Genomic DNA, 42,125 nt, shown 5'->3' on the forward strand with positions numbered 1-42,125 from the left:
GTATAATGTTCGTGGGGGCAACCCTGAGGGAATCTGATTCCCTCAGGGTTCCCCTCACGTACGGCGATCCCGCCGGTCGCGTCAGGGGCGGTAAAGCTCCTTGGCGACGTCGATGTTGTCGTTCTTGTCGACGTGGATCTCGGCGAGCGGCGGGGTCGGGCCGGTCAGGGCCTCCATCAGCGCCTGCTCGGTGCACGGGTTCGTGCCGCGGCCCTGCTGGTCGATGGCCACGTCGCCGCCGGGGCACAGCTCGGCCGCGCCGAACACCTGCGCGGTCTTGCTCACCGGGAGGCGGTAGGTCTTGCCGTCGCCGGGAACGGGCACGTAGTGGCCGTTGTCCGCACCGCCCTTCTTCCAGGTGATCAGCTGGAACTGGGCCATGTTGACCGAACGGTCGAACCCGGTGAACTGCACGGTCTGCGTGGTGTTCGGGAAGCGGCGGGTCGGGGCCGCGGGCTGCTGGCCGGAGCCCTTGCCCGCGGTCGGCGCGGTCTTGATCATGAACTCGGTGCCGCCGTCCTTGCCGCAGTTCACGACGCCCTGGGCGAATTCCTCTTCCGCGCCCAATGCGCAGTCCCAGTGCCCTTCGATTCCGAGAACGCGGTGGCCAGGTCCTTCGCCCTGCGACGGCGCCAATTCGTAGTACTTGGTCATCACATTGAATGCTTCGGTGCAGCCGGGAATGCTGCCATTGGTGCTTTGCACCGCGATCAAGTCCATTTGCTTGCCGTCGGCCGGGCCGACCTGTCCGCCGAGCTTGCTGCAGTTGACGTCACCGTTCGACGTGGCCGCGGTGCCCGCCGCACCGGCCGAACCGCCCTGCTTGACCGCCGCCGCGTCGGAAATGCTCTTCGCCGCGGAACCATTTCCGTCGACGTTGTTTCCGCTGCACGCGGAAAGCAACGCGGTCGCGGCGACAGCCCCGCCGACCATGACCAGCTTCATCGACTTCATCGCGGTGAATCCCATTTCGTGCTCCCCGTGTCTTTTGGCGAATCTCTGCACCCAAAGACGTGAAGCACCGAATGACGTTGCCCCGAAGTTCCGCGGAGAGCCATAGTTGCCCCAATGTCGCCCGCGCCCGGTCCGCGCGGGCAGGACCCCGGCGGGCCGCGCAACCCCGCCTGGAACTCCAGAAGAACGGCTAGGTCGCGAGGCCGAGCGCCGCCAGCCACACCCGGGTCAGCGTCGCGGCGGCGTCGTCCAGCGAACTGTCGGCGACAAACGCCTGGTAGAAGACGCGTTCAGTCATCCAGACCAGCGCGGCGGCGACCTCGGCCGCGGTTCCGGAGACCAGTCCGGCGCGCTCGGCGACCCCGCGCATGGTGTCGGCGAGCGCGACCACCGCGGAACGCCACGCCTGGTCGATCGCCGGAACCGACGGCGACAGTTCGACCGCCGTGCGCATCACCGTGCCGTGCTCGCGCCACATCCGCGCGGTCTGCCCGATCCCCTGCCGGACCGCGTCGCCGGGAGCCGCGGCGGCCGCGTCCACTGCGTCGACCTCGGTGCGCAGCTTGGCCACCGTCCGTTCGACGAGCGCGGCGAGCACCTCGTTCTTGGACCCGAAGTAGAAGTAGAGCGCGCCTCGGGTGATCCCGGCTTCCTGCGCGATCGTCGCGACGGTCATGCACGCCCCGCCCGTCGAGTTCAACTGCTGCTCCGCCGCGTCGAGAATCGCGCGCTCGCGCAGGTCTCCCTTGGTCGGAGCCGTCCGGCGGCGGGCCCGGGTGCCTTGCTCTTCCACCTGCCCGTTCTATCACGCTGACTATTTCTGACGCAGTGCAGATTTTTCTCAACGCGGTGTAGAGTTCGGGGCATGACCAAGATCTTCCTGATCACCGGTGCCAGCTCCGGTCTCGGCCGCGCGTTCGCCGAGGCCGCGCTTCAGGCCGGCCACACCGTCGTCGGCACCGTCCGCAAGCAGGCCCGACGCCGAGGCGTTCGAGCAGCTCCAGCCGGGGAAATCCCTCGCACGCATCCTCGATGTCACCGACGACGACGCGGTGTTCCGGACCGTCGACGAGATCGAAGCCGAGGTGGGCCCGATCGACGTCGCCATCGCCAACGCCGGGTACGGGCACGAGGGCGTCTTCGAAGAGTCGACGATGGCCGAGCTGCGCGCGCAGTTCGAGGTGAACGTGTTCGGCGTCGTCGCGACAGTGAAGGCAGTGCTGCCGTATATGCGGCAGCGGCGGCGCGGGCACATCCTCGGCGTCACCTCGATGGCCGGGCTGATCACCGTGCCGGGCACGTCCTTCTATCAAGGCAGCAAGTACGCCGTGGAAGGCATTCTCGAAACGGTCGGCAAGGAGGTCGCCCCGTTCGGCGTGCACGTCACCGCGGTCGCGCCGGGCTCGTTCCGCACCGACTGGGCGGGCCGGTCGATGGTCCGCACCGACCGTTCCGTGCCGGACTACGACCAGGTGATGAACCCAGTCCGCGAGCATCGTCTTGCCGCCAGCGGCAAGCAGCTCGGCAATCCGCGGAAGGCCGCCGAGGCGGTGCTGCGCATTCTCGACGTCCCGAATCCGCCCGCGCACCTGGTGCTCGGCTCGGACGCGCTGCGTCTCGTCGCGAACGGCCGCGCCGCTGTCGACAAGGAGATCGAGGAATGGGCCGAGCTGAGCCGGTCCACCGACTTCCCGGACGGTGCCCAGCTGCCGGGCTGAGCTCGCGAGAGTACGTGGCCGCGCGCCGGCGGGGACGAGCGGAGTCAGCCGACGTATGCGGTGAAGGAATGCTTTGCCTGGTACCAGATCGAGATGCCGATCGCGCCGGCCGCGGCCGCGCTGCGCAGGTCCAGCGGGCCCGGCCGGTCGGAAAGGAACGTGAAGTTCCGGATCTGCGCGCCGGGCACGAAGTCGCCCTGGGTGCCTTCCTTGGTCGAGCGCACGAAGTCCATCTGCTTGATCTCGATCGTGTCGCCGTATCCGGCGAACAGGTACAGGTACGGCGGACGGCCCGCGAGCGGGATGTAGAAGTGGTCGCCGTTCGGCGCAGCGGGAATCAGCATCAGAGTCTCCTCGTCATTGCCGGGGCCGGCGCCGGGCCCGGGGCCGCCGCCGGGAAGCGGGATGTATTGCTCGTTGATGTCGCACGGGATCCGGTCGACCCTGACCGTGCCGTCGTTGCGCTGCCACAGATGCGTCCAGGTCCGCTCGGCGGCCGTGGGTTGCGAACCGCAGCGCCAGTACCACGACACGACCCCGGCGTCGTGCACCGCGCGCAGCGTCTCGGAGAACCCGTAGAACCCGGCCCGGTTCCGGCCGACGACGCTGGCGAACCCGTTCGCGAACCGCACGACGTCGTCGAGTTGGTAGGCCGCGGCATGGGCGTCGGCGGCGCAGGCCATCAGCGCCGAGTCCGCGATGCCCATGCCGCGCGCGTCGGCAAGGCCCGCCCGGCCGAACGCGGCGCCGCGGGCGAAGTCGTCGTCGTTGCCGCTGCCCCACGCGTCGTCGGTGCCCAGCTCGATGACCAGCGCGACGGTCATCCCTCCGCCGACGAGAGTCCGGTATTCGCCGCCGGTGAGCCGTTTCGTGCCACGGCCCAGCCCGGCGTAACGGATCACTCCGTCGAAACCGGCCGACTTGAGCGACCCCGGGCTGGGCGTACCCGCGGAATAGTCAGCCCAGCGCATGGTGATCCGACCCGGTTTCGGCGTAGCTCGGCGGCCGGTTGGACCCGAGCAGGACTCGCGTCAGCCACGGCGGCATCTGCGGTTCGAGCTGCCGCAGCAACGCGTACACGATGGCCAGCACGACCGGGACGATCACCTGGTTGCCGAGCCCGGACACCGCGTCGGTCACCGAAGCGGGCAGGCCCAGCGAGACGAGCCACGCGACGAGCGCCGACCACAGGCCGGGGACGACGGTGCGCAGCCAGGACGTGAAGTGGTCGCCGAGTTGCGAAGTCTGTTGCGTGGACTGTTGCGTCATGGCTGGTTTCTCCGGCTCGGTGGCGGGTGTCGTCTCGGGTGCGGACGGCTCGGTGGTGGTCGGTGAAGCGACCGCGGTGTTCGGCGAAGCGACAGTGGGGTCGGGGGGATCCGGTTCGGTGGCGAGGTCAGGCACGGGGACGACGGATGCGGTCGAACCGTTGCCGCCCGCGCCCGCGGTGCCCGTCGCGTGAGTCGGGCTCGACGCCGGGGAAACGGCTTTCGCACCGGTGGACGCACCGGCTGATTTCTCCGCCGCGAACACCACCGAATCCGTCGGATGCGCGACCGGCTGCGGCGCATCGATCTCAGTCGCCTTCTTCGGGGTCTCCGCGGGAGGCGCGGGCGCGACGGGATTCGGCCCCGGCCGGAAGAGCGGGTCGAAGCTGTCCGGCGAATGGCTCACCTTGCCGTCCGCGTCGAGCACGCCCAGCACGGCGTAGCGGTACTCGACCCCGTGCGGCGGCACCGGAACCGGGCCGTCGTCGTCGCGGGGCCATTCGACGTCTCCGGTCACCGTGCGGGCCGGGATCTGCCAGTAGTCGCCGCGCCGGTAGGTGCCCGGCTGGCCCGCCGGGTCCTCCGCCGACGATCTCGGCGGGGCCTCGAACCGGACCTGGACGCCGTCCTCCAGGTCGATCCAGGTGTTCTCGACCAGCGGCACCGCGCCGTCCGCGCTGTCGTCCGGGGCGAGGTGGTCCCAGCGGCGCAGGAATGGACGCAGGTCCGCGTCGGAACCGGGACCGCAGCGTTCGTCGAGTTCGTCGTCGAGAGTGACCAGCCGGTCCGCCGGGTCGACCGCGATGACCTTACGCAATGCGGGCGCGGCTTTGGGCCGGTCCTCCGCCGGGAGGTCGTCCGCGACGCGGGTGGCGGCCGCGTCGTCGAGCAGTTCGACCCAGTCGCCGACGTCCAGGTCCAATTTGCTGTCCCGGCCCAGCGTGCCGAGCGTCACCGTCGCGCCGGACACCGACACGATCGGGAACACCACCGACGCGTTCTCCCGCGACCACTTGAAGGTCGCGCCGTGCAGCCGCCGGTGGAAACCCTTGTTGGGCACCGAATCCGTCCACCCGCGACCGCCGGTGTGCACCTCGACGCGGTACAGCTGGTTCTCCTGCCCACGGAACCGCGCCTCGGGCGGCAGGTGGCAGGCATCGGTGTCACCCGGGTGTTTCGCCTGGGCGGCAAGCAAACCGGGCTCTGGGTTCAGCGAATTCCGGAATTTCTCGAAATCGTCGACGGTCTGCCCCGCGCACCAGGCCACCTGCCAGACGACCTTGGCCCGCGCGGCGGTGTCCGGGCCGGGGTCGCCGAGCGCGATCTCGCGGATCGCCGGATCCTGCAACGCGGTGATCAGCCGTTCCCACACCCGCAGGTACACCACGAACGGCCCGGCCTCGGGGAGTTCGTCCTTCTCCTGGTCGAGGTAGCCCTCGGGCTGGGTCCAGTAGCTCGTGGCCTCGTCGTTCTCGACCAGCAGCCCGCCGACGTACAGCCGGCCGGCCGAGATGCTCAGATCGTCGATTTTCGCGTGGTCCTGGTGCGGTTCGATCCGGAATCCGTGCGCCCCGGCGGGCGCGGCGGACTGGCCGAGCAGGTCGGCCACCGTGGTCCGCAGCTGGTACAGCAGGATCGCGGCCTGCTCGTTCGCGTCCGCGTCGAGCTGGACCCGGCCCTGCTGCGCGAGCACCGCGGAGAAGTGCTTCAGCGAGTCGAAGGTGCGGCGCGAGAAGTCGGCTTGCATGGCGGTCTCCTAAGTGGCGAACAGGATGCCGGCGTCCGTGCCGGCCGGGGTGTACTCGGCGAGCCGCAGCCGGAGACTGTCCTCGCGTTGCGGGTGGAACAGGTCGTGGAAGACCCCCATTTCCGAACCGTCCTCCGCGCCGCGGCTGATTTCTTCCGGCCCGGACCGCGCGAGCTGCGCGTAACCCGGGGTGCCGTAGCGGGTCGAGGTGAACTGGGGGACGACGCGGACCGGATCACCGGAATGCTCGGGCTCGCAATGGAATCGGGGCGGGGTGCGCGAACTTTCCGGCAGCCAGCAGAACCGTACGCAGCCGTCCTGCCGACGAGCGATTCGCACCCGACCGTCCATAATGGAGTTTTCGAGCAGCCCGGCGCCGTGGGCGAATACGGAGCCGAACACCGTGCACCGGCGGAAGTCGACCACCGCGTGCGCGCAGCCGTCATCCGGACCGCACAGCGCGGCGAGGCCGGGCCCGGCGGCGTCGAGAATGCTGTCGGTGAGCCGGATCTGGTTGGGTTCGCGGTGCACTTCGTCGGCGGTGACGAGGATCGTGCCGAGGATGCTGTGTTCCACGCACAGACATGCTGGCGTGTCCGTGAGCTCGACGCTCGCCTCTTCCTCGTGCTCCGGACAGCACTTCGCGTCGAGCGACCATCCGGGCACCAAAGTGCAGTGCCGCAACGCGAACTGCCCGACCGGACCGTGCACCTGGACGCTGCGCCCGGTGATCAGCAGCCCGTCGAAGACAACCTTCGGCAGCGGATCGTCCTTCGCGCCGCGGTCGGTCCCGATGATCCGCAGCGCGTCCGGCCGGTTGCTGTTCCAGTCGAGCAGCCGCAGCACCGGACGTTGCCCGTTGGCTGCCCGCAGCGTCAGGCAATCGCCGCGGTCGAGCACCAGCTTGATTTGTTCCTGGTACGCCCCGCTGTCGGTGAATTCGATGACCGCCTTGCGCGCTTTCGGATCGGTTTCCTTGTCCCGCTGCCATTCCTCGACGGCTTCCATGACGAGTTCGTGGCATCCGGGACCGACCCGATAGACGTGCTGCGCCGCTTCCGTCGCGCGCGGATATTCACCGGCGCCGAGGTCGTCGGAGAACCCGTAGTGATAGTCGACCCACACTCCGGATTCCGGTGCCTGCCGGGCAGGGAAGGCGATCCGGCCGAGCACCGGGTCGAGCGCGACCTTCCCGTGCGCGGGCCGGTAGCGCCACCCGGACAGATCCGCCGGAATGATGTCGGCCAGCGGGATCGGCTTCCCGTCGCTGAGGTAGACGCACAGGCTCTTCTCGGGTCCATAGTAGACCGCCGGTCGCTCGGCAAAGGCTTGCCGCCGAATAAAAACCGGCACGTTCGTCTCGTCCGCGATGTGGGTCGGCGACGGCTCCCGCACCGGGGAGACGATCAGCGGCGTGTCGTTGCCGAGGATGCTGAACGTGAACCGGGTCCGCGCCCGGTCCTCGCAATACGCGGGCCCGCACGTGATCGAATACGGCTTCAGCCGCCACACGTACAGGCCGATCTCCGGGATGCCGTACCGGCCGGTCCCCCGGTGCGAGGTGATCCGCCGGACGTCGATCGAATGTGCCAGCTCGTCGAACGGCCCGTCGAGCCGGTCGAGCGCGTCAGTCCCGCGCAGGTCGGCCAGCTGTCCCCGGGTCAGCCTGCGCCGGTCCGCGCGCGGGTCTCGTCCGTGCAGCCGGACGGCTTGCGAAACCGTCAGCAGCTGCCGGAATTCGACCGCCCGCGCGGGCCATTCCGCGACATCCGCGGCGAGTTGTTCCAGCAACGCCAACGTGCCCTTGCGTCGCCGATTGCCGACGGTGTGCGCGACATCGCGACGAGGCGCGAGAGCGGACAACAACCGCCGGGCCGCCGCCGATCCCGTCGCGAGCGTTTCGTCGGCGCCCGGCAGGAGCTGGTACCCGACGAGATCGCCGAGGTACGGCGCGACCCAATCCTGGCAGGTCTCGATGAACCAGTCCGCGTACTGCGCGTCCAGGTCGGCGCCGATCAGGTCGGCCTGTTCGGTGATCACGCCGAGCAACGCCTTGAGCGGCCCCGCGTTTTCTTCGTCGCGCCGCCGGTAGACCGACGGCATCAGGTCGTAGAGCCGGTCCGGATTGCGGGTCATGGGATCCTCACCAACATCAACGCCTCCGGCACTCCCGCCGGGAGCACGGCGAGCCGCGCGGGCCGGATTCCGCGGTACACAGTCAACTTCTGTCCCCACTTGAGCATCGTCGACTCCACCCCCGGGTTCAGCCGGACCAATTCGTCCACCGTCAGCCCGTGCCGGAGCGCGATCGTCGTCAATGTGTCCTCGCCGAACGAGTCCACGTAGCCCACCTCGTCGACAACCTCCTCGAACCGCGCCCCGGACGCGCCGACGCACGGCTTAGCCTCGGTGAGCCGGTCCGCGACCGTGGCCAACTCGACCGGTGTGACGTCGCCGCCGATGCCGTCGAACACCTTGATGGCGGCATAGTCGACGCCCGGCACCGCCTGGATCGCGGCGAACGCTTCGCTGAGGAACGCGGGTTCGCCGAGTTCCCTGCGGGCAAAGGAAAACTTGTCCAGCAACGCGGCGCGGACGGCCGGTTCCACCAGCTCCCACGAGTAGTCCGGCAGCACCTTGATCCCGGCGTGCAGCACGAGCAGCACCCGTTCCCGCACCGCGACCCGCACCTCGACGCCGCGATCGCCGAAGCTCGCCAACGCCGCTTCCAGCGCGACCACCGAACCGGAGGACGAATCGATCCGCGCGTCCCCGGTCGCCGCGACCGTCACGTGCACGACCCGCCGTCCGCCGTCGGAAAGCTTGGCGGCCTTGGCTTTCCCAATCCCAGCCCGCGCACGGGTGAAGTCCTCGTAGTCGCGGATCGACACCAGCCGGTCGAGCGCGAGCATCCGCAGCGGGATCGACGCCCGGGCGTCCGCCGGTCCGTCGCCGTCCGCTCCCCCGCCGGACGCCAGCGGGTTGGTCACCGCGCGCACGCCCGGCGGTCGTCCGGTGGCCTGGCTGATCTGTCCGGCCGCGACATTCCCGTCGTGGCCCGCGCCGATCCGGTAAACCGCCGTCACGTTCTCCACCCCGGCAGGAATGCGCGCGCCGTGGACGCCGTCGCCGAACCGGAGCGAGCGGGTGCCGCCCGCGCCGACGGAGACCTCGTAGTCGTGACTCGTCGGCCCGGACCAGACCAGCCCGTCGGTTTCGTGCCACCGCACGCCGGCCACGCGAGCGGTGAGCGTGCTCTCCGCGCCGGAAGCGTTGGCGGACGGCCGGAACGTGAGCGGGTTGTCCGCATTGGCCTGGCGCAGCTGGAAAACCTGGTTCGCGACGCCTGGATCGCCGCTGCCGAGCACCTCGGTGCGGGTCTCGCCCTGATCCGCCTCGACGACGTTGCCGAAGAGGGTCACGGTGTCCCGGCGGTACCGGTAAGACAACTCCGTGGCCAGCGACAGGAACGTGCGGACCCGGCTGCCGTGGCGGGTCGGCTCGACCCGCTGCCGGATCCCGGCGACCATCGTCACCTCGGCGGCCTGGACCCCGCTGGTGTGCGGCACGTCGGTGCGTTCGCCGGACACCACCAGCCATCGGCCCGGCCGCAGCCCGTCGTAGACCCGCGACAGTTCGATCTCGGCGCCCGCGACGTCCTTGGTGATCGGGTCGCCGACCGCGGTGAGCGTTTCGCCGCGCGCCCAGACGACCGTGCCCGCCCCGGGAACCGGCGAAACGACCTGGTTCACCGTGATCGTGGTGACCTGCTTTTTCCCGACCGGCTCGGACTTGCCCGGAACGGTGACGTCGACGCTGTCCAGCTCCGCCGACGTCACTTGCGCGGCGGACCGCTGGCCATCCGGCGATTCGAGCACGACCCAGCTGCCGCCGGCGATGCCGTCGTACACCGCGTCCAGCCACACCTTCGTGGTGCCCGCCGAGTCCGCTTCCTTACCGGCCGGGCGTGCAATCGCGACCGCCCTGGTCCGCAGCACCTGGAGACCGGACAGCGCGGGCGGATTCGCGATCTGCTCGTTCGCCCACGCGTGGTGCAGATTCGGCCCCAGCCGGGGGTCGGCCGCGATGAGCAGCTTCGGGTGCACGTCGGAACCGGCATGGAACAATTGGTCCACTGTGGACGGAAGATCGACCGCCTTGCGCGGCGGCCGGGACGGCTCGCGACGCAGCCACGGCAGCACCGGGGTGAGCCCGGCCAATGCCGCCGCGCGGTCGCAGTCGGTGCCGTAGCTGCAACCGCATCCGCAGCCGTCGCTGCTGCCGTCGAAGCGGTATCCCGGCGAGGAGCAGAACAATGCTCTGGCGAAGTTGCTCAGATAGCGCAGTTCCGGATCGCTTTCGCTCAACGCCGCGGTACAGAGCTTCAGCAGCACGTCCGTCGCGTCCGAAACGGGTCCGACGAAATCGCGGAACCAGTCCTGGATCGCGCAGCTCGCGTGCGCCCGGGCGAGCGCGGCCTCCTCTGCCAGCTCGGTGCTCACATGGTAGGCCGTGCGAGCGAGGACCCAGGTCACCGTGGCCGAAGTGCCGAGGCTGGCCAGGTAGGTCTGGGTGTTCTTCAACGCGGTTACCGTGTTGTTGATCCAGTCCGACGGCGCGGGCTTTCGCTCCACCGCGGTGCCGATCGCCTCGAGGAGCCGGGCGATCGCCTGGTTCAGCTCGTCGGCACCCGTGGTGACCAGCTTCGCGGTCGTCCGGTTGGCCTGGAAGTCCGCCGCCGCTTCGGCGACCACGCGGATCACCGGCGGGAACATGCCGAACAGCAGCAGCAACCGGTCCCCCGGCTTGAGCGCCGCGGTGGTGCCTTGGATCCCGATCTGTTCGATCTCGCGGGCGCTCTTGGCGGTGATGTCCACCGGGTCGGCAGTGGCGACTTGGAGCGCGTTCCACTCCTCGCGCGCCTGCAGTTCCGCCGTGGTCTCGAAGGTCTGCGGCAGCTGGTTCTGCCCGGGCACGCTCTTCGCGGCAGTGCCCGCCGGAATCACCGTCCGCGCGCCGGGATCCAGCGTGTACGCGAGGAAGGTGGTCGCCGCCAGCGCGGGCCGCGGCGTGTAGCCGACGAGAGTGCCGAGGTGGGTGAGCGATTCGGGTTCGGTGGCGGTCCGCAGGTAGCCCTCGTTGGCGATCCGCTCCTGGTAGAAGGTCAGCACGTCGCCGACGACGGCCCAGCAGTCCAGCAGCGCGATCGCCGGGTCGTCCGGGTCCCGCGTGGTGAGCGGGGCCAGCGCCGCCCGGCTGGAGAGCCGGGCCAGCATCGACTGGCGGAACCGCGCGTAGGTGCCGATCCGCCGGGACAGCGCGGGCAAGCCGGGGCGCTGGTAGGTCGTGGCCGGAGTCGTCGGGCCGGTGCGCGCGCAGTTCATCGTCCGCCTGCCAGGTCGAGGGTGAGCTGCCCGTTCTCGGGCCGGCTCGGGTCGTCGTCCAATTGCGCCACTTCGAGCGGCCCGATCGGGAGGACGCCGGTGGCGAGCGCGGTGCCAGGCGGGCCGAACAGCCGCTCCAGCCGGGTCACCTCGGCGTGCCGGACCCCGGGTACCGCGGCCGCGGTCGCGACGATCTGGCCGACCCGGATCGGGGTGCCGAAGGTGAGGTGATCGGGTTGGAAGAACGCGCCGAGCGCCCGTCGCAACGCTGTCCGCACGTGTCCGGCGATGTGGTCCGGCAGCACCTCGACGTGCACCGTGAGGTCGAGCGGGACGAGGGTCGCGGTGAAGACGGAAAGGTCGTGGCCGATCCGCCGGTACCGGTACAGCCCGGCGCGGGTTTCGTCGAGCAGCCAGGTCGGCGCGACCTCCATGCCGAGCGGATCGATCGCGACCTGCGCCTCGTACCAGCTTCCCGTCCACCGCAAGTCGCCCGCGGCTCGTTGGATACTCGGCGAGGCGCCAGCCAGCGTCGCGTAGTCGTCCGCTGTGATGGCGCGCAGCAAACGACGGCGGACCTCCTGCGGAGCGCGCAGCCGTACCTCGGACACCGGCTCGGGATCGACTCCGCCGATCGCAGGCAACGGATTCCGCACGCTGCGGATGCCGGGCACGTCGGTGCGCTCGAAGATGATGCTGCTGATCGCTTCGCGGCCGACATTCCCGGCCAGACCGGTCCCTACCCGCAGCGCCGCGGTGAGCTCGCCGCTCAACGGAAACTTCGCGCCATTGCGACCGTCGCCGAACCGCAGGACGGTCGCGCCGGTGTCGGTGACCTCGCCTACGAAATGCCGGTCCGTCGGTCCGCTCTCGAGCAGATCCCGTTGTGGCAGCCAAACACCATGATTTCGATCCGTGACGGTCACCGCGGGCAGTGCCGCGCGCGGGTCCGGTCGGGTGGCGAGAGTTGCCGGACCACGGAATGCCGCACGGTGCTCGTCGAGCTTCCTGCCTTCGTCCGCGCCCCAGCTCTGACCGATCTCCCAGCCCTCGTTCTTCGCGGTGAGCACGTACCCCGCGCGAGCTTGGCGGATGAGGTCTTTCAGCCGTTCCAGTTTCGTTTCCAGGAGGTCGTCGAAACACGCCAGCAGGTACCGGATGGCGCGTCGTGGATGCTCACGAAGGTGCAGCTTCTTGACGAGCTTGGCCCCGAAAAGCACGGTGACGAACTCGATGTCCTCTTCGGACAGTTCACTCCGCCACAGCTTGGTCAGCCGCGCGCGGATCCGGCCAGGGAGACCCACCAGCCAGCGCGCCTGCGCCGCCGCGATGTCGGCGGGATCCGGGAACGGAACGCTTTGCGTGACCGGCTGGTGGCGCAACTGCGGCTGAACGACCACCGGCAGCGGCGGGTAAGCCGGTTGGGGTTCGGCCTCGCCGCCGCAACCACAGCCGCAGTCGCGCGGGCACTGCGGCTCGTCCGGCGCGGGGTCGGGAACGCAGTGGCACTCCGGGTCGATCCGCCGACCGTGCTCGACCAGCACCACGTTCCCCCTCGCGACACCGACCTCAAGCTCGACACATTCGGGCCCGCCGCGAGCGTTGACACATAACGGAAAGGTAAGCGCGTCTTCGCGGGCCCAGGTCACTTCCAGGAGCTTTTGCTGGTACAGCTTGCCTTCGGTCTCGGTCACCGACGTCAGCCGGACGGCCTGCCGGTGCGTGTGGTCAGCGTCGGCCGGAAGACCGGACGGCACGCCGATCAGTTCCTCGAAGAGCAGCACGTCGCCCGCGGAGAGACCCAACGCCCGGTCACTGTCCACAAGGGTCGCTGAAGTCGCCCCGATGGGCAGGCAGCAGTCGTGGTCGCCCCACGTCCACAGGCTGATCCGGTTGCGCGCAGGAATCAGCCGAACCTCTTCGTCGTGGACCGGCTCGAAAACCTCCGCCGCACCGCGAAGATCGCTTTCCTTCAACGAGGTACCGGGCAGGGTGCTGAACCGGAACTTTCCCTTCGGGAGCGGGACCTCTTCGCCCGCCTCGATGCACACCCAAGCCCGCGCGGAGCATCCGTCGTGCATCGCGTAGTCGACCAGCCGGGCGTGCCGCCGTACGGAAACCCGCAGCCGCGCGGTGTCCAGATACGCCTCGGTCGCCACCGCGTCTTGCTGGTAGCTGAGCCGGTCGCCCTCGTAGGCGAGCAGTTCCGTGAGCATGATGCCGATGTCCGGGACGTGCCGTTCGGTCCAGGACGGCATCGTCAGCTTCAACCGGTCCAGCAGCAGTTGCCGGAAGCTGGCGTAATCCTTGCTGAGATAATCGATCTCGACCGTTGCTTCCACCGGTGGCGCGCTTTCCTCGACCGGCGCGCAGTCGACGTCACCGCAACTGCCGAAGGTGAAGTCCACCTGGGAGTACCGCGGATCGAAGCCCGGATACGGCCTCGTCCCCGGTTTTCCGATCGGACCGGATTCCACAATGGACAACCGGTAGGCCGACAGATCTCCGGACCGGTCGACCGTCAGCCGCACCGCGTCGGCGAGGTCCGGATCGTCGCTCGCCCACAGTTCGACCGCGACGACCGCGATCCCGGTAACCCGCCGTCCGCCTTCGATCCGGAAGTTGGCCGGTACCAGGTCTTCCGGCACCTTGCCGAAGAATCCCACCGTGAGCGAACGACCGTCGTCGCTCACGCCCACCGAATCGATCCCGTTGCCGCCCGCGACGCGCACGTCCGCCCGGCGGCGTTCGTCCGCACAACCGATCACGGCGCCCTCCCGGTGATGACGTCCTCGCGCCGTTCGCCGGTCGCGAGGAGGATGTAGCCGATCTCGATCCGCAAAGTGCTTTCCTCGGCGGTGACTTCCAGGTGCTGCACGGTGATCAGGTCGCCGAGCCAGCGGTGCAACGCGCCTTCCGCCGACGCCTGCACTGCCGCCGCCAGCTCCGGACTGTTCGGCTCGAACACCAGGTCCAGCAGTCCGCAGCCGAAGTCCGGGCGCATCACGCGCTCCCCCGGCGTGGTGAAAAGCAGCTGCTCGATCAGGTCGAGCACGTGGTTCGCGTAGCCGGTTTCCGCGACCCGGCCGCGTTGGTCGAAATGGAACGGGAAGTCGATGTCCACAGTGGTCACCTCCCCGTGACGAACTGTTGCATGACAAGCACGATCGGCGGGCCGGGCGAAAGCGAGCCGAGGCAAGTACCGCCGCCCTGGCCAGCCGGAGGCAGCTGCGTGAGCATCGGCGTCCCGCCACCCAGCAGGGACGAGAGGTTCGTCCACTGCACCGTCGCGCACGGCGGAGTCAACGTGCATCCGGCGACGATCAGCTGGTCTTTCGTGGTGAGCACCGGCATCCCGTTCACCAGCGCCGCGGGCGGCCCGGCCGGGATCGCGGTCACCGCGCCGCCGTGCGGACAGGTCATCGTCATTCCACTGTGGAGCAAAAAGCCCGGCATCCCCGCACCTCCTAGTTCGGAACGACGAAGGTGCCGTTGTTGACGATGACCGAGGTCCCGGCCAGCCGGATCGACGCGAGACCGGGACCGCAGGACAGTTCGATCCCGGTCTCGTTGAGCTTGATGTACGGCCCGGACGGTCCCAGGATCTGCAGCTGGATGCCGCCGGTCGGGCCGGGTTGCTGGGTGATGAGAAGGTAGTTCTGCGGCGGAACGCCGAACGGAGTGAGCGGCGTCCCGATGACGACCTGCGGCACGCCGGGCAGGATGCTCGACGCGATCGGCGGTCCTTCCTCGGCCACGTCGCGCCGGAACCCGGTCCACACCGCGCGGCCGATGTCGCCGCCCTGGAACTCGATCCACACCCCGGACCCGATCAGCGGCACCACGTTCATGCCCGGCGTCGCGGTGCTCGCCCGCGCCCAGATGGCGTTGTCGCCCAACACCTCGCCGACCCGCACGAGCAGCCGGTCCAGTCCGAGCGGGTCCACATTGGACACCACCTCGCCCTGGTAGGTGCCGTCGAAACGCGTTTCTTCGGTCATGCGCTCACCTGCTGGGAGAAGGGGACGAAACCGTCCCTGGCCAGTCCGAAACTCTGCTTGTACTCGCCGCGTTTGATCTCGTGGGTGACCCGGTTGACGTAATAGAGGCCGTCGTACGCGAGCCCCGCGCCGCGCACGCCGACCAGCGCGCGGGACTTGAGCACGTGGCCGTACCGGAGCACGTCGAGCTTTCCCTGTCCGGTCACCGCGTCGGCGGCCTTCGCGGTTTTGCTGAGGCCGCGCAGCAAAATCTCCGTCGTGGACCGGCCGGCCAGGTCCGGCAACGGCTGCTCCTGCAGGGTCACCGCGGGACGAGCGGCCAGCGGCGGCCGCAGCAACGCGAGGTCCGGCACCGGAATGGAAAACCCGATCTTGGTGTGCGGCTCGGTGATCCGGATCGTGTACTGCTTCCGGGACATTCCGTCGAAACTGAACGACAGGGATTCCACATTGGTCGCGGTCCCGGAATCGACAGTGAGCGCGGGCTGCACGACCCCGGCCCGGATTTCCGGCCCCCAGTACCCGATGCTCGCACCCGGCACCGGACCCGGGATCAAGTAGAACGCGTAGCCCGCCTGCCGCGCCAGTTCCCGGAGATAGCTGAGATCGCTGCCGGACTGGCCGTCGATTTTCGACTGCGGCGGCTCCGGTTCCCACAGCAGCACCGGCGCCGGCGCGGGCACGATTCCGTACATCGCGTACTTCGCGAGGATCTTCAGCACCCGCACCTGCAGCGACATCCCGGGAAAGATCTCTTCCTCGTACCGCAGGTCCATCAGCGCGGTGAGGTCCTCGCCGGTCACCGTGAGCCGCGATTCGCCGGGACCTGCGCCCGGGCTCATCTCGTGCCGGGTGATCACGCCGTCCATCAGCACGTCCGCCGAACCGCCGACGATCACCGAGAGCACGACCCGCGCGGGCGGATCGAGCAGCCCGGACGGCAGCAACGTCCGGGTGAGCACCGATTTCCGGCTCACCGCGAAGGTCAGCTGGAACCCGCTGCGCTCGCCCGCGGACGAGGTGACCTGCACGGACTGCAACGCGTCGATCAGATCACGGGGCACCGGCGCGGCGAGCACGCGGCCGATCATCAACTGCAGCTGAAAGCTCTTACCCACCGGTCCCTCCCGCCGGAATCCCGGGCGGCAGCGTGATCCGCAGCCGGCGGCCCGGCTCCGCGGTCAGCGCGTCCGGATCCATCGCCCGGTTCGCGTCGGCGATCCGCCAGCACTGCTCGGCGTCGCCGAACACCTCGCCCGCGATGCGATCGAGCCGGTCGCGAGGCTTGACCACGCGCTCGCCGATCTGCGCGAGCTGCTCCGGCTGCGGCAGCAACCGCCGCTGGACGAAGCGGACCGAACGACCGTCGGGAAGGTCGCAGACCGCGGTGGGCAGGCTGTAGTAACGACTGGTCGCGGAGAACATCAAGCACCTCCTAGACGGTCGGCACGCCGACGTCGGTCACTGGGTTGTTGACCCCATCGGCGAAGCGTTCTTTCTGCTGGAGATACGTCAGGTACAGCGTTCCGCCCTTGGCGCGCGCCCCCGGATCGCCGGGATGCGGGTAGCCGAGATCGTCCACAGTGAGCACTCGGACGGTGATGCTGACCTTGGCCCGGATCGGATTGAGCGCGGCGTCGAACGCTTCCTCGGCGACGCTGAAGTCGGTGATCCGCACCGGCAGTACACGTTTAGGGCCGAGCACAAGCACCGTCAGCGGTGCCTCTACCGGCACGATTTCCAGCTGTCCTTGCCCGGCCAGCAGATCTTCGTTGTACAACTGGGTGTACGTCGGCGAAAGGCTCTTTTCGAGCGCGCACAGCACCGGAAACAATCCGTCGGGAAACCTGTCGGGCGCCGCGGTGGCGTCGAACTCGGCCTCGAACCGGTACGACTCGTGCGAAGGCCCCTTGAGCCGCAACGCTTCCAGCCGGTCGCCCGGTTCGCCGCCGAGGCCCTGCACCTGCAGGGTCCGGGTGAGCGTGTCCGGGTTGTACTGGAACGGAATCGTCTTCGACGCCCGCCCGCTGTCCGGATCCACCAGCACGAACCCGCCCCGGACGGGATTCAGGCTCTGCGGAAAGGTGGTCATCGTCGTAGTCCTCCCCAGCGAACGGCGGAACGCCTTGCCGCCAAGCGTGCCGGGACCCCGTCACCGAGGCGTCACCGCTCAGCCGGCCACCTGGCGGATGCCGTGGTGAATCGACCGTGCGATCGCCTCCGCGAGCGTGCCTTCCGCGAGCTGGGCCAGCACGACCCGCCGCCGTGCTTCCCGCCAACCCCGGCGCGGCGCGGCAGCCGCCATCTGGCGCGCCAACTCGGCTTGCACGGCGTCGCGAAGCTGACCGGGATCCTCGGACAACGCGGTCAGCACCAGCCGATCGATCCGGACCTCGATCACCGCCGGAAATCCCGTTCCGGCACGGGAAGTTCAAGCTTCCGGAACTCAGTACGCGCGGCAGCCAGCACGGTCTCCATCGTGATCGACGATCCAGCAGCCGCCGCGAGGAAAGCCGCGTTGAGCGCGATGTTGCGGATCATCGCGCCGCTCGTCTGCAGCTGCGCCAGCCGACCGAAGTCGAGGCCTTCGCACGGCGCGCGGGTCGGGAATGCCTTCTGCCACATGATCTTCCGCTCAACTGGGCCGGGAAAGGCGAACTCGACCACGAACCGCAGGCGGCGCATGAAGGCGGTGTCCAGCGCCGAACGCATGTTGGTCGCCAGGATCGCCAGGCCGCGGTGGGCTTCCATCCGCTGCAGCAGGTAGTCGACCTCGATGGTGGCGTATCGGTCGTGCGCGTCGCGGACCTCGCCGCGTTTGCCGAACAGCGATTCCGCCTCGTCGAAGAACAGGATCGCGCCCTCGGCCGCGTCGAAGAGCTTCCGCAGGTTCTTCTCGGTCTCCCCGATGTACTTGCTGACCACTGTGGACAGATCGATCCGGTAGAGGTCCAGCGCCAGCCGGTTCGCGAGCACCTCGGCCGCCATCGTCTTGCCGGTTCCGGTCGGTCCGGCGAACAGGACGCTCAAGCCAAGCCCGCGCTCGCCGAAACCCCACGTCTCGTGCACCCTCGTGCGTTGGCCCACCTGATCGGCGACCTCGCCGAGCAACAGGCGGGACTGCTCCGGCAGCACGAGATCGTCCCAGCTCGCCGTCGACTCGAGCCGCTGCGCGCGTCCGTCCAGCCGCGGCCGGGTGCGGACGCGGCATTCCTGCCACACCTTCTCCGGATCGGCCCCCGCGACCGCGGCCGCCGCCGCGATGCCGGGCAGGTCGAGCGCGAACTGCGCGGCCAGCGCGTCGATCACCGGCTGATCGCTCCCGAGCGCTTCCTGCCACGCCACCGCCCGTTCCGCCGGCGTCGGCGGGCTGGCCTCGATCGATCGGAGACCCGGCCCGCCTTCCCGCACGGCGAGCACCGCCGGTCCGGTGATCCGGTCGAGAAACCGGGCTCCGCCCTCGTCTTCGAGGTACAACGCCAGCGGCAGCAACGCGGCCTCGCGCTGCCAGCTCCGGGCAAGGAGGTCCAACTCCACCGGCTGCGCGGGCAACGCGGACGCATCAAGTCGATACGCCGCCAGGCCGGAGATCTCCGCCGCATGCGCGGTGATCTGTCGTTTCGCGGCCTCGTCGGCACCGGTGAGCTGAACCGGACCGGCGAGCGCCCACTGACTGGCGACTTCCTCGGCAACCCTTTGCTGCGAGGCCGACAACTCCGTGCGGGCCAGAGGCGTGACCAGCGGACTCAGCCGGTCGTCAAGACTGTTGAGCCCCTTCAGATAGCTGACCGCACGCTCGGCGGCCCGCAGCGGCGCGGACACCACGCCCTGCCCGGAAACACCCTCGATGAGCTGCCAGTACCGCAGACCGCCTTGCGGCGATACGGCTTCCCACGCCGGATCGGGCAACACGTGAAGAGCCAGCCCGAACGTCGGATACGCCATGTGCGGATTGCCGTGCGCCTCGGCGCAAAGCCCGGCGATCGACGGATCCAGCTCGACCGCCGCGCACAGCAGCAAGGTGTCCCGCTCGAACCGGGACAGCCCGAGCCGCGCCGCCAGCACAGTCAGCGCGGGCGGCGGGCCGATCGTCTCGGCTTCGTCGACAGCGGCGGTCGAGACCGCTTCGCCAGGGTGCCGCAGCACCTCCCGCAACCACTCCAGCGACGCGGCGAGGAAGCGTCCGTTCGCCGCTTCCCAGGTCATAAGATCGTCACCGTCTGCGTGGCGTCGAACACCGGCTTCGGCCCGGTGCGGTCGACCAGCAGACTGTCCACGCCGCCGATCCGGAGGCGGGCGAGATGGGTGCCCACCGGCGCGTCCGGGACGTCGAAGGTCAGGTCCGCGCCCGTCACCTGATCCTCTGGCTGAGCCGCGACCGCACGCCGCTCCAGCACCGACCGCGACCCGAGGACCAGCAGCACCGGCTGCCCGGTCCGCACCGGAGGACGGCAGACCAGCTGGACCACCGCGTCAGTCCCGTCGCGCTGCACAGTCATCGGCATCCCGCTGGTGATCTCGGGCGCGACCGCGAGCGAAACCTCGTTCGTCGCCGTCGTGCCGGACACCACCGCCACCGACCACAGCCCGGCCGGAAACGCCTGCGGCGGCCCGGTCAGCTCGAACCGGACCTCGGCCGCGCTTCCCGGCACGACCGGAATCGACACCGGCCCGGCCAGCAGCGGATGCGACAACCGGACCTCGTTCGCCTGGTCGAGATTCGCACCCCGCAGCACGACGCGTCCGCCGAGCTTGACCGAAGCCTGCTCGTGCTCAAGACCGTCCGGACCGACCGCGACCGGCACCGCGGCGGTGAGCTGCGGGTACGGCGATTCGACGCTGGCCGCCGCTTCCGGCCCCCGGTCCAGCGCGCCCCGACGCAGCACCGGCACCGCCGTACGCGGCGGGCGGCGGCTGTCGATGAGCACCGGCCCGGCCTCGAACGCGACGGTGAGCCGATAGCTGGTCTGGAACGCCGACCACAGCGAGTAGATGTCCTTCTCCACGAAGGACTGCCAGGTGAGCCGGATCAGCTCGGACTGTTCCGACACGTTGCTGGGCGACTGCACCTGCCGGAGTCGCGCGCGGCTGAGGTGCGGATGCTCGTGCAGCGTCCGCAGCGCACCGCCGAGCATCCGGTGCGCGATAGTGTCCGCACCGCCCGGCACATACGCGGTGAGCAGGTAGTGCAGGACGAGCGGCAGCTGCGGATCGCCGTGCTCCCCGGGCCGCAGCCCTACGGGATCCTCGTTGCGCAGCGACTCGTCGATGCCGATTTGGTAGAGGAACAGGTTGAGCTGCGGATCGCCGCTCGGCCCCGGCGTCTCGTGCGGCGGCCGCGCTTCGACCTTCGCTCCGCTCTCGACCTCGCGCGCGCCTTCGAGCACCAGCTGGACCAGCGCCTCGGTCACGGCCTCGATCGCGTTGGCGTCACTCATCCCCGCTCCCGGAGGTAGTCGTCGAGGCTCAGCAACGGTTTCCGTTCCTGCCGCGGTTTCGGTGCCGCAGCCGCTGCCGGTTCCGGACGAGCCGTGACCTCGACCCGGCTGATGCTGATGTGCACATCCGGTTGAGCCGGTGCCTGCTGCCGCCGGATCACCAAAGGTTGCTGCTGCCGCGGGGACGGCGGTGCCGGTTCGGGCTGGGGACGCACGACTGGATGCGCGCGGACCGGTTCGACCGCCTGTACCGGTGCGGCCCGCACGGGTTCTGGTGCTGCTGGAGCGGTTTGTGGCTCCGCCGCGACGGCTGACTGCAGTACCGTCTCTCGCTGCCGGTGTTCTGTCCGCACTTCGCGTTCCAGCAGCGATTCGGTGACCTTCGCCGAGTGGGAAACGGTCGCGCGCTCGGTGTGTGTCCGAGATTCGACGACGCTTTCCCGAACCACCGCGCCCGGTTGGCCCGGCACCGGAACCTCGCGGACGCGTTCGACCACCTTTGGGGACGGCACCGGCGATTCGAGAACGCGTTCGGACGGTTTCGGTTGCGGCACCTGGGTTTCATGGACGCTTTCGACCCGCTCCGTGTGTGACACTTCGCTCTCGCGGACGCGCTCGACCGGCCCCGGAAGCGTCGCCAAGGTTTCCCGGATAACCCGCTCCAGCCCCGGCGTCTCACGAACACGTTCGGTTTCCCTTATGACCACAGGCTTCTGTGCCGATTCAGTGAACGTGCCCATCGGCAACTCAGGCTCCGCCCCGACCGGACTCGCGGGTTCGAACAACGTCGGCACGAGCGGCCGGATCGGCGGTGCGTCGATCCGGCCGAGCAGCCGGTCCACGAAATCGTTCATGCCATCGTCCCCGCGAGTTCCAGATACCGGCGGCGCCGCCCAGGACTCACCGCGAGCACCTCCGCCTCCGACCAGCCGTAGGCGAGCGCCAGCGCGTGCACGTCGTACAACAGCCGCCGCGCGCAAGCTTCCAGTTCCGTCCACAGATAAACCGCGATGTCGAACGGAGACGCCCACCGGTGACCGCACACCGCGCAGTCCAGGTCGATCCGGACGTCCGCCTGCGGATCTCCCGCGGCCAACGCGTCCGGGAGCGCGCCGAGCACCGCGTCCGACAACTCGGACCGCTCCACCTCCTGCTCGCCTAGCCGCGCGGTCACCACACACCGTTCGAGCAACGTCCGTCTACTGTGGACTTCCAGCAGATCCCGGCTCGTCACCGGGCGGAACTCGATCTCGTACCCGTCGACAGCCACGACCCCGGAAGCGTCCACTTGCGACGGACGCAGATCCCGGCTCGAAAGTTCCAGCTCAAGTTCCTCACCGCACGAAGGACAGCTCACCAGACACGGAAACGCAGTCCCGAAGCACCGCTCCCGCAGGGCCAGCAGGAACTCGTCCCGCTGGCCCACCGCGAGATCGCCGACCTCGCCCGGTTCCGCGCCGCCCGCGACAGCCAGCGCGAGCGCCCGCCGTACCGCACCCAACCCGTGCGCCGCCTCCCACACATCGAGAAGGCTCGCTTCGGTGAGCATCACGCCGGATCTTCGAAGAACGTCTCCTGCGGCTCCGGAACCTCCTCGGCGACCCACCCCTCGTTCTCGACCTTGATGTGCTGCACGGCGACCGCGTTGGCGTTGGCGTCCAAATCGGATACTGGCTGCCATTCCGAGACCCAGCAGTTGAAGACCTGATAGGACAGTACTTTCTGGCCGCCCTCGTCGAACACGTCGACGATGAGGTCGCGGCGGAAGTCCTTGAGCGAGGTCTCCAGCCCCTGCCCGGAGTTGGCGAAACTCCACACCCGGTTCGCCCACTGCGCGAACACCTTGTCCGCGGTGACGCCGCGTTCGAGGGTGATCGCGTCGTATTCGGTGCGGCCGGGCAGCTTCGCACTGGTCGCCGGATCGCCGCCGGACCGGTGCTTGATCACCTCGGTGCTCCGCTTGAACCCGGTGATCTTGCTGACCCCGAGCAGATAGTCGCCGCCGGCGAACTTCACCCGGAACCGGAAGTTCTTGTACGGATCGCGCCGCTTCGTCTTGCTGTCGGACATGACGTCTGCCTCCTGCTACACCTGGATCTGACCGGCGAGCTGCTGAATGTGGATGAGCACGAACTCGGCGGGCTTCAGCGGGGCGAACCCGACCAGGATGTTGACGATGCCGCGGTCGATGTCGTTCTGCGGATTGTTCGTCGCGTCGCATTTCACGAGATAGGCGTCCTTCGGCGTACGCCCCTGGAAAGCGCCCTGCCGGAACAGGTTGTTCATGAACGCGCCGACGTTGAGCCGGATCGACGACCACAACGGTTCGTCGTTCGGTTCGAACACCACCCACTGCGTGCCGCGGAACAGGCTTTCCTCGATGAAGAGCGCCAATCGCCGCACCGGCAGGTATTTCCACTGGTTCGCGAGCACGTCCGCGCCGCGTTGAGTGCGCGCGCCCCAGATCACGTTCCCCACCGACGGCATGCCGCGCAGGCAGTTGACGCCGAGCGGGTTGAGCACACCGTTCTGCGGATCGGACAGTTGGACCGTGAGGCCGCTGATGCCGCTCAACGTCGCCTCGGTGCCCGCTGGAGCCTTCCAGACGCCCCGCTGGACATCCGTGCGCGCCCACGTTCCCGCGATCATCCCGCACGGAGGGAATTCGCGAACCCTGTTCTCCTGCTTGGGATCCGGCTGTTTGACGCGCGGGAAGTACAGCGCCGCGTTGCGGGCGTTGTCGTCGTTGAGGACGAAGGTGGAGTCCTTCACCGCGCCGGAGACCGCGTTCGTCGTCTTCCAATTCGGATCCGGGTCCACGATCAGCATCGCCCTGCGGTCGACGCACAGCTTCAACGCCTTGGCCAGGATCTGCGCGGAGCCGCCGATCAGCCCCGGAGCTCCCGGCAGGCAGAGCATGTTGAAGATGTCGGTCTTGAGCAAGGCGTAGATGCCGGACTGCTGTCCGGGGTCGCCGAGGAAGTCCTCGGTCCTCGGCGTCGGCCCGTCGACGCCCTGGCTCGCTGCGGTGTACCAGATGCCGTCCTTCGTGGTGTCCTGGAACGGATCCTGCCCGACTTCCAGCTTGTCGGAACTGTGCGCGTCCGGCCGCTTGTCGATGTTCTCCACCGACCCGATCAATCCCGACGACGCGATGACGTTCGTCAACGAGCGCGGGGAGTTCTTGTCGATGCTGACGTTGAGGTACTGCTCGGTGACCTTGCTGGTCCGGTCGTGAACAGTCAGGTTGTACAGCTGGTTGAGGTCGTCCTTGGCGGTCTCGTGGTCGACCCGCGCCAGCAGCGTTCCGTTGGCCCAGGTCCCTTCTCCGCGCGCGTAGAGCGTCGGCCCGCTCGGCGCCAGAACGATTTTCGCCGGTAGCGCCTTGGCCGGCGCGGTGTCGTCGGCCGCGGGCTGATCAGCACTGGCAGGCGGCGCGGTGCCGGTCACCCGCACGATTTCGGCCTCGCTGCCGCCGTTCTGGTAGAACTGCCAGACCGCGTAGCTGAGGTCGCTCGCCGGGTCGAGGCCGCCGAATTGCTGTTCGTAGTCCTCCCAGCTGGTGATGTGCACCGCCACGTTCGTGACGCCGCGCGGTGCGGTGCCGACGAAAGCCGCGACCGAGGTGGGCACCCCGGTGATGGTCCGAACCGCGCTCGGCAGTTCGTCGATGTAGACACCCGGAAAGGTGGGCGTGATGGGCATGGCCGTCTCCCTCCGCGGCTTTCTCGGCCGTGGTCGTGAGCGTGCACTGGTTCCGTCACCGCGGCGTCACGTCGCCGTCCTGCGCGCCGATCCGGCTCAGCCAGCGGTCCACCGACGCGAGAACTTGTTCGCGGGTCGTGAGAACCTCCGACGTCGTCGCGTCGGTGCGCACGTCCGCGGTGGTCGTGATGCGGACCCGCAGCTGTCCTTCGGAAGTGCACCACGCCCGAAGGACGTGCAGCGCGATTCGCTCCGGGTCCGCACCTGCCATACGGTGCAGTACAACGGTTCCCCGTCACCGCACCGTCACCCGATGCCACCGGCTGAGGCTCGCGTGACCGCTTCCGCGAGTCCGTGAGGGCCGCCCTGAGGGAATCTGATTCCCTCAGGGTTCCCCTCATGTACGGCAGAGCCACAACACCGCCTCAGGTCCCTGGCACCCGGATCAAGCGAGCAGAGCCCGCACGCCAGGGCTGGGCTGCACACCGAGCTCGGTGTGCAGCAGTTCCGCCAACGCGCGATAAGCCCGCACCGCCTCGCCGCGATTCCCCTCAAGAAGGTGGACGCGGATCAAACAGCGATGTGCGCTTTCCCGCAGCGGTTCAGCATCGACCGCCGTCAGCGCGGCGTCGATCGCCTCGGAAAACCGGCCCGCTTCGCCGAGCCGCCCCGCCAGGCATTCCAGCGCGTGCAAGCGAAGCTGCCGCCACCGCTCACGAAAGACGAACAACCAGTCGTCGTACCAATCCGGCAGCAGATCGGTCGACAGCAAGCCGATCACTGGCTCGCTGTCGTCGGGCAGCTCCGCGCCGGCGGACGCGAGCGAACGCGCCAGGCTCGACGCGGCTTGCACGTCAACAGCCGCAGTGTCCGAGAGCGACAGCCGCTCAGCCGTCGCCTGCACCAAATCCCGATGCACCCGGCCAATCCGCCACAACGTGGTGCGAAGGCTCGCCGCACCGTGTTCCTCCGACGAGTCCGCCCACAACACGTGCGCCACTTCGGCCCGCCGCACGGGCCGGTCTCGAAGCGCCAGGTAAGTCACTAACCGTTGAGCCGCACGGGAAAGCGGTCGCGCATCAGCCGCGCCGTCCACCGCGAAGGCCGGCAACGTCTGCACGACAAGCACCGACGCCGTTCCAGTTCCCTCTCCCGATTCGTAGTCCACCGTTTCTGTCCGCGAACCGACCATCCGAACCGACACCCCCTCGATCCTCGGCAACGTCCCCCGGGAGCACTGCCGGTCGAACTCCGATGATCGTGACCGGCCCGCCGCCGCGCCATCCGTGCTACCACGTAACTTCGTTCACGGTCGTTCCCGCACCGGCGCGAACGACCCTCCCGGACCGGCCCCGGCCAGCAGCCGCTGGTCCCGCAGGAAAGAAAGGAACTGAAGATACGTGCGCCGGTTGAACGCGTTGGCGGGCCAGATCTCGTCACCCGCCCGCAGCGCGCCGCCAGCCATTCGGCGGTACCGCGCGTTGATCGCCTCGGACACCCGGATGAACACCCCCACATCCCCGATCGACGCGATCCGCTGCGACACCGGCACGCCCTGAGCTTCCCCGGCGAGAAACCGGTCGAGGGTGGTGCTGGTGATCACCCGCGCGAGGTATCCGCCGAACTCGCGCCACGCCTGCTGTTCCGCCGGCGTATACCCGGTGAGATCCCAATTGGCCGAGTCGAATATGCCGATCACGCTGCCGAACATCTGCGCCACCACACTGCTGACGCCCTGCGCGACCGCGCCCGCCGTCTGCACCCCCGACGCCAGTCCCGTCGCGACTCGCTGAGTCCACGCGGCGACCGCGGGCGCGACTGTGTCCGACACGCTCACGCCGTAACTGCCCGACGCTCGCGCGCCAGCTTCGGCACCGAGACTGAACGCGGCCGCCACCCAGCCTTCCTCCCCCGAGAAAAGCCCAGTACTGACCGAGAATCCCACCCCAGCGAGCAGTTTCGCCGCGACGTTGACGCTCCCGCCCGCATATGCCCCGGACACATTGCCCGCCCGGCCAGCCGGACCGAGCCGGAACGCCACGACGATCGCTTCGCTGCCACCCGCGGTGACGCCGACCCCGAGTTCGCCGTAACCGATGACGTCGGTGGTCACCTCGCCGGACTCGATGTTGACGAAGACCATCGTGTCCTGTCCCGCGCCCGCTCCGACTCCGGCACCGGCGTTCCCGGAAGCACGCATCCCGATCGCGGCACCGGTGATCGCCCACCCCAGCAGCCGCAACGGCGTGGACAACACCGCAGCCGCCACCCGCGCCGCCCCGAAGATCCGGTTGCCGCGAAGATTCGTGACCACCACCCGGGTGTCCGGCTCGGCCTGCCGGGCGACACCAGGCGCGCTGGCCCCGGACACGCTCACCGGCCCGCCGCCGACTACTGCGTCCGCCGCCACGTCCGCCGACCGTTCGAGCTGATGTCCCGCTGCCGGTCCACCACCACGGCGCTGCTGGACGACGTGCGCCAGTTCATGCGCGAGGGATCGCTTGCCGGACGTCGTCTCCGGCCGGTATTCCCCAGTACCGAACACGATCCGCTCGCCCACCGTGTACGCCTTCGCGCCCAGCCAGGCCGCCGAATCGGCGTCCGAGTACACGCGCACCTGGCTGAAGTCCTGGCCGAAGCGCTGCTCCATGAAATGCCGGATGTCCGGTTCGAGAGGATTCCCTCCGCGCCCGGGTTCCGGCTCGGGTTCAGCTGGCGCGGGCACCCGGACGCGTTGCTCCATCGAGGACCCTCCCGATCACTGGACCACCCGGGCAGTGTGATCGAGACCCGTCACCGCGACGTCACCGTTCTTCCCAGTGCCGGCCGGTCAATTCGGCATATTCCTTTTCCGGGGCCCTGCCCTCGGTCAGCGAGCGCGCCGGTCGCGAACCCACTGCGCGAGCCGCACCCGGGATTTGAGCCCGAGCTTGCGGTAGACGTTGCGCAGATGCGTCTCCACCGTCCGCTCGCTGAGAAACAGCGCGGAGGCGATGTCCGCGTTCGACAGCCCCTTCCCGACGAGCACGGTGATCTCCGACTCCCGCCGGGTGAGCGGCCCGGACCGCTGCGCCGGAACCGAATGCCCCTGCTTCACGATCCGCTCCGGCCAGGGCGCACTGCCCGCCGCGGTGAACGCCGCCGTCGCCGAAGACGCCACCACCTCCGCTTCCGACGGTTCCAGCAGTTCCGCCAGCTCCAATTCCGCTTGCGCGGCAAGCAGATCCATCCCGAATCCGCGAAGCACGGACGCCGAACCACGCAGCCGGTCGACTGCCTCGGTCGCATTCCCCCGGGCCGCCTCTGCGAATCCCTGCTGGCGGTCGGCCAGCGCGTGCAGGACCGGAGCATTGCTGCCCGCCCCGCGAAGCAGACCGACCACGCGGTCCGCCTCCGCCAGATCTCCCCGCTGCACCGCGGCGTATCCAGCGAAGGACACCCGGAGACAGTTGAGCTGCGTGTCGCCGAACGGCAGCGTGTCGGTCAACGCCGGGGCTTGTGCCGCCACCCCGCGCCGCACCGCCAACGCCGTCGCCGCCAGGTCGAACGCGTCCAGTAGATCGATCTGCGAAGGGTCGTAATGCCTGCGCGCATCCGCCAGGTCCGCCGCCGCCTCATCAAGGTGACCACGTTCAGCACGGACAAACGCCCGTCCCGCAAGGGTTCGCCCCACCAACCGATCCTGCCCGACTCGGCGCGCCTCGGCCACCGCGCTGTCCATTTCAGACAGTGCCGTACGGAGATCGCCGGAGAAGTACCGCGTAGTGGCGAGCATCGTCTGCAGGTAACACGTGGCGGACGGCAGCCATTGCCGGACCGCTGGAGTACTGCTGACGTCCGCGACCCGGATCGCCGTGACGAGGTCACCGCGCAGCGTCGACAAGCCGTTGAGCATCATCCGCGGAGCGAACGCGAGCCGCGGACCTTCGTCGCCGCAGCGAAGCGCAAGCTCCAGCGCACTGCGCAACTCGACGACCGCTGCCTCGACATCACCCGCCAACGCCGCCAGCGCCCCGGCTCCGAGATGCGCGACCGAATGCGCCCCCGGAGTGTCGCTTGTGGACGGAAGCGCGACGAGTTCCCGCGAAATCACCGCCAGTTCCGGGAAATCGCCGTGCCGCAGCGCGATGATCCAATGGACCAGCAACCGCGTCGGCGGATCCGTGTCCGGACGCCGGCCGCTCGCCCTGGCCAGCCCGACCGCCGCCGGAAGGTTCCCGCGCTCGACTTCGAGCAGCGCCTGCAGATGCCGCCACGCCCGTCGGCGCTCGGTGTCCTGGCCCCGCCGCTCGCTGAGCGCGACCGCGTCCTGCAACAGCTCGGCGGCCTCGTCCAACCGGCCACGCCCCTGCTGCAATCTCGCTAAGTCGACAAGCAACGCGGGCACCGCGTCCGGCCGCGCGTCCCGCGCGCGTCGCAACGCGGCCGCGAGGTACTCGGCAGCTTCGTCCAAGTCCCCGACGGTCAACGCCCGAGTGCCCGCCGCGCTGAACGCCTCGATCGCCCGGTCCACCGGAACGCTGTTCCCGCCGGCCGCGTAGTGCGGCGCCGCCGCGACGGTCCGGTCCGCGCGATGCAGCGCCGCCCCGATCGCCGCGTGCAGCGCCCTCCGCTCCCCCAGCAGAAGTTCGTGATAAACCGCCTCTGCGTAAAGAGGATGCGCCACTTGATAATGCGGCTCGACCTCCGACTGGTGTTCGGTGACCAGCCGACGCCCGACCAACCGCCGCAACGCCGCGTGCAGCGCGGACACACTCATCCCGGAGACATCGGCCAGCACCTCCGGCCGCCCGTGCGTCCCGGCGACCGCGACCACCTCCAGCAGCCGCCGGTCCGCCTCGCCGAGCCGGCTGATCTGCTCCCGCACGATGTCCCGGATCACCTCGGGCAGCGGCCCGCACATCCGGCTGGCGACGAGATGCCGGGTCAGCGCGACAACGAACAACGGGAACCCGGACGCCCGCGCCGTGACCGCACGCAGCAACGCCAGCGGCGGCGGAGTGCCGAGGACGTGCTGCACCAGATCGCGCACCGCCTGGTCGGTGAGCGGCGCGAGTTCGAGCAGCCTTCCCGCCTGATGCCGCCGGGTCGCCTCGGCCATCGCGTCGAGCGCCTCGTTGTCGACGCCCGAGCGGAAACACCCGATCACGAGCAGCGGCAGTTCCTCCGCGTTGCGCCCGAGATAGTGCAGCAGTTCGATGGTCCCCCGATCAGCGCAATGCAGATCGTCGACGACGAGCAGCACCGGGCTGCCGACGGTGAGCTGCCGGGTCGCCGCGAGCACCGCCTCGCACATCCGGGTGCGCTGCAGTCCCGGATCCCCGGATTCGGGCGAAACCGGACGCAGATCGGGGAACAATGCGCCGAGATTACCGGGCTCCGGAGAAAAACCGGCGGATTCACTCAGATGGCCGCGGAAAGCCTGGACGATCGGCGCGTACGAAAGGCCCGACAACAACGGGTCCGCGCGTCCCTCGACAATCGCGAATCCCTTGCCGCGAGCCGCCCCGATCGCCTCCGCGGCCAGCCGGGACTTGCCGATCCCAGGCTGCCCGCAGACGAGAGCAGCGCCTCCTTTTCCCCGGCCCGCGGCGGCGATCGCCCCTGCCAGCACAGCGAATTCGGCGTCCCGGCCGATCAGCGGAACGCCCGGTTCGGATCCGCGATACGAGCCGACCCCGCCTCTTCGCGGCAGGTCCGCACTCCCGGCCGGTGCTGCGTCCATTCGCCAGCCTCCCCGAACAAGTGCCCACGAAACCATACCGCCCGGGAGCGGAAGCACGAGCGAATTTCTCGCGAGGGGAAAATGGCGAGCAGAATCTGGCCGCTGACCTGCGGAGGACGCATCAAGACCGCTCGGGTCAGACCGGCGGGGCACAGCTGAGGACAATTTTCCGGATGTGGGCAATGGGGTGAATGGGGCCGAGGAGCAGTTCCGGTGGTGGTTCGTGGCGTCGTGCTGAAACGGGAGGCGCGTCGCTTTGGCCGGGTTCCGCTGCGCCAGGAGAATCGCGGCTTCATCGACTTCGTGGCCCGGTGCCGTGCCTTCAGTGCTGCTCTACGACCGACCTCGCACGCGCTCCGGAATGCGCTGCCCGACGTTCCGGGCACGCCCGCGCGAGCTACTTGCCGCCGCTCTGGGTCTGACTTCGGCGCGCTGCCCGCTCACAGCTCAGGTTTCAGCGCGCCCGCCAACACTCCCCGGCCACAGCCCCGGGCCCCCACGCAACGCTTCCGCGCGTGACCCGGCCTCGCCGTCGAAGTTCCCCAGCACGCCGCCCTCCGGCGCAGCGCCGCCGCGCTCCGGGTTCGCCCGCTCTCCCGCCGCCGCGCTCGGGAGTTCGCCGGTGCACGAGGCTCCAGCGCACTACCGGCCCGCCACTCCGAGCCCCGCCGCGCGGCACTCCGGCGCATCACACCCAGCTCGACTCGCTGGCTGCCCGCCGTCCGACATTCCAGCGTGCAACCCGCAGCACTCCCCCAGACCAACCCGGATAAGGGGGCGCCCGAACCCGGACGCCCCCACCCGGGGTCACTCCACCAGCAGATCCTCAATCATGATCGGAATGCTCCGCACCCGGATGCCGGTCGCGTTGCACACCGCGTTCGCCACCGCGGCCGCCATGCCCACCGCGCCGATTTCGCCTACTCCGCGGGCTCCGACGGCGTTGTGCAGCGTGTCCGGGTATTCGACGAACTGCACGTCGATCTCCGGGATGTCGGCGTTGACCGGCAGCAGGTAGCTCGCGAAGTCAGCGTTCGCGAAACGTCCGCTCGGCTCCACTTCCAGCCCCTCGTGCAGAGCCGCGGACACGCCCCAGATCATGCCGCCGGACAGCTGGCTCCTCGCCTGCGTCGGGTTGATGATCCGGCCGCCGTCGAAGACGCCCAGCATCCTCGACACCCGGACTTCCCGGGTCAGCCGGTGCACCCGGACCTCGCAGAACTGCGCGCCGAAGGAGCTGAACGAATGCTTCGTCATCTCCTCGCCCGGCGCGGAGGAACCCTTGGCGGACAAGGATTCCCGGCCGATCGCGCGCAGCAGTTCACCGAACGGCATGGTGCCGCGGTTGCCGTGCAGCAGGCCCTCGGCGTACGTGACCACCTCGCCCTCGAACGGCGCGCCCGGTTCGGCGGCGAGCGCCACCAGTTCGTCGAGCAACTCGGTGGCCGCGAGCATGATCGCGGTGCCGGTGCTCGCCGTGGCGGTCGAGCCGCCGGACATGCCGCCCGGCGCGTACCGCGAGTCGCCCAGGTGCGGGGTGACGCGTTCCGGGTCGATGTCGAGGGATTCGGCCCCGATCGTGGCCAGCACGGTGAGCAGCCCGGTGCCCGGGTCCGCGCCGCTCGTGGACACGTCCGCGGTCTCGTCCGCGTTGAGCGTGATCTCGACCGTCGCCGGGAACCGCAGGCCCGGGAACATCGCGGTCGCCGTGCCCATGCCGACGAGCCAGTCCCCGTCGACGTGCCCGCGCGGCGATCGGTTCGCCCAGCCGAACCGCTGCGCCCCGATCTCGTAGCACTCGTCGAGGTGCTTGCTCGACCACTGCAAATCGACCCCGGGAGGAGCGAGCGAACTGTTGCGCCTGCGCAGTTCGATCGGATCCATCTCGAGCGCGATCGCCAGTTCGTCAACAGCGCTTTCCAGCGCGAACGACCCCGACGCCTCTCCCGGCGCACGCATGAACGTGCCCGGCGGGATGTGCAGCGGAACCATCTTCTGGCTGATCGACAGGTTCTGCGTCGCGTACCACTCGCGCGAGGTGCCGTGCGACGTCGGCTCCACAAAGGACCGGCTCATCGACGTGGCCGACCAGGAATCGTGCTGCACCGCGATCAACGTGCCGTCGCGGTCCGCGCCCAGTGCGACCTTCTGCACCGTGGCCGGCCGGTTCGCGGTCGCCGTGAACACCTGCTCGCGGGTGAGCGCGCACTTGACCGGACGGTCCAGCACCTTGGCGGCCGCCGCGGCCAGCATCGCCGGAGCCGAGGTGCCCGCCTTGCCGCCGAACGCCCCGCCCACATACGGGTTCACCGCGTGGATGGCCGACGGCTCGATGCCCAGCACCCCGGCCATTTCCATGGCCTGCAGGTGACTGGCCTGGTTTCCGCTGTAGAGGGCGAGTTCGCCGCCGTCCCACTTCGCGACCGCCGAATGCGGTTCCATCGCCGCGTGGTTCTGCGTCGCGGTGCGGTACGTCTGCGACACGACGACCGGGCTCTGCGCCAGCGCGTCCACAATGGACTCGACACCGTCGGCGAGCACCTCGATCGACGGCGCGGCACCCCGGCTCTCCGGCGCGTCCTCCGCGGTCGCGAGCCCGTCTTCCATCGACGTCTGCGCGGGCTTCTCCTGATACGAGACCTCGATCAGCCCCGCCGCGTCCCGCGCCTGCTCGAACGTCTCCGCGACGACCAGCCCGATCGGCTGTCCGTAGAACACGACGTCCCGGTCGTGCAGCGGCAGCCACACGTCGCCCATCAGCTGCGACTTGAACGGATGCAGCTCGAGCGGGTCGAACGGGCTGTAGACGCTGACGACCCCGGGCGCGCCTTTCGCCGCGGTCACGTCCATCGCGGTGATCTCGCCGTGCGCGATCGTGCTGAGCACGATGTAGCCGTACAGCATGCCCGGGAAAGTGCGGTCCAGCGCGTAATCGGCCTGGCCGGTGACTTTCCGCGGACCGTCCAGCCGCGCAGTCATGCCCGGCTCCCTTCGGTCAGTTCGAGCAGCGCGCGGACGATCGTCCGCTTCAGCAGCGAAGGTTTGAACACGTTGCCGGACAACGGCTTTGCCCCCTCGACAGCCACCACGGCGGCCGCGGCGAAGGCTTCTTCGGTGAGCTCCGCGCCGCGCAGCGCCTCTTCCACGGCGGGCAGCCGCCACGGCACCGTCCCGACCCCGCCCGCCGCCACGCGGGCGTCGGCGATCTTCCCGTCGCGCACGTCGAGCGCGACCGCCGCCGAGCACAGCGCGAACTCGTACGACTGCCGGTCGCGGATCTTGACGTACGTGGAGTTCTCCGCCCAGTCGAGCCGCGGCACGCGCACCTCGGTGATCAGCTCGCCGGGACGCAGGTCGTGCTCGATTTCCGGGGTGTCGCCCGGTTCGCGGTAGAACTCGGTGAGCGCGACCGTGCGGGTGCCCTCGGCGCTGGCCAGCACGACCTCCGCGTCGAGCGCGACCAATGCGACCGCGACGTCGCTGGCGTGGGTGGCCACGCAGGAGTCGCTGGTGCCGAGGATCGCGTGCATCCGGTTGACGCCGGAAATCGCCGAACAGCCGCTGCCTGGCGAACGCCGGTTGCACGGCATCGCGACGTCACGGAAGTACGAGCACCGCGTGCGCTGCATCAGGTTTCCGCCGATGCTGGCCATGTTCCGCAGCTGCTGCGACGCGCTGAGCAGCAGCGCGCGCGAGATCGCCGGGTACACGCCGGGATGCGCGGCGATGTCGCCCATCCGCTCCAGCGCGCCGAACCGCAGGCCGTCGGCGGTGTCGATGCCCCGCAGCGGCAGGTCGTTGATGTCCAGCACCTGCTGCGGGGTGAGGACGTCGAGCTTCATGAGGTCGACCAAAGTGGTGCCGCCGGCCAGGTAGGTGCCCGCGCTGCCCAGCGCGTCCTCGACCGTGGCGGGTGCGGTGAGCTCAAACGGTCGCATCGGCCTGCCTCGCCTGCTCCACGGCGCGCACGATGTTCGGATAAGCCGAACAGCGGCACAGATTTCCGGACATGAACTCGCGGACGTCGGACACGTCGTCGCGCACCGCGGCGACCGCGGACATCACCTGGCCGGGCGTGCAGAACCCGCACTGCAGCGCGTCCTGGTCCACGAACGCCTGCTGCACCGGATGCAGTTCGTCCTCAGTGGACAGTCCTTCGACGGTGGTGACGGGACCGCGCACGGTGGCCGCCAGGGTGAGGCAGGACAGCACCGGCTTGCCGTCGACGTGCACGGTGCACGCGCCGCACTGACCGCGGTCGCAGCCCTTCTTCGGGCCGGTGACGCCGAGCCGCTCGCGCAGCGCGTCCAGGAGGGTCACTCCCGGCTCGACGCCGAGCTCCTCGGTTCTTCCATTGACTTCAAGGGAAATGTCCACAGTAGGGTTCGCTTTCCCGCAGCCCGTCCGCGGCGGACGTCTGCGGCGTGATGGTGGTGGTGACGGCCCTTCGGGAACACGAGCCGCCGGGGTAAACCGGATATTCATCCGCTTGGCTCGCTTTGAACGAGGCTAGCGGATTAGAATCCGGTACGCAACGAAGTGGAGCTACTCCAGGTGCGGCTGGAGCAGCTCCAGGTCAGACAAGCGAAACAACGCGGGAGGCGCGATGCCGGTGAGCCCGCGGCGGGCGGACACCCGGCGCAACCACGAACGGATCCTCGCGGTGGCGGCGGAAACCGTGAGCCGGGCAGGAGACGTGTCGTTCAACGCGGTCGCCAAGGAAGCGGGCGTCGGCGTCGGCACGGTGTACCGGCACTTCCCCACGCCGGAGTCGCTGGTGCTGGCCGTCTACGAGCGCGAGGTGAACCAGCTCGTCGAGATCGTGCCCGAATTACTCGCCAAACATTCCCCCGATCAGGCGCTGCGCGTCTGGATCGTGGACCACCTGGCGCACTACATGATGACGAAACGCGGGCTGGCCAACGCGTTGCGCGCGTCGCAAAGCGAACTGCCGACGCAGGCGTACGTGCGGATGCTCGCCGCGCTGGACACCCTGCGGAAGGCGAACGCGGAAGCGGGCACGATCCGGCCGGACCTGAAGACGGAAACCCTGATGCGCGGCCTTGGCGGGCTGTTTTTCCTTACTCCGGAAGGAGATTGGAAAGCCGAGACCGAAGGAGTGGTCGACCTGGTGTGGCACGGAATGCGGCTGGACTGACCGCAAGCCGCAACTTCAAGTACGTGAGGGGAACCCTGAGGGAATCTGATTCCCTCAGGGTTCCCCTCACGTACCCGCAAACTCGCACCCGCCGCAGCTTCACTCCGAAGTGGACAACACCTTCAAATCAACCCCGGCCCGCTCGAAATGTCCCCGCGGATCCGGCACCAGCTTGCGTTTCTCCAGATCCATCAGCCCCAGCGTGCACTTGATCTCCGCCGACAGCGTCCCGTCCAGCTTGATGATCCGCGAGGTCATCCAGAACACCTTGCCGTCGCCGAACGACGCGTCGCAGGTCACGTCCACCACGTCCCCAGCGCGCAGCTCTCGCCGGTAGACGATGTTCGATTCGAGCAGCACCGGCGCGAGGTGCGATTCGCGCAAATTCGCGTCGCCGGCCGCCTCGAAGACTTCCAGCCGGGAAACCTCGCCGTACGAGTGGTACACGGCGTGGTTCAGGTGGCCCAGCGTGTCGAGTTCGTAGTGGCGCACCTTGATCCGGGTGCGGAACGGTTCGCGGTCAGTCACGCGGCCCACGTTAGTTGTCGTAGAAAAGTTCCTCGACCACCGCGTGCGCGTGCCTCGTCACACGGCGGTAGGCGTCGAGGAACTCGCCGGGGTCGTCGTCCACCGAGTAGCCGAACACGCGAGCCACCGCGGCGAGGTCGCGGCCGGTTCCAGGCACCTCGTCCGCCGCTTTGCCGCGGACCAGCATCGTCGCGTTGCGCACGCGCGTGGCCAGCAGCCAGGCCTCGCGCAACGACTCCACCGACTCCGCAGGAGCGAGGCCCGCTTCGGCCAGGGCGGTCAGCGCGTCGAGGGTCGACGTCGTCCGCAGGCCGGGCACCTCGTGCGCGTGCTGCAACTGCAGAAGCTGGACGGTCCACTCGACGTCGGCGAGACCGCCGCGGCCGAGTTTCGTGTGCCGCGTCGGGTCGGCGCCGCGCGGGAGACGTTCGGTCTCCACCCGGGCCTTGATCCGCCGGATCTCGCGCGCGTCCGTCGGGTCGAGCCCGCCTTCCGGATAGCGCAACGGGTCGATCATCTCGATGAACCGCTGGCCGAGCTCGTCGTCACCGGCGACGAACCGGGCCCGCAGCAACGCCTGCGACTCCCACACCTCGCCCCAGCGCTGGTAGTACGCCCGGTACGACTCCAGCGTCCGCACCAGCGGCCCGCTGCGTCCTTCAGGACGGAGATCGGCGTCGACGATCAGCGCCGGGTCCGCACTCGGCGCGCCGAGGATCTTCCGCACCGTCTCCGCGACCGACGACGCGAACCGCACCGCTTCGGCGTCCGTCACGCCCTCGGCAGGCTCGCAGACGAAGAGAACGTCGGCGTCCGAGCCGTAGCCCAGTTCCGCGCCGCCGAGCCGCCCCATGCCGATGACCGCGATCGTCGCCGGAGTACGTCCCAGCTCGGCCTGCCGTTGCCGGTAAGCCGCCGACAACGCGCCCTGCAGCACCGCCACCCACACGCTCGACAGCGCCTCGCAGACCGACGGAACATCCAGCAGTCCCAACAAATCCGCGCACGCGACACGCAGCAGCTCATGCCGCCGCAGGGACCGGGCAGCAGTGACGGCTGCGCTCAACCCGGGCTGACGACGCACGGCAGCCCGCAGGGAAGTCGCCACCTCAGCCGGAGTGCGGCCGGTCAGCCGAGCCGGATCTCCCAGCAGCTGAAGCACTTCCGGCGCGCGGACGAGGAGGTCCGGCACCAAGTTCGACGTGCCGAGCAGGAAGGCCAGCCGCTCGACGACAGTGCCCTCGTCCCGCAGCACCCGCAGGTACCAAGGCGTGTCCTGCAACGCCTCGGACACCTTGCGATACGACAGCAGACCGCCGTCCGGATCCGGCGTATCGGCCAGGCAGTCGAGCAACACCGGAAGCAGCGCCTGCTGAATCGCCGCGCGCCGCGACACCCCCGAGGTCAGTGCCTTGATGTGCTGCAGCGCGCCCTCCGGCGCGGCGTACCCGAGCGCGGCGAGCCTGCTGGCGGCCTGTTTCGTGGTGAGCCGCAACGCTTCCGTCGGCACATTCGCGACCGACTGCAGCAACGGACGGTAGAAGACCTTCTCGTGCAGCCGCCGAATCCCCTGCGCGTGGCGACGGAACTCGGCCAGCAGAGCCTCGCCTTGACTGCGTCCGCGAACCGGCCGGATCCCACAGGCACGCGCGAGAATCCGCAGCTCATCGGTGTCCGACGCGGCGGGGAACAGGTGCGTCCGCCGCAATCGGCGCAACTGCAGCCGGTGCTCGACGGTGCGCAGGAACTCGTACGACGAACTCATCTCCGCCGCGTCCGCACGGCCGACGTACCCGCCGTCGCCAAGCGCGGCCAAGGCCTCCAAAGTGGACGGCGAGCGCAGCGCGGGATCCACCCGGCCGTGCACGAGTTGCAGCAGCTGCACCGCGAACTCGACATCCCGCAGCCCGCCGCGGCCCAGCTTCAGCTCGCGTTCGAGATGCTCCGACGCGACGTGGTCCTCCACCCGCCGGCGCATCTGCTGGACCTCGGTGACGAAGTTGTCCCGGTCCGCGGCCGACCACACCATCGGCGCGACCATCTCCGCGTACTGCCGGCCCAGCTCGGCGTCCCCCGCCACCGGACGCGCCTTCAGCAAAGCCTGGAACTCCCAGGTCTTCGCCCATTTCTGGTAGTACGCCGTGTGCCCTTCGAGCGTCCGCACCAGCGCGCCGCTCTTGCCTTCCGGCCGCAACGCCGCGTCGACCTCGAAGCACGCGTTGCCGACCAGCCGCATCATCGTGCTGGCCAGCCGGGTCGCGACGCCGAGGTCAGCGGCCCCGACGAAGATGACGTCGACGTCGCTCACGTAGTTCAGCTCGCGACCGCCGGTCTTGCCCATCGCGATCACCGCGAGCGTGCCTTCGGCGGACGCCCCGACCTCCTGCTCGGCCACCACGAGCCCGGCCTGCAACGACGCTTCGGCAAGAGTGGTCAGCTCGCTGGCGATGTCGCGGAACTGCGGATGTTCCAGCCCCGGCTCCACGAGGTGGCCGAGGTCAGCGGCGGCGATGCCGAGCAGCAGCCCGCGGTATCCGGCTCGCAGCTCGTGTTCGGCAGCGGTTCCGGTGACGTACGTTCCGTCGTCCTGCCGCACTCGCTCAAGCAGGCGTTCCGCGAACTTCGCCGGATCGGTGCAGCGGTTGTCCGCGAGGCAACGCCACTCACCGGGATTGGCGACCAGGAAGTCCGCCAACGCGGTGGAGGTGCCGAGCACGCCCAGGAGCCGTCCGCGGAACGTGCGGTTCTCTCGGAGCGTGCTGTCCAGCTCAGGCCAGCCAGGTTCGTCGGCCTCGCGGATGCGGTCGAGACCGGCCAGCGCGAGGTCGGGATCTGCGGCGCGAGACAGGGCGAGGAGGACGTCCGTGGCACCGTCGGCGGGTCCGCCTTCGGTCCACCAGCCCGCTGCGCGCAGCTGACCGTCGGCCCGGGTGTCAGTGAAGCCGTACCTGGCCGCCGAAGCTGTGGTCCGCGCGCGCTCTGCCATCGCTCACACCGTAGCCGGACACGGGGTGGTTCAGGCAGCCAGGCGGTCCGGTTCGGTATCGGCGGCGGACGGTTCGGGGACCTGGAAGCTGTGCGCGGTGACGGGTTTGCGCCGCGACAGGAGGTAAATCCCGGCTGCGAAGAGAATCCCGGCGACGCCGACCGCGATGGTCCCGGCCTCGCCCAGCGACGCGATCTTGCCCGCCGCCGCACCCACGATAGCCGCGGCAGGCAGCGTGAACAGCCAAGCGACGACCATCCGGCCCGCCATCCGCCAGCGCACCGGAGCCTCGCGACGGCCGACGCCGGAGCCGACGATGCCGCCCGAGCACACGTGCGTGGTCGACAGCGGGAAACCGAGGTGCGAGGACAGCAGGATCACGACCGCACTGCTGGTCTGCGCGGAAAAACCCTGCGGACCTTCGATGTCAGTGAGGCCCTTGCCGAGCGTGTGGGTGATCCGCCAGCCGCCGAGGTACGTGCCCAGCGCGAGCGCGGACGCGGCGCTGATGATCACCCAGACGGGCGGAGCGGACCCGGCAGGGAGACTGCCGGCCGCCACGAGCGTCAGGGTGATGACGCCCATCGTCTTCTGCGCGTCGTTGGTGCCGTGCGCGAGCGAGACGAGAGACGCGGAGATGATCTGCCCAACTCGGAATCCGCGCCCGCCGCGCTTGCGGACCAGGAACCGGTAGACAAGGAAGGTGACTGCGGCCGCCGCCACTCCCGCGATGATCGGCGACGCGGCGGCCGGAACGAGCACCTTGTCGACGATCTTGGCGAAGTGCACGGAATCCGCGCCCGCGGACACCCAGGTCGCGCCGATCAGGCCGCCGAACAGGGCGTGCGACGAACTCGACGGCAGGCCGACGTACCAGGTGAAGAGGTTCCAGACGATCGCCCCGATGAGCCCGCCGAACACGATGGCGGGCCCGATCCTCGTCTCGTCGACCAGACCGCTGGAAATCGTTTTCGCGACCTCGACCGACAGGAACGCGCCTGCCAGGTTCAAGACCGCGGAGATCGCGACGGCGACGCGGGGCCGGAGTGCTCCGGTGGCGATCGAGGTCGCCATCGCGTTCGCCGTGTCGTGGAAGCCGTTGGTGAAATCGAAAACCAGCGCCGTGCAGATCACGACGACGACGAGCAGCGAGGGGTCCACCCCGACCTCCGAACCCTACGGAAATACCTCTCGCAAGGTACCTGACCGTTTGGGTGAACCGTTAACTCGCCGTAAGTGATCCCGACGTCATCCGTTAAGCCAACGGCAACTGGCGTTGACTTTCCGGAGCCGCCTGGAGCTGACCGGCGGCCAACTGGACGAACCGGCGCGCGAACGGACGCCACGTCTCGGCGATTTCCGCGTGCGCAGAGATCAGGCTCTCGCGCTCGAGCGCGCCCGGACGGGTGAGTTCCGCCATTTCCGGCTCCGCCTCGGCCCAGGCGAGGACGACGTCCGGCGTGGTCTCGATGTGGAACTGGACACCGTAGACACAACGGTTCATCCGGTAGGCCTGGTTCGCGTACTTCGGCGTGGACGCAAGCAGCTCGGCACTCGGCGGCAGAACCGTGATGACGTCGCGGTGGAACTGCAGGACATCCGGGAGGAACGGCATGTCCGCGAACAACGGATCGATCCACGCGGCGTCCTTCTTGGACACCAGCCCCGGTCCGACCTCGGGACCGGCCTCGCCCTTCGCGACCTGCCCACCGGTCGCGACGGCGAGCAGCTGCGCGCCGAGACAGATCGCGAGCGTCGGCACGGCCTTCCCCGCTGCGGCGGCGAGCAGCTTCCGGACCTCGATAAGCCAGGAGTGCTTGGTGTCGTCGAGCGCGCCCATGCCGCCGCCGAGGCAGATCAGCCCGGCGTAGCCGTCGAGACTCGCGGGCAGGTCCTGCTCCGGCGGCAGCCGCACGTCGAGCTCAGCGCCCGCCTCGGTGAGCCACTCCCCGAGCGGGCCGAGCGGGTCAGTGGCATCGGGCTGGATGATGAGCAGACGAGTCACGCCGTCCAGGGTACGGCCATGCCAGCCTCGGTCGGATAGCCGTGGGCGAGCCAGGTCGTAATTCCGCCGGAGAGCCGTTTCACCGTGAAGCCGAGCTGCGCGAGCCGGTACGCGCCCTGGGTAGCGGCGTTGCAGTAGATGCTTTCGCAATAGCAGACGTAGACGAGGCTCCGGTCGAGGTCGCGGGTGCTTTCCTCGGTCATTTCCCGGTACGGCAAGCAAATCGCGCCCGGCAGGTGCGCTTCGGCATACGCGCCGGGGCTGCGGGTCTCGACGAGGACGTAGCCGTCGGTGCGTCCGTCCGCGAGGTCCAGGGCGAGATCGACCGGGTCGACCTCGAAGGCGAGTTCGCGCCCGAAGTACTCGACGGCGTTGGCAGGAGCTTCGATGGGCAGGCTGAGGATGCGAGGTTTCACGCTGTTGATCCTCCCGTTCCGGGCCTGGTGGGAGACAGAGGAAGATCCAGGTGTTCGGCCGTCTTCACCAGGGTTTTCCGGGTCTGGACGGCAGTTAGCCTGGAGTCTGGGAAAGGGGTGCTGCGAGTGGAACTGGACGACGTCGACCGGCGCCTGCTGGAGCTGCTCCAGTCCGACGGCCGCCTGACGTTCTCAGAACTCGGCCGCCGGGTGTCGCTGTCCGCGCCGACCGTGACGGAACGGGTGCGCCGGCTGGAACAGCGCGGGGTGATCACCGGCTACGGCGCGCGGGTCGATCCAGAGAAGCTGGGCCGTCCGATCCAGGCGATGGTCCGGGTCCGAGTCCGCAGCCTGGACGGCCCGCGGTTCCGCGAGACGATCCTCCCGCTGCCGGAAATCACCGACGCCGACCACGTCACCGGAGACGAGTGCTGGCTGCTCCGGGTGCACTGCCGCACGACGGCGGAGCTGGAGCAGTTCGTGGAGCGAGCCCAGCGCTACGGCGAGACGACGACCTCGCTGGTGTTCTCTTCTCCCGTTCGGAGCCGCGGGCTGCCGCTGTGACCTGGATATGACGAAGGCCCGGACCTCGCCTGAGGTCCGGGCCTTGTCGCTTGGGTCGGAAACGAGTCTGGGCCCCGGGAAAACCTTCTCAGGTTCTCGACCGGGGCCCAGACTGTTTGGTTAAGTTCGGCGGTGTCCTACTCTCCCACAACCCTTCGGTTGCAGTACCATCGGCGCAGTCAGGCTTAGCTTCCGGGTTCGGAATGGGACCGGGCGTTTCCCTGACGCTAAAACCACCGAAACACTCCGAAACAACACACACCCTGTCACAGTCGTGACAGCCGGTGTGGTGTTTCAGAACCGTAGAGTGGATGCGTAACATCTTTGTGGGCAAGTCCTCGGCCTATTAGTACCAGTCAACTCGACAACACATTACTGTGCTTCCATTTCTGGCCTATCAACCCAATCGTCTCTTGGGGGCCTTAACCCACATGGGGTGGGATACCTCATCTTGGAACAGGCTTCCCGCTTAGATGCCTTCAGCGGTTATCCCTTCCGAACATAGCCAACCAGCCATGCCACTGGCGT

The 42,125-nt window shown here is 69.0% G+C and carries 35 protein-coding genes and 2 rRNA genes; 3 read left to right on the plus strand and 34 right to left on the minus strand.

The features are described 5' to 3' along the window. Window positions 1–81 precede the first annotated feature (81 nt). Both ACWDNU_RS31550 and ACWDNU_RS31555 read right to left on the minus strand, forming a co-directional pair. Entirely contained in the window at window positions 82–969 is an 888-nt protein-coding gene (locus ACWDNU_RS31550; protein ID WP_449671560.1) for a hypothetical protein, read from the minus strand. Window positions 970–1,144: 175 nt separating this feature from the next. Continuing rightward, on the minus strand, window positions 1,145–1,747 hold the full coding sequence (locus tag ACWDNU_RS31555; protein WP_449671561.1) for a TetR/AcrR family transcriptional regulator: 603 nt from the start codon (window positions 1,745–1,747) through the stop codon (window positions 1,145–1,147). Window positions 1,748–1,844: 97 nt separating this feature from the next. Here ACWDNU_RS31555 and ACWDNU_RS31560 point away from each other — a divergent pair, with 97 nt between their 5' ends. Beyond that, the gene (locus tag ACWDNU_RS31560) at window positions 1,845–2,672 is read left to right on the plus strand and encodes an oxidoreductase (protein WP_449671562.1); all 828 of its coding nucleotides are present in this window, start codon (window positions 1,845–1,847) and stop codon (window positions 2,670–2,672) included. A 44-nt stretch (window positions 2,673–2,716) separates the two neighbouring features. Here ACWDNU_RS31560 and ACWDNU_RS31565 read toward each other — a convergent pair whose 3' ends face one another. The 25 genes from ACWDNU_RS31565 to ACWDNU_RS31685 form a co-directional block, all read right to left on the minus strand. Then, window positions 2,717–3,643, minus strand: coding sequence for a glycoside hydrolase domain-containing protein (locus ACWDNU_RS31565; RefSeq protein ID WP_370940124.1), 927 nt, complete (start codon window positions 3,641–3,643; stop codon window positions 2,717–2,719). Beyond that, on the minus strand, window positions 3,630–5,687 hold the full coding sequence (locus ACWDNU_RS31570) for a DUF6519 domain-containing protein (protein ID WP_449671563.1): 2,058 nt from the start codon (window positions 5,685–5,687) through the stop codon (window positions 3,630–3,632). The genes ACWDNU_RS31565 and ACWDNU_RS31570 overlap by 14 nt, the downstream gene beginning before the upstream one ends. A gap of 9 nt (window positions 5,688–5,696) precedes the next feature. Continuing rightward, entirely contained in the window at window positions 5,697–7,823 is a 2,127-nt protein-coding gene (locus ACWDNU_RS31575) for a hypothetical protein (RefSeq protein ID WP_449671564.1), read from the minus strand. Further along, window positions 7,820–11,071 (minus strand): putative baseplate assembly protein, encoded by a 3,252-nt coding sequence (locus ACWDNU_RS31580; RefSeq protein ID WP_449671565.1) that lies wholly within the window; start codon window positions 11,069–11,071, stop codon window positions 7,820–7,822. The genes ACWDNU_RS31575 and ACWDNU_RS31580 overlap by 4 nt, the downstream gene beginning before the upstream one ends. Beyond that, window positions 11,068–13,839, minus strand: a complete 2,772-nt coding sequence (locus ACWDNU_RS31585; RefSeq protein ID WP_449671566.1) for a putative baseplate assembly protein — start codon at window positions 13,837–13,839, stop codon at window positions 11,068–11,070. The genes ACWDNU_RS31580 and ACWDNU_RS31585 overlap by 4 nt, the downstream gene beginning before the upstream one ends. After that, window positions 13,836–14,195 carry a GPW/gp25 family protein gene (locus ACWDNU_RS31590; protein ID WP_449671567.1) on the minus strand — a complete coding sequence of 120 codons (360 nt, stop codon included), beginning with the start codon at window positions 14,193–14,195 and terminating at the stop codon, window positions 13,836–13,838. The genes ACWDNU_RS31585 and ACWDNU_RS31590 overlap by 4 nt, the downstream gene beginning before the upstream one ends. Window positions 14,196–14,200: 5 nt before the next feature. Next, on the minus strand, window positions 14,201–14,527 hold the full coding sequence (locus tag ACWDNU_RS31595; protein ID WP_370940130.1) for a hypothetical protein: 327 nt from the start codon (window positions 14,525–14,527) through the stop codon (window positions 14,201–14,203). Window positions 14,528–14,538: 11 nt separating this feature from the next. Continuing rightward, a complete protein-coding gene (locus ACWDNU_RS31600) occupies window positions 14,539–15,072 on the minus strand; it encodes a phage baseplate assembly protein V (RefSeq protein ID WP_370940131.1) in 534 nt (177 codons plus the stop codon). After that, complete coding sequence (locus ACWDNU_RS31605) at window positions 15,069–16,190, minus strand: hypothetical protein (RefSeq protein WP_449671568.1); 1,122 nt, start codon at window positions 16,188–16,190, stop codon at window positions 15,069–15,071. The genes ACWDNU_RS31600 and ACWDNU_RS31605 overlap by 4 nt, the downstream gene beginning before the upstream one ends. Further along, window positions 16,183–16,497 (minus strand): LysM peptidoglycan-binding domain-containing protein, encoded by a 315-nt coding sequence (locus ACWDNU_RS31610; RefSeq protein ID WP_449671569.1) that lies wholly within the window; start codon window positions 16,495–16,497, stop codon window positions 16,183–16,185. The genes ACWDNU_RS31605 and ACWDNU_RS31610 overlap by 8 nt, the downstream gene beginning before the upstream one ends. Before the next feature lie 10 nt (window positions 16,498–16,507). Then, the gene (locus ACWDNU_RS31615) at window positions 16,508–17,164 is read right to left on the minus strand and encodes a hypothetical protein (RefSeq protein ID WP_370940134.1); all 657 of its coding nucleotides are present in this window, start codon (window positions 17,162–17,164) and stop codon (window positions 16,508–16,510) included. Window positions 17,165–17,242: 78 nt separating this feature from the next. Then, a complete protein-coding gene (locus tag ACWDNU_RS31620) occupies window positions 17,243–17,473 on the minus strand; it encodes a hypothetical protein (RefSeq protein ID WP_370940135.1) in 231 nt (76 codons plus the stop codon). Then, window positions 17,470–19,278 carry an ATP-binding protein gene (locus ACWDNU_RS31625; RefSeq protein WP_449671570.1) on the minus strand — a complete coding sequence of 603 codons (1,809 nt, stop codon included), beginning with the start codon at window positions 19,276–19,278 and terminating at the stop codon, window positions 17,470–17,472. Before ACWDNU_RS31625 ends, ACWDNU_RS31620 begins: the two co-directional genes overlap by 4 nt. Beyond that, on the minus strand, window positions 19,275–20,510 hold the full coding sequence (locus ACWDNU_RS31630; protein WP_449671571.1) for a DUF4255 domain-containing protein: 1,236 nt from the start codon (window positions 20,508–20,510) through the stop codon (window positions 19,275–19,277). The genes ACWDNU_RS31625 and ACWDNU_RS31630 overlap by 4 nt, the downstream gene beginning before the upstream one ends. Next, window positions 20,507–21,364 (minus strand): hypothetical protein, encoded by an 858-nt coding sequence (locus ACWDNU_RS31635; RefSeq protein ID WP_449671572.1) that lies wholly within the window; start codon window positions 21,362–21,364, stop codon window positions 20,507–20,509. Before ACWDNU_RS31635 ends, ACWDNU_RS31630 begins: the two co-directional genes overlap by 4 nt. Then, on the minus strand, window positions 21,361–22,059 hold the full coding sequence (locus tag ACWDNU_RS31640; RefSeq protein WP_449671585.1) for a T4 family baseplate hub assembly chaperone: 699 nt from the start codon (window positions 22,057–22,059) through the stop codon (window positions 21,361–21,363). The genes ACWDNU_RS31635 and ACWDNU_RS31640 overlap by 4 nt, the downstream gene beginning before the upstream one ends. Further along, window positions 22,059–22,580 carry a phage tail protein gene (locus ACWDNU_RS31645; protein WP_370940140.1) on the minus strand — a complete coding sequence of 174 codons (522 nt, stop codon included), beginning with the start codon at window positions 22,578–22,580 and terminating at the stop codon, window positions 22,059–22,061. Before ACWDNU_RS31645 ends, ACWDNU_RS31640 begins: the two co-directional genes overlap by 1 nt. A 15-nt stretch (window positions 22,581–22,595) precedes the next feature. Next, a complete protein-coding gene (locus ACWDNU_RS31650) occupies window positions 22,596–24,215 on the minus strand; it encodes a phage tail sheath family protein (RefSeq protein WP_449671573.1) in 1,620 nt (539 codons plus the stop codon). Between the two features lie 55 nt (window positions 24,216–24,270). After that, window positions 24,271–24,486: a hypothetical protein gene (locus tag ACWDNU_RS31655; protein ID WP_370940142.1), complete on the minus strand. Its 216-nt coding sequence runs from the start codon at window positions 24,484–24,486 to the stop codon at window positions 24,271–24,273. Between the two features lie 174 nt (window positions 24,487–24,660). Then, window positions 24,661–25,419 (minus strand): AfsR/SARP family transcriptional regulator, encoded by a 759-nt coding sequence (locus tag ACWDNU_RS31660; protein ID WP_449671574.1) that lies wholly within the window; start codon window positions 25,417–25,419, stop codon window positions 24,661–24,663. Window positions 25,420–25,521: 102 nt separating this feature from the next. After that, window positions 25,522–26,958 (minus strand): eCIS core domain-containing protein, encoded by a 1,437-nt coding sequence (locus ACWDNU_RS31665; protein WP_449671575.1) that lies wholly within the window; start codon window positions 26,956–26,958, stop codon window positions 25,522–25,524. 126 nt (window positions 26,959–27,084) lie between these two features. After that, window positions 27,085–29,940 (minus strand): helix-turn-helix transcriptional regulator, encoded by a 2,856-nt coding sequence (locus tag ACWDNU_RS31670; RefSeq protein ID WP_449671576.1) that lies wholly within the window; start codon window positions 29,938–29,940, stop codon window positions 27,085–27,087. 807 nt (window positions 29,941–30,747) lie between these two features. Beyond that, a complete protein-coding gene (locus tag ACWDNU_RS31675) occupies window positions 30,748–32,919 on the minus strand; it encodes a xanthine dehydrogenase family protein molybdopterin-binding subunit (protein ID WP_449671577.1) in 2,172 nt (723 codons plus the stop codon). Next, on the minus strand, window positions 32,916–33,878 hold the full coding sequence (locus tag ACWDNU_RS31680) for an FAD binding domain-containing protein (RefSeq protein WP_449671578.1): 963 nt from the start codon (window positions 33,876–33,878) through the stop codon (window positions 32,916–32,918). The genes ACWDNU_RS31675 and ACWDNU_RS31680 overlap by 4 nt, the downstream gene beginning before the upstream one ends. Next, the gene (locus ACWDNU_RS31685; RefSeq protein WP_449671579.1) at window positions 33,865–34,317 is read right to left on the minus strand and encodes a (2Fe-2S)-binding protein; all 453 of its coding nucleotides are present in this window, start codon (window positions 34,315–34,317) and stop codon (window positions 33,865–33,867) included. The genes ACWDNU_RS31680 and ACWDNU_RS31685 overlap by 14 nt, the downstream gene beginning before the upstream one ends. A gap of 229 nt (window positions 34,318–34,546) precedes the next feature. Here ACWDNU_RS31685 and ACWDNU_RS31690 point away from each other — a divergent pair, with 229 nt between their 5' ends. Beyond that, window positions 34,547–35,098 carry a TetR/AcrR family transcriptional regulator gene (locus ACWDNU_RS31690; RefSeq protein ID WP_370940149.1) on the plus strand — a complete coding sequence of 184 codons (552 nt, stop codon included), beginning with the start codon at window positions 34,547–34,549 and terminating at the stop codon, window positions 35,096–35,098. A 99-nt stretch (window positions 35,099–35,197) separates the two neighbouring features. Here ACWDNU_RS31690 and ACWDNU_RS31695 read toward each other — a convergent pair whose 3' ends face one another. The 5 genes from ACWDNU_RS31695 to ACWDNU_RS31715 form a co-directional block, all read right to left on the minus strand. Then, window positions 35,198–35,626: an acyl-CoA thioesterase gene (locus ACWDNU_RS31695; protein ID WP_449671580.1), complete on the minus strand. Its 429-nt coding sequence runs from the start codon at window positions 35,624–35,626 to the stop codon at window positions 35,198–35,200. Window positions 35,627–35,636: 10 nt separating this feature from the next. Next, window positions 35,637–38,612: a bifunctional [glutamine synthetase] adenylyltransferase/[glutamine synthetase]-adenylyl-L-tyrosine phosphorylase gene (locus tag ACWDNU_RS31700; protein WP_449671581.1), complete on the minus strand. Its 2,976-nt coding sequence runs from the start codon at window positions 38,610–38,612 to the stop codon at window positions 35,637–35,639. Between the two features lie 30 nt (window positions 38,613–38,642). Next, the gene (locus tag ACWDNU_RS31705) at window positions 38,643–39,773 is read right to left on the minus strand and encodes an anion permease (protein ID WP_449671582.1); all 1,131 of its coding nucleotides are present in this window, start codon (window positions 39,771–39,773) and stop codon (window positions 38,643–38,645) included. A gap of 94 nt (window positions 39,774–39,867) precedes the next feature. Further along, on the minus strand, window positions 39,868–40,617 hold the full coding sequence (locus tag ACWDNU_RS31710) for a type 1 glutamine amidotransferase (RefSeq protein WP_449671583.1): 750 nt from the start codon (window positions 40,615–40,617) through the stop codon (window positions 39,868–39,870). Then, window positions 40,614–41,033 carry a rhodanese-like domain-containing protein gene (locus ACWDNU_RS31715; RefSeq protein ID WP_370940154.1) on the minus strand — a complete coding sequence of 140 codons (420 nt, stop codon included), beginning with the start codon at window positions 41,031–41,033 and terminating at the stop codon, window positions 40,614–40,616. Before ACWDNU_RS31715 ends, ACWDNU_RS31710 begins: the two co-directional genes overlap by 4 nt. Window positions 41,034–41,159: 126 nt before the next feature. On the opposite strand from ACWDNU_RS31715, the gene ACWDNU_RS31720 reads away from it, so the two are divergent. Beyond that, the gene (locus tag ACWDNU_RS31720; RefSeq protein ID WP_449671584.1) at window positions 41,160–41,597 is read left to right on the plus strand and encodes an Lrp/AsnC family transcriptional regulator; all 438 of its coding nucleotides are present in this window, start codon (window positions 41,160–41,162) and stop codon (window positions 41,595–41,597) included. 124 nt (window positions 41,598–41,721) lie between these two features. Here the strand turns inward: ACWDNU_RS31720 and rrf are convergent. Both rrf and ACWDNU_RS31730 read right to left on the minus strand, forming a co-directional pair. Continuing rightward, a 5S ribosomal RNA gene (gene rrf, locus ACWDNU_RS31725) occupies window positions 41,722–41,838 on the minus strand. Between the two features lie 85 nt (window positions 41,839–41,923). Beyond that, a 23S ribosomal RNA gene (locus tag ACWDNU_RS31730) occupies window positions 41,924–42,125 on the minus strand; the annotation flags it as partial.

The organism is Amycolatopsis sp. NPDC003676 (genome assembly GCF_053587275.1).

Excerpts from the sequence above, each read along its gene's own strand:
- ACWDNU_RS31670 (WP_449671576.1), bottom strand. The coding sequence starts at position 29,940 with ATGGACGCAGCACCGGCCGGGAGTGCGGACCTGCCGCGAAGAGGCGGG.
- ACWDNU_RS31610 (WP_449671569.1), bottom strand. The coding sequence starts at position 16,497 with ATGTTCTCCGCGACCAGTCGTTACTACAGCCTGCCCACCGCGGTCTGC.
- ACWDNU_RS31625 (WP_449671570.1), bottom strand. The coding sequence starts at position 19,278 with ATGACCTGGGAAGCGGCGAACGGACGCTTCCTCGCCGCGTCGCTGGAG.
- ACWDNU_RS31700 (WP_449671581.1), bottom strand. The coding sequence starts at position 38,612 with ATGGCAGAGCGCGCGCGGACCACAGCTTCGGCGGCCAGGTACGGCTTC.
- ACWDNU_RS31640 (WP_449671585.1), bottom strand. The coding sequence starts at position 22,059 with ATGCTCACCGAAGCGAGCCTTCTCGATGTGTGGGAGGCGGCGCACGGG.
- ACWDNU_RS31565 (WP_370940124.1), bottom strand. The coding sequence starts at position 3,643 with ATGCGCTGGGCTGACTATTCCGCGGGTACGCCCAGCCCGGGGTCGCTC.
- ACWDNU_RS31635 (WP_449671572.1), bottom strand. The coding sequence starts at position 21,364 with ATGAACGATTTCGTGGACCGGCTGCTCGGCCGGATCGACGCACCGCCG.
- ACWDNU_RS31680 (WP_449671578.1), bottom strand. The coding sequence starts at position 33,878 with ATGCGACCGTTTGAGCTCACCGCACCCGCCACGGTCGAGGACGCGCTG.
- ACWDNU_RS31665 (WP_449671575.1), bottom strand. The coding sequence starts at position 26,958 with ATGGAGCAACGCGTCCGGGTGCCCGCGCCAGCTGAACCCGAGCCGGAA.
- ACWDNU_RS31630 (WP_449671571.1), bottom strand. The coding sequence starts at position 20,510 with ATGAGTGACGCCAACGCGATCGAGGCCGTGACCGAGGCGCTGGTCCAG.
- ACWDNU_RS31550 (WP_449671560.1), bottom strand. The coding sequence starts at position 969 with ATGGGATTCACCGCGATGAAGTCGATGAAGCTGGTCATGGTCGGCGGG.
- ACWDNU_RS31615 (WP_370940134.1), bottom strand. The coding sequence starts at position 17,164 with ATGACCACCTTTCCGCAGAGCCTGAATCCCGTCCGGGGCGGGTTCGTG.
- ACWDNU_RS31675 (WP_449671577.1), bottom strand. The coding sequence starts at position 32,919 with ATGACTGCGCGGCTGGACGGTCCGCGGAAAGTCACCGGCCAGGCCGAT.
- ACWDNU_RS31570 (WP_449671563.1), bottom strand. The coding sequence starts at position 5,687 with ATGCAAGCCGACTTCTCGCGCCGCACCTTCGACTCGCTGAAGCACTTC.
- ACWDNU_RS31600 (WP_370940131.1), bottom strand. The coding sequence starts at position 15,072 with ATGACCGAAGAAACGCGTTTCGACGGCACCTACCAGGGCGAGGTGGTG.
- ACWDNU_RS31595 (WP_370940130.1), bottom strand. The coding sequence starts at position 14,527 with ATGCCGGGCTTTTTGCTCCACAGTGGAATGACGATGACCTGTCCGCAC.
- ACWDNU_RS31575 (WP_449671564.1), bottom strand. The coding sequence starts at position 7,823 with ATGACCCGCAATCCGGACCGGCTCTACGACCTGATGCCGTCGGTCTAC.
- ACWDNU_RS31650 (WP_449671573.1), bottom strand. The coding sequence starts at position 24,215 with ATGCCCATCACGCCCACCTTTCCGGGTGTCTACATCGACGAACTGCCG.
- ACWDNU_RS31580 (WP_449671565.1), bottom strand. The coding sequence starts at position 11,071 with ATGAACTGCGCGCGCACCGGCCCGACGACTCCGGCCACGACCTACCAG.
- ACWDNU_RS31655 (WP_370940142.1), bottom strand. The coding sequence starts at position 24,486 with ATGGCAGGTGCGGACCCGGAGCGAATCGCGCTGCACGTCCTTCGGGCG.
- ACWDNU_RS31690 (WP_370940149.1), top strand. The coding sequence starts at position 34,547 with ATGCCGGTGAGCCCGCGGCGGGCGGACACCCGGCGCAACCACGAACGG.
- ACWDNU_RS31645 (WP_370940140.1), bottom strand. The coding sequence starts at position 22,580 with ATGTCCGACAGCAAGACGAAGCGGCGCGATCCGTACAAGAACTTCCGG.